Source organism: Caballeronia sp. LZ003 (assembly GCF_031451465.1).
Taxonomy (GTDB): domain Bacteria; phylum Pseudomonadota; class Gammaproteobacteria; order Burkholderiales; family Burkholderiaceae; genus Caballeronia.
On sequence record NZ_JARUXJ010000218.1, the window covers coordinates 1 to 57671 of the forward strand.

Annotated in this window: 53 protein-coding genes (1 of these 53 running past the window's edge); 48 read left to right on the plus strand and 5 right to left on the minus strand. The window is 57.4% G+C overall.

Annotation, left to right across the window (positions count from 1 at the left end; translation table 11 throughout):
• Positions 1 to 90: 90 nt before the first annotated feature.
• Genes QCE79_RS34530 through QCE79_RS34540 form a run of 3 tightly spaced genes read left to right on the plus strand, consistent with a single transcriptional unit; the run spans position 91 to position 2145 of the window.
• The gene (locus tag QCE79_RS34530; protein WP_309852285.1) at positions 91 to 741 is read left to right on the plus strand and encodes a DUF6753 family protein; all 651 of its coding nucleotides are present in this window, start codon (positions 91 to 93) and stop codon (positions 739 to 741) included.
• Positions 742 to 752: 11 nt separating this feature from the next.
• Entirely contained in the window at positions 753 to 1256 is a 504-nt protein-coding gene (locus QCE79_RS34535) for a hypothetical protein (protein WP_309852288.1), read from the plus strand.
• 31 nt (positions 1257 to 1287) lie between these two features.
• Positions 1288 to 2145, plus strand: a complete 858-nt coding sequence (locus tag QCE79_RS34540) for a hypothetical protein (protein WP_309852291.1) — start codon at positions 1288 to 1290, stop codon at positions 2143 to 2145.
• Between the two features lie 134 nt (positions 2146 to 2279).
• Here QCE79_RS34540 and QCE79_RS34545 read toward each other — a convergent pair whose 3' ends face one another.
• On the minus strand, positions 2280 to 2456 hold the full coding sequence (locus QCE79_RS34545; protein ID WP_309852294.1) for a hypothetical protein: 177 nt from the start codon (positions 2454 to 2456) through the stop codon (positions 2280 to 2282).
• A gap of 59 nt (positions 2457 to 2515) precedes the next feature.
• On the opposite strand from QCE79_RS34545, the gene QCE79_RS34550 reads away from it, so the two are divergent.
• The 12 genes from QCE79_RS34550 (at position 2516) to QCE79_RS34605 (ending at position 18121) form a co-directional block, all read left to right on the plus strand.
• Positions 2516 to 3694 carry a nitrilase-related carbon-nitrogen hydrolase gene (locus QCE79_RS34550; RefSeq protein ID WP_309852297.1) on the plus strand — a complete coding sequence of 393 codons (1179 nt, stop codon included), beginning with the start codon at positions 2516 to 2518 and terminating at the stop codon, positions 3692 to 3694.
• Between the two features lie 1084 nt (positions 3695 to 4778).
• Positions 4779 to 5645, plus strand: coding sequence for a replication initiation protein (locus QCE79_RS34555; protein ID WP_309852300.1), 867 nt, complete (start codon positions 4779 to 4781; stop codon positions 5643 to 5645).
• A 200-nt stretch (positions 5646 to 5845) separates the two neighbouring features.
• The gene (locus tag QCE79_RS34560) at positions 5846 to 6328 is read left to right on the plus strand and encodes a TcpQ domain-containing protein (RefSeq protein WP_309852303.1); all 483 of its coding nucleotides are present in this window, start codon (positions 5846 to 5848) and stop codon (positions 6326 to 6328) included.
• A 3-nt stretch (positions 6329 to 6331) separates the two neighbouring features.
• Complete coding sequence (locus QCE79_RS34565; RefSeq protein WP_309852305.1) at positions 6332 to 8026, plus strand: PilN family type IVB pilus formation outer membrane protein; 1695 nt, start codon at positions 6332 to 6334, stop codon at positions 8024 to 8026.
• Between the two features lie 5 nt (positions 8027 to 8031).
• Entirely contained in the window at positions 8032 to 9411 is a 1380-nt protein-coding gene (gene pilO2 / locus QCE79_RS34570) for a type 4b pilus protein PilO2 (RefSeq protein ID WP_309852308.1), read from the plus strand.
• Positions 9398 to 9994, plus strand: a complete 597-nt coding sequence (gene pilP, locus QCE79_RS34575) for a type IV pilus biogenesis protein PilP (RefSeq protein WP_309852311.1) — start codon at positions 9398 to 9400, stop codon at positions 9992 to 9994. Before pilO2 ends, pilP begins: the two co-directional genes overlap by 14 nt.
• Positions 9995 to 10005: 11 nt before the next feature.
• A complete protein-coding gene (locus QCE79_RS34580) occupies positions 10006 to 11547 on the plus strand; it encodes an ATPase, T2SS/T4P/T4SS family (RefSeq protein ID WP_309852315.1) in 1542 nt (513 codons plus the stop codon).
• A gap of 8 nt (positions 11548 to 11555) precedes the next feature.
• Entirely contained in the window at positions 11556 to 12626 is a 1071-nt protein-coding gene (locus QCE79_RS34585; RefSeq protein WP_309852319.1) for a type II secretion system F family protein, read from the plus strand.
• Positions 12627 to 12710: 84 nt separating this feature from the next.
• A complete protein-coding gene (locus tag QCE79_RS34590) occupies positions 12711 to 13268 on the plus strand; it encodes a type 4 pilus major pilin (protein ID WP_309852322.1) in 558 nt (185 codons plus the stop codon).
• A 17-nt stretch (positions 13269 to 13285) separates the two neighbouring features.
• Entirely contained in the window at positions 13286 to 14236 is a 951-nt protein-coding gene (locus QCE79_RS34595; protein WP_309852325.1) for an ATPase, T2SS/T4P/T4SS family, read from the plus strand.
• Entirely contained in the window at positions 14212 to 15726 is a 1515-nt protein-coding gene (gene pilV, locus QCE79_RS34600) for a shufflon system plasmid conjugative transfer pilus tip adhesin PilV (protein WP_309852329.1), read from the plus strand. Before QCE79_RS34595 ends, pilV begins: the two co-directional genes overlap by 25 nt.
• Before the next feature lie 478 nt (positions 15727 to 16204).
• Positions 16205 to 18121 carry an acyltransferase family protein gene (locus QCE79_RS34605; protein WP_309852332.1) on the plus strand — a complete coding sequence of 639 codons (1917 nt, stop codon included), beginning with the start codon at positions 16205 to 16207 and terminating at the stop codon, positions 18119 to 18121.
• A 66-nt stretch (positions 18122 to 18187) separates the two neighbouring features.
• Here the strand turns inward: QCE79_RS34605 and QCE79_RS34610 are convergent, their stop codons facing one another.
• The 3 genes from QCE79_RS34610 to QCE79_RS34620 form a co-directional block, all read right to left on the minus strand.
• Positions 18188 to 19036: a hypothetical protein gene (locus QCE79_RS34610; protein ID WP_309852335.1), complete on the minus strand. Its 849-nt coding sequence runs from the start codon at positions 19034 to 19036 to the stop codon at positions 18188 to 18190.
• Between the two features lie 88 nt (positions 19037 to 19124).
• A complete protein-coding gene (gene pilM, locus QCE79_RS34615) occupies positions 19125 to 19568 on the minus strand; it encodes a type IV pilus biogenesis protein PilM (protein WP_309852338.1) in 444 nt (147 codons plus the stop codon).
• Between the two features lie 14 nt (positions 19569 to 19582).
• Positions 19583 to 20410, minus strand: coding sequence for a TcpQ domain-containing protein (locus QCE79_RS34620; RefSeq protein ID WP_309852341.1), 828 nt, complete (start codon positions 20408 to 20410; stop codon positions 19583 to 19585).
• A 34-nt stretch (positions 20411 to 20444) separates the two neighbouring features.
• Here QCE79_RS34620 and QCE79_RS34625 point away from each other — a divergent pair, with 34 nt between their 5' ends.
• The 29 genes from QCE79_RS34625 to QCE79_RS34765 all read left to right on the plus strand — a co-directional run bounded on the left by QCE79_RS34625 (position 20445) and on the right by QCE79_RS34765 (position 48807).
• Positions 20445 to 20678 carry a hypothetical protein gene (locus QCE79_RS34625; RefSeq protein WP_309852343.1) on the plus strand — a complete coding sequence of 78 codons (234 nt, stop codon included), beginning with the start codon at positions 20445 to 20447 and terminating at the stop codon, positions 20676 to 20678.
• Positions 20679 to 20771: 93 nt separating this feature from the next.
• Complete coding sequence (locus tag QCE79_RS34630; RefSeq protein WP_309852345.1) at positions 20772 to 21848, plus strand: ATPase, T2SS/T4P/T4SS family; 1077 nt, start codon at positions 20772 to 20774, stop codon at positions 21846 to 21848.
• A gap of 23 nt (positions 21849 to 21871) precedes the next feature.
• Entirely contained in the window at positions 21872 to 22309 is a 438-nt protein-coding gene (locus QCE79_RS34635) for a TrbC/VirB2 family protein (protein ID WP_309852349.1), read from the plus strand.
• Between the two features lie 12 nt (positions 22310 to 22321).
• Complete coding sequence (locus QCE79_RS34640; protein ID WP_309852352.1) at positions 22322 to 22654, plus strand: VirB3 family type IV secretion system protein; 333 nt, start codon at positions 22322 to 22324, stop codon at positions 22652 to 22654.
• 11 nt (positions 22655 to 22665) lie between these two features.
• Positions 22666 to 25254 carry a transporter gene (locus tag QCE79_RS34645; RefSeq protein WP_309852354.1) on the plus strand — a complete coding sequence of 863 codons (2589 nt, stop codon included), beginning with the start codon at positions 22666 to 22668 and terminating at the stop codon, positions 25252 to 25254.
• A 71-nt stretch (positions 25255 to 25325) separates the two neighbouring features.
• Positions 25326 to 25502 carry a hypothetical protein gene (locus QCE79_RS34650; RefSeq protein WP_309852356.1) on the plus strand — a complete coding sequence of 59 codons (177 nt, stop codon included), beginning with the start codon at positions 25326 to 25328 and terminating at the stop codon, positions 25500 to 25502.
• 7 nt (positions 25503 to 25509) lie between these two features.
• Positions 25510 to 26106 (plus strand): hypothetical protein, encoded by a 597-nt coding sequence (locus QCE79_RS34655; protein WP_309852359.1) that lies wholly within the window; start codon positions 25510 to 25512, stop codon positions 26104 to 26106.
• Positions 26107 to 26847 (plus strand): P-type conjugative transfer protein TrbJ, encoded by a 741-nt coding sequence (gene trbJ, locus QCE79_RS34660; RefSeq protein ID WP_309852362.1) that lies wholly within the window; start codon positions 26107 to 26109, stop codon positions 26845 to 26847.
• A 7-nt stretch (positions 26848 to 26854) separates the two neighbouring features.
• Positions 26855 to 27061: a hypothetical protein gene (locus tag QCE79_RS34665; protein ID WP_309852365.1), complete on the plus strand. Its 207-nt coding sequence runs from the start codon at positions 26855 to 26857 to the stop codon at positions 27059 to 27061.
• A gap of 18 nt (positions 27062 to 27079) precedes the next feature.
• Complete coding sequence (trbL, locus tag QCE79_RS34670; RefSeq protein WP_309852368.1) at positions 27080 to 29038, plus strand: P-type conjugative transfer protein TrbL; 1959 nt, start codon at positions 27080 to 27082, stop codon at positions 29036 to 29038.
• Positions 29039 to 29064: 26 nt separating this feature from the next.
• The gene (locus tag QCE79_RS34675; protein ID WP_309852372.1) at positions 29065 to 29805 is read left to right on the plus strand and encodes a type IV secretion system protein; all 741 of its coding nucleotides are present in this window, start codon (positions 29065 to 29067) and stop codon (positions 29803 to 29805) included.
• Positions 29806 to 29840: 35 nt separating this feature from the next.
• Positions 29841 to 30731 (plus strand): P-type conjugative transfer protein TrbG, encoded by an 891-nt coding sequence (trbG, locus tag QCE79_RS34680; protein WP_309852373.1) that lies wholly within the window; start codon positions 29841 to 29843, stop codon positions 30729 to 30731.
• A gap of 38 nt (positions 30732 to 30769) precedes the next feature.
• Complete coding sequence (locus QCE79_RS34685; protein ID WP_309852376.1) at positions 30770 to 32158, plus strand: TrbI/VirB10 family protein; 1389 nt, start codon at positions 30770 to 30772, stop codon at positions 32156 to 32158.
• A 254-nt stretch (positions 32159 to 32412) separates the two neighbouring features.
• Positions 32413 to 33039, plus strand: a complete 627-nt coding sequence (locus tag QCE79_RS34690; protein ID WP_309852379.1) for a hypothetical protein — start codon at positions 32413 to 32415, stop codon at positions 33037 to 33039.
• A gap of 174 nt (positions 33040 to 33213) precedes the next feature.
• Positions 33214 to 33609, plus strand: coding sequence for a hypothetical protein (locus QCE79_RS34695; protein ID WP_309852381.1), 396 nt, complete (start codon positions 33214 to 33216; stop codon positions 33607 to 33609).
• A gap of 24 nt (positions 33610 to 33633) precedes the next feature.
• Entirely contained in the window at positions 33634 to 34380 is a 747-nt protein-coding gene (locus QCE79_RS34700; protein WP_309852386.1) for a ParA family protein, read from the plus strand.
• An 11-nt stretch (positions 34381 to 34391) separates the two neighbouring features.
• Positions 34392 to 35504 (plus strand): ParB/RepB/Spo0J family partition protein, encoded by a 1113-nt coding sequence (locus tag QCE79_RS34705; RefSeq protein WP_309852389.1) that lies wholly within the window; start codon positions 34392 to 34394, stop codon positions 35502 to 35504.
• Between the two features lie 64 nt (positions 35505 to 35568).
• A complete protein-coding gene (locus QCE79_RS34710) occupies positions 35569 to 36861 on the plus strand; it encodes a helicase HerA domain-containing protein (RefSeq protein ID WP_309852392.1) in 1293 nt (430 codons plus the stop codon).
• A 306-nt stretch (positions 36862 to 37167) separates the two neighbouring features.
• Complete coding sequence (locus QCE79_RS34715) at positions 37168 to 37443, plus strand: hypothetical protein (protein ID WP_309852395.1); 276 nt, start codon at positions 37168 to 37170, stop codon at positions 37441 to 37443.
• Positions 37444 to 37488: 45 nt separating this feature from the next.
• Positions 37489 to 38010, plus strand: coding sequence for a TrfB-related DNA-binding protein (locus QCE79_RS34720; protein WP_309852399.1), 522 nt, complete (start codon positions 37489 to 37491; stop codon positions 38008 to 38010).
• Positions 38011 to 38110: 100 nt separating this feature from the next.
• A complete protein-coding gene (locus QCE79_RS34725) occupies positions 38111 to 39259 on the plus strand; it encodes a hypothetical protein (protein ID WP_309852401.1) in 1149 nt (382 codons plus the stop codon).
• A 270-nt stretch (positions 39260 to 39529) separates the two neighbouring features.
• Positions 39530 to 41395 carry an LPD7 domain-containing protein gene (locus tag QCE79_RS34730; RefSeq protein WP_309852404.1) on the plus strand — a complete coding sequence of 622 codons (1866 nt, stop codon included), beginning with the start codon at positions 39530 to 39532 and terminating at the stop codon, positions 41393 to 41395.
• Between the two features lie 25 nt (positions 41396 to 41420).
• Positions 41421 to 43079 (plus strand): DUF5710 domain-containing protein, encoded by a 1659-nt coding sequence (locus tag QCE79_RS34735; protein ID WP_309852407.1) that lies wholly within the window; start codon positions 41421 to 41423, stop codon positions 43077 to 43079.
• Positions 43080 to 43150: 71 nt separating this feature from the next.
• Positions 43151 to 45670, plus strand: coding sequence for a type IV secretory system conjugative DNA transfer family protein (locus tag QCE79_RS34740; protein ID WP_309852409.1), 2520 nt, complete (start codon positions 43151 to 43153; stop codon positions 45668 to 45670).
• Positions 45671 to 45753: 83 nt separating this feature from the next.
• Positions 45754 to 46305, plus strand: coding sequence for a hypothetical protein (locus QCE79_RS34745; protein WP_309852412.1), 552 nt, complete (start codon positions 45754 to 45756; stop codon positions 46303 to 46305).
• Positions 46215 to 46979, plus strand: a complete 765-nt coding sequence (locus tag QCE79_RS34750) for a lytic transglycosylase domain-containing protein (protein ID WP_309852416.1) — start codon at positions 46215 to 46217, stop codon at positions 46977 to 46979. Before QCE79_RS34745 ends, QCE79_RS34750 begins: the two co-directional genes overlap by 91 nt.
• Positions 46980 to 47339: 360 nt before the next feature.
• Positions 47340 to 47498, plus strand: coding sequence for a YqaE/Pmp3 family membrane protein (locus tag QCE79_RS34755; protein ID WP_309852418.1), 159 nt, complete (start codon positions 47340 to 47342; stop codon positions 47496 to 47498).
• 454 nt (positions 47499 to 47952) lie between these two features.
• Entirely contained in the window at positions 47953 to 48168 is a 216-nt protein-coding gene (locus tag QCE79_RS34760) for a hypothetical protein (RefSeq protein ID WP_309852421.1), read from the plus strand.
• 333 nt (positions 48169 to 48501) lie between these two features.
• Entirely contained in the window at positions 48502 to 48807 is a 306-nt protein-coding gene (locus QCE79_RS34765; protein ID WP_309852423.1) for a hypothetical protein, read from the plus strand.
• Here QCE79_RS34765 and QCE79_RS34770 read toward each other — a convergent pair.
• A complete protein-coding gene (locus QCE79_RS34770) occupies positions 48804 to 49178 on the minus strand; it encodes a hypothetical protein (protein WP_309852426.1) in 375 nt (124 codons plus the stop codon). The genes QCE79_RS34765 and QCE79_RS34770 overlap by 4 nt on opposite strands.
• A gap of 6 nt (positions 49179 to 49184) precedes the next feature.
• On the opposite strand from QCE79_RS34770, the gene QCE79_RS34775 reads away from it, so the two are divergent.
• The 4 genes from QCE79_RS34775 to QCE79_RS34790 all read left to right on the plus strand — a co-directional run.
• Positions 49185 to 54557: an Eco57I restriction-modification methylase domain-containing protein gene (locus QCE79_RS34775; RefSeq protein WP_309852429.1), complete on the plus strand. Its 5373-nt coding sequence runs from the start codon at positions 49185 to 49187 to the stop codon at positions 54555 to 54557.
• A 58-nt stretch (positions 54558 to 54615) separates the two neighbouring features.
• Positions 54616 to 56295 carry a DNA cytosine methyltransferase gene (locus QCE79_RS34780; RefSeq protein ID WP_309852432.1) on the plus strand — a complete coding sequence of 560 codons (1680 nt, stop codon included), beginning with the start codon at positions 54616 to 54618 and terminating at the stop codon, positions 56293 to 56295.
• A 53-nt stretch (positions 56296 to 56348) separates the two neighbouring features.
• Positions 56349 to 56909, plus strand: a complete 561-nt coding sequence (locus tag QCE79_RS34785) for a phospholipase D family protein (RefSeq protein WP_309852435.1) — start codon at positions 56349 to 56351, stop codon at positions 56907 to 56909.
• Between the two features lie 84 nt (positions 56910 to 56993).
• Positions 56994 to 57671, plus strand: the 5' portion of a protein-coding gene (locus tag QCE79_RS34790) for a DUF1173 domain-containing protein (RefSeq protein ID WP_309852438.1). 528 nt of this gene lie beyond the right edge of the window; only the first 678 of its 1206 coding nucleotides appear in the window; it begins with the start codon at positions 56994 to 56996; the stop codon falls past the right edge of the window.

Genomic DNA, 57671 nt, shown 5'->3' on the forward strand with positions numbered 1-57671 from the left:
TAGCTAATTCGTTTACGCAAAGATTGTTGTAAGAGATTGGAGAGACAGCTTGATCGACGCCCTAGACGACGCTCTTTACACCGACTAACGATGAAACCGATCGAACAAGCATTACAAGCGCTCATCGCGCGTGAACCGACACCCGATGAAGTTGCGAAGTTCTACAAGATCAAAGAAACGTGCGGCTTTTCCGAACACGACAGCGTTTGGGCGTTGCTGCTGGCCTTTGGTCACTTCGAAATCCTGTACGGCGAGATTCCTGAGAAGATCGCTACGCAGGCACGCGGCCTTCTCGCCGATCATCGCCTTGCGCTGGAAGCTGCGGCAGAAGCGGCGGAACGTGCAGTCCGCGGCAGCATGATCGAAAACGTCACTAAGACAACGCGTGAAATGGCCGACAAAGCCATTGAAGCTGGGAAAGTCATTGCGTCGCATGGATACCGCCGCAACGTCGTCTTTGCGATCGTCGCCGCATTCGCGGTATCCACTGTGTTGATTGGCGCAGTCGCATGGGGCGCGTACAAGATCGGCACGCGCTCGGGTGCGGTCGGCGTCATGGTTGACGCGGCTTGGGCGCAGTCGGCGGAAGGTCGAGCAGCCAAAACATTCGCGCAACTCAACAACATTCGGACCATGCTCGAATGCCCCTCGAACTACCAGACTCATAAAGAAGGGAGCGCAAACTACTGTATCCCCTACGACGAGGCGACTCGGCGCAGTTTCGGCTGGCGAATTAAATAAGGAGCTTTTCGATGACCACTGTATTGATTGTTGCACTCGTCTTCGCGGTCCTGATGTGCATTGGTCTTGCGTTGTTGTGCTATTACCTGCTGGCAAAGATGGACCGGAATTTCAAGTGCCAGGAATATCTGTGGAAGCATGAGCATGCTGAGCGTGCCGAAAAGGATCAGTACCTATCGGGCGTGCTGGCCGTCTTGAACACCAATGTTGGCGGCATTAGCAAACGCATAAGCGAGAGCGCTGAGGTGGCAGAAGCCCTTCACATGCACGCGCCGGAAGTCTTCAAAAAGTGCAACGGCCTTGCTTACTGGCTTCACGCAAATGATCAGTTCCTTTCTCGCTTGTACGCGAAGGCGGCAAATGGCATTAGCCACGACCACCAGTGGCGCATTGCTGAATGGGAGAAAAGCGGTCGCGACGAAGTGTTTCGGCGCATCTACAAGAGTGCAGGTCTGACTGTCCCATCGTTCATGTCTGACGGCGCGAAAAGTGACGATCAGGCAGCTATCGCATAAGCGCTAGTCATTTAATTTAAGGAGTTTGATTATGTCTCTTTTGCCCGATCATTCCGTCGCCCAGCTAGTCATGCTGGATGGCGATGTGTGCAGCATTGCCGAACAGTCCGTATATCTGGAAACTTTCGGGTATGTGGAAGACCCGCATCAGGCGGGTATTTGGGTTTCTGCCGGCGACGACGCCGAACACGCGCAATGCAGGCTCGTGATCGCAAATGAAGGCGAGCTTTTCACTGTGTATGGTCAGGCTGTCGAGCACTATACGAACATCAACTACGTGCTGAACAAGTTCGGTTGGGCGAAAGCCAGTGTTCTCGCACGCGACAAGGATATCGAAGCGAAGCTGCTGGCTCGCCTCGTCAGCGTCGACGTGGTCACGACCTCGGACGACATGCCGGCGAGCACTCTCCAGGCAAGCATGCATCAACCCATGGATGAACTACAGGCGGCGGCGACACACGCTGATTCCCTCGTGCCCGAAGCGTCCACGCCCGTCGTGGATGAAGACATGGCCTCGACGCGTGGGTTGGATGATTCGCACCTGCGCATCGAGCAGTTGACGATCCGTTGCAACGCTGCTGAGGAACGCACGGCCGAACTCGAAAGCTCGAATGCGTCGCTCGTCAACGAGAACAACGCTCTGCGTGAGCAGTTGCATGCCGCGAACGAGAAGATCGCCGCTGCGCGCGTCTCGATTCCGGAAGACAAGTCACGCGTCGAGAAACCGAACGACGCAGGTTTGACCACGGACGCTCAGCGACTCGTGGCAGTTATCGAACGCTACGCGCTGGCCCATATCGACCTTTCCGAGTTCGTAGGTTCGCCGCTGCTCGCGGGACTTCGGGATGTTGGCTACGAGCCTCGGTTGCGACTCGTGAAGGTCGCATGAGTCGGTTTTGGTTACGGTGTTTTTCCAACGTCAGAAACGCAATGGTCTTCCGATCCGCTGGCGAGTCCGATCTGGTACGGAGCGTGGGCCGAATTACCGGGCTTTACCGCTCCCTCGCTGTTGCGATCGTCTCATTAGAGGCGTTTTCGAGTGATGAAGCCGCTGAGCTTCGTCAAGCGGATCAGATCGCGGCGAGAATCCGCGTCGTTTGCAGCGAGCTGGAACATTTGTGGGCGGTAGTCGAGGAAGGCGACGAAGACGTGCGAGCCAATGTTCCGCGTCGAATCGGTGTGCTGGAACGCGAAATACAAACTTTGCTCGGACAGGCGCGGTCGCTGGGAGCAGGCCGAGTTAATAGGGTGGATACGGGGTGGAAACGATAAAAGAACATGCGCGTATGCTCGCCTGCCCGATTGCCGCTGCGCTCGTTGGCTTGATTGCATGGAGTGGCGATGTGTCGGGCTTGTGCGCCCTTCCCTTGTTCATATTTTTATGGCGCTTCGCTCGCTCGCGTCGCTGGGCTTTTCTGACAGCCGCAGCCTATTATCTGGTTGCCGGTCGCGGGCTTATTCTCGGTGCGGGCGTTTTCTTCGGTGACGATCCTGCCCTCCCCTCATGGGCCTACGGTATAGCTATCTGGACTATGCCGAGCTTACTGCTCGCATCAGTTTGGGCCGGTCTTTGGGGCGAAAAGCATCGCCCTCTGCGCGTTCTCGCTGCCCTTCTATTCACGTCGATTCCACCTATCGGCGTTGTCGGATGGGCAAACCCGATCACCGCAGCCGGGGCGTTATTTCCCGGAACAGGATGGTTTGGTTTCGCGCTCTGTGTCGCCGCCCTCGCCTACCTAGCCCAGACTCGTCGCCCTGTTGTCGTTCTTGTCGGGCTCGCGATTTCCGCTTCGGCACTTAACGCGCGATATCACGAGCAACAAGACGCTACTTGGATGGCCGTCAACACAGATCTTGGCGCCGCACATGGTTCAGACGATGACTATGCGCGGTTGCATGCGCTCCTCGATATTGTGGATCAGCGCTCTTCAGAAAACCCCAATGTCCGCGTATTTGTCCTCCCCGAACTCGTGGGAGGCGATTGGTCAATGAACGCGATCTGGTGGCAAAGGATGGCTGGCGTCCTGACCAAGCGCGGTCAGACCGTGCTAGTCGGCGCCCTCTTGCCACTCGATCGAAACACGCACTATGAAAACGCCTTGTTCAGCGTCGGAGCGGACGGCGGTAAGTGGCTCGCGGATCGGGTGCCAGTCCCGTACTCGATGTGGAAGCCTTGGACTGAAGGCGGCGCTGACGGTCACTGGGCGGGCTCCGGCGTGCAAGATGTCGCTCAAAGGCGCGTCGCAACGCTCATTTGCTACGAGCAACTGCTTATCTGGCCGGTGCTGCACAGCTTTATACATCGGCCAACGCTGCTTGTAGGTGCCGCTAATGACTGGTGGGCTCGCGGTACAAGCATCTCCAGAATTCAGCACGAGGCGACTGCGGCGTGGGGCCGTCTGTTCTCGGTTCCCGTCGTGTGGGCGCGAAACGAATGAGCACGCGGATCACGTTATGAGGTCGCATCTGACTAGTTTTATGCGCTCGCGCGAGCCTCCCGAACGACGCCGCGAGCGAAAAGTGACAAACCGTGGCCTGCCTGCGCCGTAGCCATAGCGTTACAGGTGACGGATAGTGGCCTGACGCTCGCATTCACTTCATACAAATAACGATATGGAAAAACCCTTATAAATCAGTCACTTTCACACTCGCGATCCGATTCTGATTGGGAAAAGTCCGCATTCATTAGCAGCAAAGGTGACGCCGTGTGGCCCGCCTTTAGCTGTATGCGCCCTGAAAGGTGACGTTTTGTGGTCCGCTAAAAGCGCTCGCATCGTCGAATGCCGCTTTCCGTCGCGCCGAAAGGTGACGTTTTGTGGCCTATCGAATGTGCCGTCCAGTTGTCGGATTCACGTCCAGATCGGCGATCATTAGCGCGGATTTTCATAACAATCGAACACATAGTGCCGAATTGAGCTTTAGCGCCGGCTGATTCGCAGTCGCGTACTGGTCGACGGGGGTTCATCCAAGGTGACAGATTGTGGTCCGTCGCTCTTGGACGCTTCGCTCAGTCACTGCCCACGAGGTCACGGTCTGAATCAGTAGCGAAAGGTGACGTTTTGTGGTCCCGACTCATCAGGGAGAACCGGACAGCGAATGTCGATAAGGCGCGAAAGGTGACGTTTTATGGTCCGTGTCGCTGCTCGCACGCTGAAAGCAAGGTCCCCTGGCGCATTGCGGACGCACAACGCAGAGCGTGAGTGGTTTGTTTGCCGTTCAATGAGGAAAAATTTTAAATAAGGTGCTTTTGTAAAACACATCGTAAAGCCTTTAGTAACACCTTTTGTAAACGCATGGGGATAAGTCGGCAAACCCTTACCCAACAAGGTTTCAAGAGGATTCGAAATATGCGAAATGTGACGTTTGATGGCCGAGTGGTGACAGATCACGGTCCCTCGTGGACGGATTGTGGTCTGCATGTGACAGATTGCGGCCGTTATCCACATTGGTGACTTGAAACGTTGGTGTCACCGTTGTAAAGTGACGGCAACCGCTTGCGTCACGTTTGAACAGGAGAGTTGAGTGAACACGGACATGGTAGAGGATCGACTGGGCAGTCTGGAAGAAGCCGGCGAAGAAGAGTCGCTAGGTTCGGCTGTGCAGATCGTTGAGTCCATGCCTATCGAGATTTCGCACCTCAATCCTGACATTCTCGAAGGCGATGGCCGCGTCAAAGGCACGGTCGCCATGAGCCGAGCGCTAGTCAATGCGCAGCAAGGGCTTTCGCTCAATGAAAAGCGGCTGATGATGACGGCGCTTCGTAGCGTCGACAGCAAAAAGTCTCCGTACCATCATGGGAAAAGCGACGGATACGTGTCTGTGCGGGTTCGCGCGGACGAGTTCGCAGCTGTGGCGGCATTGTCGCCACGATCCGGAGAGAAGCAGTCGGCCGCTGCGTACAAGGGCTTGAAGGAGGCGTGTGCGAGTCTCTACGAGCGCAAGCTGACGTACATGGACGGCAAAAAGAAGGTCAACCTGCGCTGGGTCTGGAAGGCTACTTATCACGACGGCGAAGGGTGGGCAGAGATTTGTTTTTCGCCCGACCTAACGCCGCACATCTTTTTGCTGAAAAGCCGATTCGTCTCGTATCAGTTGAAGTTCGCCCAAGGGCTTCAGTCAATATATTCCTGGCGTCTGCTCGAACTGCTGATGCGCGAAAAGGATCGTGGAGTATTGCTGGTTACGGTTGATGATCTGCGTGCGACGTTGGAAATTCCTGAAACGTACCGGTTCGCAGACATCAAGCGCCGCGTGATAGACATGGCGGTCGATGAACTCAACGAGAAGGCAGATTTGGTCATCCAATGGGTGCCCCAAAAGCGCGGTCGTGCCGTGCATTCGCTTCGTTTCGAGTTCGTTGAGAATCCGCAAGGGCGTCTCGATGTGTAAGCGACTTCTGACGTTGGAAGTCGCTGAAAGCTGGTGCAGCGTCGCGATCCGGCTTTGATCAGAAAAAAAGTTTGACGCTACTGTTTGATTGTATGAGAATGATATAAATATATCCTGATAGCGAACAAGTGCTATCAGGCTTACTTGGGCGGTGTCTTTTTCTGACGTTGGAAATAGCATCGAGAAACGAAGGGACAGCGATGAAAAAACTATTGTTACCTGCTGCGCTGTTGGTCCCCTCCGTGGCGATGGCCGGAATGGTGCTCGTTGACGACGGATCGACTGCAACGCAAGCGACGGGAAGGCCGACGAGCCAGATCGTCGCGATTCCACCAACTGCGGCAGGTATTGCGCCGACGATCTTGCCGGCCGATCCGAAGGCGGCACAGCAGCCGGTTCCCGACGCGGGAATTGTGCCGATGTGGACTGCGCCTGCTGGCTCTACGCTGCGTGATTCGATCCAGAAGTGGGCTAACCAGGCGCAGTGGACTCTGGTATGGGATGCGCCTGACGGCGTGGATAAGTCCGTCAACTACCCGATCGTCGCGGCGCTTCACTTTCAGGGGTCGATCGACAAGGCGGCGGGCGATTGCATCCGACTGTATGAGCGTGCGAAGAAGCCGCTTGCGATTGAAATCAACCCGTCCCAACGACTTCTGTACGTACACCTCAAATACAGTTAAATCATGATCCGAAAATCATTTTATTTAATGTGTATGGCGGCGGTAGCGGTAGCGCTCTCCGGTTGCCAAACCTTCGAGCATGCGAGCGACATCGAGCACGCGACCGACGCAGACGCATCGAGGATCGGTGACGCGTTGAAGCGTCCGGTTGCAAATCCGAGTCAGACAGACCAGACGGTTCGCTATCTCGACAAGCAGTGGGTGTCGCTCGTCCCGATTACGGAAACGCGCGTGGCGGATGTCCCGCAACTGAATTGCAGCCTCAAGATCGTGACGGATGAACCGGTTTCGATTCTGGAATTCAGTCAGGTCATCACGAAGAAGTGCAAGATTCCTGTGCGTGTCACTCCCGATGCGCTGGCAGCGATCTACAACCGCGACCTGAGCAACGGCGAGACGAAGTCGGCACCGACTGTCGTGAATGGCCTTCCGGTTCCTGCTATCAATACGCCCAACATGGGGGCGGCTGGTTCCGCCACCATGACAGGCGATCATAAGATCGACGTCAACTACAGCGGCGATCTGAACGGACTGCTGGACATGGTCACGGCGCGCGTCGGCATCGCGTGGAAGCCTGAGAACAACGGTCGTGCGGTCATCATCTACGGCGTCGACACGAAGATGTTCAACATCCACCTGATTGCAACGGACACCGACATGAAGTCGGAATTCCAAAGCGGCACGACTCAGGTGAATGGCGTCTCTGGTTCCGGTTCGAGCGTGTCGGGTGGTGGAGGTAGCAGCGGCAGTGGCAGCGGCTCCACGAATACGATGCAAACGACCGTGGTGTCGATGAAGACTTCATTGTGGAACGACATCCAGAACGACCTCAACGCTATCGCGCCGGGTCCGGTCAATCGCGTGAGCATTTCACCGTCGACCGGTGGCATTACGGTTCGTGGTACGCCGTCTGTGCTCGATGCTGTTGCGCACTACGTGGATGCGAAGAACAAGGTTTTCGATAAGTTCGTCACGTTCAACGTGCAAGTGCTGTCGGTCACGGTGACAAACACGGACGCGGCAGGCATTAGCTGGCAGGCGCTGTACAAGACCCTCACCGGCAAGTACGGCATCGGTCTTGCAAACGCGTTCTCGGCGCCTGCCGCAGCGATTAATGGCACCTTCTCGATCCTGAACACGTCGGGCTCGCCGTGGGGCGGTACGTCCGCGATCCTGAGCGCGCTGAACGAACAAGGCAAAGCGCGACTTCTGCGCAGCACGCAATTGCCGACCATGAACCTGAACTCGGTTGCGACGCAAACCGGCGAGCAGCAAAGCTACCTCGCAAGCTCGTCGCAGACGCAGACAGCGCAAGTCGGTTCGACCACGACCTTGCAACCCGGCACGATCAACACCGGTTTCAATATCTCGATGCTGCCGAACGTTCTGGATAACAACGACATTCTGTTGCGCATGAATATCAATCTGTCGAGCCAGAAGGGGCAACCCCGGACGGTATCCAGCGGCGGATCGACCATCGAACTGCCGGACATTCTTTTGCCGCTGAACACCTCGAACACGATCAAGGTGCATGCAGGCGATACCGTGATGCTGGCCGGTCAGGACTATGACGACCAGAATTCGACGCGTGACGGGGCGGGCAGCGACAAGTTCTTCCTGCTGGGCGGCGGCGTCAATGTCACGCGCTCGCACACGATGCTCGTGGTTTTGATTACGCCGGTTCTGGCTGCGGAGTAACCATCGTGCTCAAAGCATCCCGTAGGCGCTCCAAGGGCCAAGTCCGCGACGACGCTCCGGTTCGTCAGGATCTGCAATACGTCGAAATCAACGGGCATGGCTTCGTTTCCAACCTGTTCTGGCAACCGCTGAATAACGCTCGCAGCTATATGGCGGAAGCGAAGTCGTTCGGAAAGCAGAACGGGTGGGACATCGTCGCGATTCGACGCGGCACGCGTATTCAAGCTGGTTTCGTGGATAGCGGATCGCGCAACCTGAAGGGCATGTTTAGCCTCGCAGCTTCGCTCGCCAGTGTGCTCGGTGACTCCTGGCTTGGCGCTTTCCGTTTGTCGGACGGCAGATACGCAGTGGTGGCCGTTCACGAGATGCTTATTTGCCCTGGCGTCGACCGCCTTTGCGCGACGGCAGAGCAAGCGAAGCAGATGCTTACGAACGCTCACAACACGTATTCATTCGACGCTGAATCCATCTTTGCGCCGCCTGAGTTGGAGTTTGCGTCTCAGGATCGCGACATTTATCAGTTGCTTTCCGCGAAGTCGGTGAGGAAGGAAAACCGGCTGAAGCAACTGACGTTCGGCATGTCCTCCCGTCAGCTGGTGATTGCGAGCGTCGGTGTTCTGGCGGCGCTGGGTGTCATCGGGGGATATGTCGCTTGGCATCAGCATGAACAGGAAGAGCAAGAGCGGCAGGCAGCGATTCAGCGTGCCGCAGCGAAGAAGCATCTCGATGATCTGAACGCGACCGCTCGCAGGAAGCTGGTGGAGGCTGCGCTTGCGCACCCGTGGGCAGTTCAAGCCAACGCGATGGACTTCATCGTCGCCTGTTCAAAAGTGACCAATGCGTTGCCGTTGAGCGTGAAGGGCTGGACATTCGAAAGCGCCGAGTGTGGCAGTAGTAGAGCCGTGGCGCGATTCTCACGCAATGGCGGAACGGTGGAAGAAATGCGCGTCGCCGCGCCAGAACTCTTTGGCGCGCCGGCAGTTTTCAGTGGTGGAGATGAGGCGACCGTAACGCTCGGCTTCGCAGTTCCAGCTGGTGGCGACGATGTCATTGCATCGCCGGACGACGACATGAGCACCTTCATGACGCATTTCCAGCAGATTGCAGTGACGCCGACGCTGGAAGAGCGGCCCGTGAAGATCGACCCGCCGAAGGTTCCAGACGGTCAGCCGCCGCTTGATCCTCCTATCGCAACCTGGCGGCAGTTTCATTTCGCCTTCGACGGTCCCTTGCAGCCCGTGTCGCATTTTGTTGCCGGTATGGCCACAACCGCGACGCTGGCCGGCATTCCGGGGCTTCGGATCGAGGGAATCACGACGAAGCTGAACGGCGATGACGCAACGCTTACTTGGCATGTTGAAGGAAATATCTATGCGAAAAAATAGTCATCTTATTCTCGCGCTCGTCGCGTTCGGTTTGATCGCAACGGACGCGATCGGCCAGACCGTTCCCGCGGTGGCGACGGTTGGCGACCTCGCGACAATCCAGTCCGACACTCTTCTCGGGAAGGCTCGACTCGCTAAAGAACAGGTCTACGCAGACCTGCGAAAAATCAACGGCGAAGGTCCGGGCGGCTCGGCTGCAACGGTCGATTCGGGCATTCCGCAGCTGACGCGCATCGTGGAAGCAAACGGCGTTAGCGAGGCGACGCTTTCCTACGCGAACGGAAAGATCGACGCTCGCGAGGGTGATCGTGTGCCCGGGGGATACGTGCTGATGAAAATTCATCCGGACACCTCCCTGATTCAATTGAAGGCGCGCAATGGTCGCGTCTTCGATGTTCCGGTGTCGTCCGGATCGGGTCTGTCCGCTACGCCGACCACTCCGCAGCCAGCAGCGTCGAATGGGCTGATCGTGTTGCCGCCGCCGAACCCGATGGCCGGCGCCCCAGTGCCGCAACCGCAGCCCTCTAATGTGCCGCACCTGACGCCGACTATGGCGGGCGCACCAAATTCCACCGCTCATTAAGGGGCAACGTCATGGACATGAGCGACCAGTCACACATCAGTAGTGTGGCCGAAAAGCCGACGCTGTTGCAGTCGACAAAGTATCCGCCTCCAGAAGCAGCGAAAGGGAAGGTGGCGCTCTTGTCTGACTTGACGCTGCTGGTGTGGGATTCGTACAAAACTGACCACGCTGTTATGGCGTATCAGCAACTGCTGGAACGGTACGACATCCGATTCACGATTCGCTTGGTGCCGGTGGAAGAGATTCGCGCGGCGCTTGACGTATCGAGCGCGAAAACCACTGTGCGCCGGACGGACATCAGCGACGTACAGGTAAAGGCAATCAATCTCATCAAAGACGCAGTCAAGCTCGATGCAACCGATATTCACATCCTGAACTATCAGGATAAGTCGATCATCAAGCTGCGCATTCACGGCTTGCTCTTCGTTCACCGCGAGATTGATCCGGAAGAAGGGCAAGTCCTGTGTCGTTGCATGTACGGCTCGATGTGCGATGTCGGTGACGGCAACTACAACGATCGGCTTTCGCAGGACGCGCGCCTGTCGCGCGAGACAATCAAAAGCGCGGGTCTGAACGGCGCTCGTATCGCAACGCGCCCGATGGAATACGGCAACCTTTTCGAGTTGCGCCTGTTGTACGGCAGTAGCAAGAAGCGTCACGATCTGAAGGAACTCGGCTACAACCCTCGCCAGATTGCAGCGATCAATACGATGATCCGCCGCAAGGGCGTCAACATCTTTTCCGGCGTAACGGGCTCTGGCAAATCTACTGCGCTACAGGTCGTGCTCTCGATGCTGCTGAAGCTTCATAGTGGCCGCATCAACCTGATGACGGTTGAGCAACCGCTGGAATACGTTATCGCCGGCGCGGTCCAAACCCCGCTGCTGTGCGACCTCGATGACGAAGTCCAGGTGGCGCGGGAATGGGCGCGTTCGATCGCAAACCTGATGCGACTCGATCCCGATTACCTGATGGTCGGGGAGCTTCGCGACCTCGCGTCCACGATGGCGGCGATTCAGGCCGCGATGACAGGACACGGAATGTGGACAACAACGCACGCCAAGGACGCATTTGCGACCTTCGATCGTCTCGCGGACCTCGCCGTGCCTATTCGTCGGTTGACGGACGCAAGCCTTTTCACGGGGGTCGTGAATCAATCTTTGGCTCCGGTTCTTTGCCCTGCTTGCAAACGTCCTTTTTCGAAGTTCATGAGCGACGTGTCGGAAGACTTGCGCGAGCGCGTTAGCCGATTCTGTGTGCCGGGTGGCGTCTACATCGCAGGCAATAAGAAGGATTGCCCGACGTGCGGAGGTTTGGGCATCGTGGATCGGACGGTGGTTGCGGAAGCCGTATTGACTAGCCAGTCATTGCTGAATGAATACCGTCGTGACGACGGCGGATCGGCGGCCGCGCGGTCGTACTGGGTTAATGAAATGGGCGGAATGACGAAGTGCCAACATCTGATTCAAAAGATCAATGAAGGGATAGTGGACCCATTTATGGGCGAAGAAGCGGTGTGCGGTCTTGACGAAGACAGCCTCATCATCCAATAGGGTCAAGCATGTTTTCATTGTCTAAAGAGTCGATCGACCAAGTCTGGTATTCGATGTGGTTCGGCGCAAAGCAGCGGTTGAAGCTCTACAAGAGTCTGGCAACACTGCTACGCAACAACGTCCCCTTGCGGCAGGCTTTGGTGACCTCCTACGAGGTATATAGCGACAATGGCAAGAAGCCCGATCGGATCGAGGCGATCGTTCTTCAGGATTGCATTGCTGGCGTCGACAACGGGCGCGCGCTGTCATTCATTCTCCAGCAGTGGGTTCCGTTCGATGAGCACTCAACGATAGCGACGGGGGATCGGGGCGGTAAAGTAGCGGATGCACTCATGCGGGGAGCGGAGGTTATCAAGCGCAAGGGAATGATGCGCAAGGCGCTGATAAGCGCGGTGACCTATCCGGCAATGCTTATGCTGAGCGTGGGCGGGGCGTTCTACCTTATCGCGACGAAAGTTATGCCGCGCTTGCTCATGAGCGTGAAGCCGGAAAACATGGACTCGAGCGTCCATCTGCTGTCGTGGCTTTCTTCGTTTGTGGCAGATAACGGCGCCGTGGTGCTGCTGCTTACACTCGCTGCGTCGATCGGCATTGGTTTGAGCATGCCTCGGCTGACGGGTAAAACGAGATTTTTCCTGGACAAGTTTCCGCCGTGGAGCATGTACCGGATCGTTCAAGGTGCGATCTTTCTGTACAACGTCGGCGTGCTTCTCGAAGCAAATGTCCCGAAAAAAGAGATTCTGGAAATGATGCTGGAGCGCGCGAATCCGTACATGGCCGAACGGCTCGATGGCGCGCTGCTAGGGGTCAAAAACGGGCTGGATCTCGGGCAAGCCTTGCGTGCGAGTGGATTCGAGTTCCCGAGTCGCGATGCTATCGCGTATGTGAGCGTAATCGGCAGCATGGAAGGCGGCGAGGCACAGCTGAAAGAGTTTGGCGAGGACTGGCTGGACGAAAGCGTGGACCGGCTTGCGACAGCTTCCGCGATCTTCAAACAGATCGCGATTCTGGCCGGTGGCCTGTTGATCATGGCAATCGTCCAAGGTGTGAACGCTTTGAGTAGCGGTATGTTGAACTGAGTTGTGACGTGCAGACAAAGGTTGTCTGCTACGTCGATATAGTGATATATTTAAATCAAATTCCAACGTAGGAAATTTTCGACCATGAAGACCATTCAAAACCAGAAGCCCGCTTTGAAACAAGGCGCTCGCCTCGCTCGTCAGGCTGGCGTGCTGTCGATCGAAATGATCATCGTGCTGGGGATCGTCGCGCTGATTCTGCTCGGTGTTGCTGGCCGCGTCGCGGTGTCGTTCCTGTCGAATGACAACACAGCCGAGTTGTCGAATATCACTGCGATCTACACAGCGGTGAAAGACACGAAGACGACCGTGGGTTACGGCACTTCAGGCACTGATCTTTCGTCGGTCGTGATCGCAGGCGGCAAGCTGCCGACGAACATCCCCGTCAACGGTACGACCATCTCGAACCAGTTCGGCGGCACGTACACCCTGAAGAGTACGGGGCAGGGCTTCACGATGGCTGACTCGAGTATCCCGCAGAAGAACTGCGTCAAGATCGTTTCGAGCGCAACGCAGGGCGGGCAGTTCGCGACGACGACCGTGAATTCCGGTAGCGCTTATTCCGGCCCGATGTCTGCGGCAGACGCGCAGACCGCATGCAATGCGACCACAAACACGGTCACTTTCGCGAGCACGTACTAACCCTTGGGGGCGGGGCAGTGGAACGTCTTAATGCGACCCGTTTTGTCGACCTCTATATCGTCAACGAGACGATGAGCCAGATATCGGGTCTTGAAGGAAATCCCGCGTTACAGCTTGCTCCATCGTATCTGTTGGATGACATCGCAGAAGTCCGCGCGAAGTGCGAGCACCTTTACCGCGCGAAGCGGAACCCGGAGTTTTATCTTACCTTCGGGACCGTTTCTTATCGCGTGACGGCGCTCGAAAGCATCAATCAGACCGTGTTCACGCTGCGTCAGACGAACGTGCCGCGCGCAGCGGCGGACTTGGGTTTGGGTGACGCTGTGCTCGGCGCGCTTCTTCAGGAGAACCTTCGAGGACTTGTGCTTGTCTGCGGCGAGCGCGCGGTAGGCAAGACGAGCACTGCTGCATCCGTTTTTGTCGAGCGCATCAAGATGTACGGCGGGCTGGGGCTGGCGATCGAAGACCCTCCAGAAATGAAAATGGAAGGGCCGCACGGAAAGGGGTTCGTGTTGCAAGTATGGGCCGATCCCCAAAAGGGCGGGTATCCGGAGCAGATGCGGCGCGGTACGCGAAGCGGGGCAGAGTCGATATTTCTAGGCGAGATTCGCGACGGCATTACTTCGTCGGAAGCGTGTCGCGCGGGCATCGACGGTCAGCTAGTTGTTTCGACGGGGCATGGCGGGTCACCTATCGAGGGGCTTGAGCGTATCCACGCACTCGCATCGCAGAACGAACGCGCAGCCTCCCAGCTTCTCGCTGACGGTGTGGCATTGGTTGTTTGGCAGACGCTCGAACCGGTGTTGATCGCCGGTAGCCATAAAAAGCGTGCTCGAACGAAGATGCTCCGCGTCAAAGGCAATAGCAGTGTGCAGGCGAAGATTCGCGAGGGCAAATTCAGTGCTCTGGTACAGGACTTAGATCAGCAGTCGAATGCGGCTGCGTGGACTACGGCGGCAATCAAATAATGTTCAAGCGACAAGCAGCGCGCCGACAACGGGGCGTGATATCCATCGAAGCGGCCATCGTCTCGGCGCTGGTAGGTTTGACGCTCGCTGGGATCGGGGGATGGGTCAAGTACGACGGCGATTTCAAGAACGATCGCATGGCGGCAGACAATCTCGCGCTGGTCTTGCAAGGTGCGCAGAGTTGGTTCAACGCGAACACTGCAACGATTGCGGCGGCGGCGAACCCATCGGTCAACTATGCGTACAACGTGTGGTCCGGCTCGATACCGGGGAACGCAGCGAACAGCTTTTCCTCGACCAACATCTACGGGCAGACGTACACGATGCGCGTGTACAAGGAGCCGAGTGGGCAGTTGGACATGATGGTCGTGACGTTGGGCGGATCGACTATTCCGGACGGAAGCCTAACCCGTATCTCGAAGATGCTTGGGGGCGCGGGTGGGTATGTCTCGAACGCGGCTCCGGGCGTAGTTCAGAATGCTGCGGCGGGTTGGTCGATGCCAGTAGCAAATATCGGCGGCTCACCGGGCGTCGGCCACCTTGCGGCAGCGGCATTTTTCGCGAACGCGGCACAGGCGAACGACTATCTGTACCGTCACCAGGTGAGCGGCCATCCGGAAGTCAACCAGATGTCCACGACGCTGGACATGAACAAAAACAGCGTCACCAACGCGGCCGGCGTCTCGGTTGTGAGCAACGCCGGACAGGACGCCGCGGTGACGATGAACACCTCCAAGATTCTCGACAACGGCGGAAACCTATACGCCCGCACGAACGGCAATCTCTACGTACAGAACGTTGCCGGAAGCGCATGGGCGCCAATGACGACGGGCGCACAAACGCAAGTTGGTGATCAGCTGGTGTACGGAAGCCGGCACGCCACGGGTAACGACACGGTCGACGGCTTCCAGCAGGTAAATGGTAGTCAGCAGGTCAATGGGAATTCGACTACTATCGGCAGCCAGCAAATTAACGGGAACCAACAGGTCAACGGTCAGATCACTACATACGGCAGCATCAACTTGATGACCAACGGCGCATCGGTGTACAACCCGAACACGATGTATCTGTCCGCTGGTCAAAATCTCTACCTGAACCCGTTCGGCGGCAATCGCGTCGTCGTTGGCGGTGGTGGCGGCAATGGACAGCTTGAAACGACAGGCCGATTGTTTGTCGATGAATACTTGCAGCCGGGTGTTGCGTCGGCAGGTGCTGCTTGCGATACGCCTGGCCTCGTTGGTCGCGACGGCAACGGCTCTCTTTTCTGTAATGGTGGGCGCTGGCAATCAGCGTCAGCGGTGCCTTCCGGAACGACGTGCGGCGGGGTAACGATCAACGGAAACAACGGGCGTCCGAACGATCCCGCAAGCACCGAGGTTCCATGCATGGGCGTTGCGTTCTGGCAAAACGGCGTATGTCCGTCCGGCTTCTACTACGCATCGGTTTTTGCCGCGAGTGCTCTCTGGCATTACACCTGTATCAAGAGTTAGCACTTTTCTCCTAGTCTCTCAGGTTCTGGCACGGCCCTCGGAAATGGCCAGAACTTTTCAGCCACGCCCAGCGTGGCTTTTTTTTTCCTGCAACGGAGAGAACAGTTATGCGAGTTTCAAGAGTTACGCTGGCGATCGTTGGGACGATCTTTGGCATCACGATGGCGAGCCTCGCTTGCGCACACACCCAAGAGTGGTACGCGGATCATCTGACTGATGCGAAAGCAATGCAGTCGCAGTGCATGAAGCGGCTGAAGGATAACTTGCAACTGTCCACGGATGAGATGGATGAATGTCGTAGAGCTTCCGGCGCGGTGCTTCATTCGGGGACATTCACACCAAGCAAGCCCAAGTCGTATTGATGGCCGGGATAAAATGGCGAACTTTGCGGGCCGCAGCGATTGCTTCCGAGTACGTTGCGGTGGCACGACAACGAGATTGTGGCGCTCGGCGCGAGCTGGGCGATGCACCAAGGCGCATGGAATTTAGAAGAGATATAAACGGGCTGCGAGCCATCGCGGTTATTTCGGTAGTTTTCTTTCACTTCGGTGTCAGGTTTTTCGACGGCGGATATGTCGGTGTCGACGTGTTCTTCGTCATCTCGGGTTTTCTGCTGACTTCGATCGCGCATAGGCGCATTCAGGCGGGGCAGTTTTCTCCCGTGCAGTTCCTGTTGAACCGGCTGCGCAGAATCTATCCTGCGCTGCTGGTAACGGTCATCGCTTGCTGCTCGTGGGCTGCGCTCTCGTACCTGCCGGATGATTTCAGCCGGCTCGTGCGGAACGGAACGGCGTCCCTTCTTTTTCGCTCAAATTACGCGTTCCTTAGCGATGTCGGCGGATACTTCGCGCCCGACGCTCGAGCAAATATCTTCCTCCATACATGGTCTCTGGCTGTTGAATCCCAGTTCTACCTGCTGTTCGCGTTCACCTGTGCGCTCTTCTGGCCGAGTGCTGGCAGGGGCCGGAAAACAGCTGGGTGGGTCGCCTTCGGCGTCCTGGCGGTGGTGTCGCTTGCGTGGTGCATTGCACGCACACCCGCGCATCAGGCAAGCACGTTCTACATGCTGTGGGGGCGGGCATGGGAGTTCATGGCAGGTTCTGTCGCGGCGCTTATTGCCACGCGGCCGGCGCGGAAGACCGCCAGTCTACTGTCGGTCGTCGGTGCGGTGCTTCTTCTGGCTGCTGTTCTCGGGTTTCACGGGGACGACGCCTATCCGGGATGGCGTGCGGTTCTTCCGGTCGCCGGCACTGCGCTGATGATCTATGCTGGGGAAGGCGTTGTAGCGCGCGTGCTTTCGTCGTGGCCGCTGCAATTCCTTGGTTCGGCGTCGTACTCGATTTACCTGTGGCATTGGCCAATATTGGTCGGCTTCCGTGAGCGGACAGGGGCCGAACCGACAGGGTGGCAAATTGCGACACTTATTGCGGCCTCGGTCATCGTCGGTTGGGTGTCGTATTTGCTGGTGGAGCAGCCGAGTCGCAAGCGACTTCGCAACACGGCGATTGGCGCTGTGTTCGTGCTTAGTGTTGGCGCAGGCTTCGGTTTCACCGCTGTGCTGAACAAGACGGAGGGATTGCAGGGCCGTCTTCCGTCGTACCTCCGTGCTGCGTCCGATGCGATGAAGAGCGATGCGCCGCGCGCGTACTGCATGCGAGACGTGGACGGCACGAAACACACACCCGGTGATTTCTGCACTTTGGGCGGAATGCCGGCGAATGAGCATCCAGTGATGATGCTGTGGGGTGACTCGTTCGCGAACATGATCCAGCCAGTGGTGGATAGAGTATCGGCGGAAACTCACACGCCTGGCATCGTCGCGACCCTCGGGGGGTGTCCTCCCTTCAAGGGGAAGGTATTTCCCGGATCGGGGGCTGAAGTTTTTCCGGGCTGCGAGCATTACGCGAATTTCGCCTTCGACTACTTCATGCGGACGCCGTCGATCAAACTCGTGGTCGTGGCTGGTGACTGGCAAAGGTACGAGCCGACATACGAGGGTGGGGTTCTGAAAGACATAGCGAGCACTCTGGCGACGCGCGGAGGGCGACTGGTGCTGGTCAAGGCCGTGCCGAATCCGCGGGGCGATGGTCCGCGCGTTTGGGCACGAGCTCAATTCGCCGCTGGCCATGAGATTTCACAAATGTCGGTGCCTCGCGCGGGACAGGCTGACATCGAGGAACGTGGAAAGCAGATCGCTCGCCTGCCGCTAGAGGTGGGTAATGTAACGACAGTCGATCCTTTTGAAGCGCTTTGCAGCAGCATCGAATGCTTCACGGTGAAGGGGGGCGTCGGTCTGTTCAAAGACACAGACCATCTGAGCCAAAACGGTGTCAAAGCGATGGCGCCACTGCTAGCGAACGCGATACGCAAGCAGGTCGACGCGATCGGCAAATAAAAAAAGCCCCGCATTTGCGGGGCTTTCGTTTGCGGCTGTCTTTCGACTGGGCTGCAATTCCTTCCGTTAGACCGGCTTCGTGCAGGACAGGACGACAAGCCCATTGATATCGCCGCTGGTGGGTGCGCTCGCACCGTATGCAACCGCGATCAGCGGAGCGTTCACGTCCGACCCCATGACACGAGTGATAAACGTCGTGCCGCTACCCGATGTCATTCCATTGACGGCCGCATTCGCGCCCGTGAAAGCGTAGGACTGGTCCGAGCCAATCGTGACGTTGACCGCGAGGTTCGTGAGCGTCAGCGTCGTCAGGTCGAGAGTTGCGGTTGCAGAGTTCACCGTCCCTTGCCCGATGTTGCCATTCACGGCGGTGGGCGCGGTATTGAAGTAGCGGGTGCAGTTCAGCGTTCCCGTGCCGGCCGTAAGCGTGAGCGGGTTGCCGATTGCATAGGGCGCACCTTGATTCACGTTGTACGTGCCACCGCTGGAGTCGCTGGACTTGCTCCACCGCCCGACCGAGATGAAGCCGCCATATCCGTTCACGTCTGCGATGACGCCGGGTTGATTCAGCGTGACCGATGCCGTATCGGAACCGGCGATCGTCGTGTATCCGCCCGTCTGTGCATAGGTGGCGAACGATGCGATCGGCGCTTCTGCCGTGTTGTAGAGCGTGCCTCCCTGCGGCAAACCGTTGGCGCTAAGCGTGCTCGGCGCGAAGAGCACCGCGAGCTTACCGCCCACACCGGTGACGACCGGGGCCGTGCCTTGCACTTGATACGGAAGCGCACCGGGGGGATTTGCCGGTTGGGTCGGGTTCGACGCCGTCGAGTCGCCACCGCCACCGCCGCCGCCGCACGCGGAGAGAACGAGGGCCGCGACGAGGGCGGGGATAGCTTTGAGAGCGTCTTTGTACATGCCGTGACTCCAAGTAAGTAATTTAAATAAATCAGACGACCACACACGCAGTATGTACCCAGTGGGTACTGGTGTCAACCACTTTAGATCAATTTGTTACGACAACGCTGTTTGCCGGTATTGCAGTCGGCAGCGCGATGGGTGTCTGTCCGTAGGTCGTCGGACCGACGAGCGTTCCGTTCGTATTGACGCCCACGGTCAGGGAGTAGATCGTGTTGTTGGCGAGGTAGCCGATGAGGCCGGCTGGTGGCGCTGTGTTGTAGACGTAAGCTTTCCCGTTCGCGATGTAGCTTTGAACGCTTGAGCCATGAGAAAACCAGGTCGGGACGGGAACGCTGGTATCACTGATGACGCCCGTGAAGCTTGGATTCGCCGCCGCATAAATTTTCAGAAAGCCAAAGTAGGCGTGCATGTTGTCGCCCGTTGCGGTCGCCTCGGCGGTCGCCTGATACTTGCCCACGTTCTGCAAGACGTTGCTCGCGTAGCTCGTTAGGATGCCCGCAGCGATAATAAGGACCATCAACATCTGCATCGCACGCTCTCCTTTCAGTGCTGAGCGTCTACAACGGCGATCGTGCGCTGTGCCTTCGACACTTTGAAGTCCAGTCCTGGGACTGCCTGTGCGATCTGCGCGAGCACTTGCAGGAATGTCCCGTTGAAATTGGACGTGTACGTGATCTGATACGGCATCGAGGCGGACCACGTCGGCTTCGTGTATCCGGCCTGTTGCGCCCAATCTTCGAGGTTCTCGCGTAGCGTGCGATTTGCGGTGAGCGTCCACGAACGGGACGCATCAGCAGCCGCGACAATCTGCGGCTGCGCGGATATCTGTGCGACGGGGTACGCGGGCTGGGCGGTCGCGATAGGTCCGCCCACGATTGGCGCAGCGGGCGTCACGACTTGTTGAGCACTGGTAGCGGAGGGCTGGGCCGCGAGCGTGCCGGGTTGGCCGTTCAGAAACTCGTTCATAAGCCGAATCGCATCGTCGCCCGAGATGATTTTCGCTTGAGCCATCGCCATGATGCGTCGGGCGAAGTCCATTCGTTCTCGATCAGTGAGTGCTGCGCCTTGCTGGTGTTGGTTCGGCTGCGGCGATGTCGGAAGCATCGCAGGCGCGGTCGCAACGGTGGCAAGCGCCGGGGGGGTGCGCGGCATCGAGCGCGTCGTGATCTGGACGTCCGTGTCGGCGGAATCGTCGTCGGGATCGATTTCCGTATAGACATCAACCTTGGCGTCGGGGACTCCGTGAGCCGTAAGCCACTCTTTGACAGTGGCAACGCGCCGCTTTGCATTAGCCATCAAAGCCCTGTTCTTGGCATAGGCGGTCAGGTTTATGGTGTCCGCCGCAACCACGTCGGACGCCAGACCGTCCAAGGTCGCCTTGCCGCCACGCGAAAAATGCGTCCCGATGAACGAAATCGTTGTTGTTGATTCCCGCTTCGGTCCTTGCGGATTCGCTGCGGTGATGGCCGGGGCGTCGTCGTTGACGACAAAAGCCGCGTTGGCGCTGGCTGCTGTGCCAAGCGCGATTGCCGCGACCGCAATCTTCAGTTTCGTGTTCATAGCTCTCTCACTAGAAAAAGAGTCGGATTTCCAACGTCAGAAGTGGAAAATTTCGGCTTTGAAAAACAACTTAATATGATGATATCATTGTGGTACATTAAAGTCTCATAGAAATTTAGCTTTGGTGAGGCGCGGTTGGGTCGTAAAAACGCCGCCTTGGAGCGCGACAGATATGCAACGAGCGACAGGAATTTCCAGCGACGGACAGCCGCCGAGTTTGCAGCAGCAGTCCTACGAGCGAATGCTTCAGGGTCTGCGGCGCGACTTTGGGGTTTGCATGACAGAGTTCGAGAATCCGCTTTTGCAGGAACTGATGCTTAATCCGGATGGGCGTATCTGGCGTGAGGTCGCAGGGAAAGGCATGTCCGACACTGGATTGCGCATGTCGCCAGTCGAGGGTGAGCACCTGTTCAGCAGTCTTGCCGGCATCCTTGAAACAGAGGTGCGCGCGAGCCGGCCGATTCTCGAATGCGAATTGCCGCTGAATGGGTGGCGCTTTGAAGGGTTGGTGTGGCCGATCGTTGACGGGCCGAGTTTTTCGATTCGAGTGCCGAACGCTCTTGGGCTGACGCTCGCGGATTTGGAATCGCGCGGCGTGCTGACGGACGTGAATGATCCATACAACCGGGCACGGGTGGAGCGCGCGGGGTTTGTCGATTTGGCGAAGGGTAAGAGCCATCGAGAAATCATCGAGCTTGCCGTGAAGCTTCGAAAGAACATTCTCATCATCGGCGGGACGGGTTCCGGCAAGACGACGTTGCTCAATGCGATCACTCACGCGATTGCGACGATGACGCCTGAGCACCGCATCATCATCATCGAAGATACCCGCGAGGTTCAGTGCGCCGCGCCGAATGTCGTCCAGATGCGGACCAATCTCGAACTGGCGGACGTGGATATGACGCGGTTGCTCAAAGCGTCTCTACGCCTTCGGCCCGACCGGATCATCGCGGGCGAAGTGCGAGACAAGTCTGCGCTGGCGCTGCTGAAGATGTGGAATACGGGGCATCCAGGCGGTCTGGCGACGGTCCACGCCGATAGCTGTGAAGGTGGTTTGACCCGCCTCGAGCAAATGATTGAAGAGAACCCCGGCATCCGTGCGAACAAGCACGTAATCGCTGAGGCGATCGACTTGTGTGTGTTCATCGGAAAGGAATCGGATCATCAGGCAGGGCGGAAGATTCGCCAACTGGCAATCGTAGAAGCATATGACAGGCAATCGGGCAGGTACGTGCTTCACAACGTGTAGTAATTTAATTTTTGGAGAATGGTATGACTTTCAAGATTTCGCTGTCGGGCGTTTTCTCTGCCGTGCGTGCGCGCGTGGCACGTAACGGCGCGCATTTCGTTCGCGGCGCTCGCGCTGTGGCGACCCGCAAGTTCTGGCGTCGACATGTCACGCTTCCGCGTGTGTGGACGGCACTCGTGTTGGGTGGCTACGCTGGTCTGGCGTGCGCTCAATCGGCCGCGCCGTGGGAGGGTGGTCTTTGCGGCGTGGCCGGGTGGTTCAAAGGTCCGACGATGCTCGCGGTCGGCACGATCGCATTCGGCGCCGCAGCTGGGGGCTTCGTCTTCGGAGAAGAGATGACCGGCATCATGAAGAAGGTTTCGAACATCACGATGGCAGTCTGCCTCGCGGTCGGCGGTAGCGCGTTCCTTGGATGGGTGGCGGTCAAGGCAGGCGCGACAACGTCGTCGTGTGGCTCGTAAAGGCGCGCGGGAATGGCTGACCATCGCAGCGAGCTAACCCAGGTCACTATCCACGCCTCTGGCGTTCGCACGCTCAATTTCATGGGCGGCGATCGCCGGCTGGTCTTGGGTGGCGCGTTTTTTAGCCTCTACTTGGCGTTCATGCTCAGCATGAGATACGGCGCTTGGTATGGCGTGCCGGCTTCGGTCGTGGTGTGGGGTCTGTGGATCGCGCTGATGCGTCGTCTCGCGGTCTTTGACCCTCAATGGCTCGACGTAGTGCGTCGGCATCGCAAGTACAGGGCGATCTACCCAGCACGCGGGCGCTTTAATGCGCCGACGCCGATATACAAAGATTTTAAGTAAGGTGCGACCAAATGAATGGCTTCTGGATTTGCGTCGGCGCGGCTGTGATCGGCGTCTTCTGGTATGCGCTGCTCGCCGGACGCGCCGGCATGCAGAAAGAGTACCGCGATGAGGCGCAGGGACTTGCCGATCTTCTGCGTTATGCGCGACCAATCGAACCCGGCATCATGCTCGGTAAAGGTGGCGAGCTAATTGCCGGGTTTTTCTATCGTGGCACGGACACCGAATCTGCCAGCAATGGCGAATTGGAGTCCATCGCCGCACGTTGTAACGATGCAATGCGTCGGCTAGGGTCCGGGTGGATGGTTCATATCGACGCGAACCGCGCATGGGCGATCGGCTACCCTGAGCAGGGGGATTTTCAAGCGCCAGTAGCGAAGCTGATGGACGAAGAAAGACAGGCGCAATACAACCAAGAGGGTGCTCATTTCGAGAGCGGGTACGCGATGATCTTCACGTACCTCCCGCCTGTCCAGTTGCAAAGTCAGGCTACGGCGCTCATGTTTGAGAGAAGTGAGGATCTGCGATCGAGCAAGGTGTCGGTGCAAGATCAGCTGCTAGGCCGGTATAAGGAATCGCTGAGCGAATTGCAGGCGCAGCTTGGGACCATCTTCGAAGGAATCACCCGGATGGGTGAACAGGTGTCCGAGAGCGCCGCCGATGGCTCGATGGTCGTGATCGACCACTTGGCGAGCTACATTCACTACTGCGTCACCGGTTTGAATCAGCACATCCTCAAACCGAAAGCGGGCGTCTTCTACGATGCCATTATCGGTAGTCAGGACTTCGTCGGCGGCAACCATCCACGCGTCGGGAACAAGCATCTGCGGTGCCTCGCGATCGAAGGGTTTCCGGCCGCAAGTTATCCGGGAATGCTCACCGCGCTCAATTCGCTGCCCGTCGCGTATCGCTGGAATACCCGGTTCATTTTCATGGACCCGGAAGAAGGCAAGGGAACGCTCAATCGGCTGCGTAAGAAGTGGCGTCAGAAGGTTCGCGGGATCAAAGACCAGGCGGCGAATACCACGACAGGCGCAATCGACCACGACGCATTGGAGATGGAGCACGACGCGCAGACCGCGATGAGCGAGGCGGGGTCCGGGCTGGTTCGCTATGGGCATTACACGAGCGTCGTCGTCCTTATGGACGATGATCTGGTTCGGCTGAAACAGAGCGTCGAAGATTGCGCGACGCTTATCCGCAACCTTGGTTTTCCGGTTCGAGTTGAGGAACTGAATGCAGTCGAAGCCTACCTTGGCACGTTGCCCGGACACGGATATGAGAACGTGCGGCGACCGATCTTGCATTCGCTGAACCTCGCGCATCTGATCCCGACTACGGCGACGTGGCCGGGGCTTGCGAAAAACCCGTGCCCGTTTTTTCCGCCCGACAGCCCGCCGTTGCTGATGGCCAAGACAACGGGTAATGCGCCGTTTCGCTTCAACATGCACGTTGACGATGTCGGACACACGCTGATGATGGGGCCAACCGGCGCTGGCAAGTCCACGCATCTCGAACTGATTGAGGCGGCGTTCCTCCGCTATCCGAACGCACGAGTGCGGAAGTTCGAGAAGGGCTATTCGTCGTTTGTCCTCTGCAATGCCGTTGGCGGATCGTATTACGACATCGGTGGCGAACACGGCGGCGACCTCGCGTTCTGTCCGCTGCACGCGGTTGATAAGCGCTCTGAGCGCGCATGGGCTGAGGAATACATCGAGACGCTGTGCCGTCTGCAAGACTTCATAGTTTTGCCCGCACATCGAGCGCAAATCAGAGCAGGCTTGGAACTGTTGGCCGCAGCAGAACCAGACCGGCGCTCGATGACGGACTTCGTGCAAAAGGTGAACGACGCGGAAATTCGCGCTGCGCTGAAGCCGTACACAATGGGCGGCGGTAACGCGATGTTGGATGCGCCCGCTGACGATGTTCGTCTCAGTCGATTTGTCGTCTTCGAGATGGAGCACCTGATGGGGATGGGAGACAGAAAGGCCGTGCCGGTTCTGTTGTACCTCTTCCGCTGCGTCGAACGTGCGCTCGATGGATCGCCAACGCTTCTGGTTCTGGATGAGGCGTGGCTGATGCTGAGTCATCCGCTCTTTCAGGAAAAGATTCGCGAGTGGCTGAAAGTGCTACGAAAAGCCAACTGTTCGGTGCTGTTCGCAACCCAATCCGTTTCTGACGTTGGAAAAAGTGCGATCCGCGATGTCCTGTACGAAAGCTGCCAAACGAAGATTCTGCTGGCAAACCCCGAAGTCCGCGGCAACGAGGGCTCTGCGGATCAATACCGCGCGATCGGTTTGAACGAGCGGCAAATGGACATCGTCGGGCGAATGTCAAAAAAGCTCGACTACTACTATATGTCGCCGCTAGGCCGGAGAAAGTACCAGCTGGGCTTGGGGCCAGTCTGCCTCGCTTTTGTTGGCGCTTCCGGCAAGGAAGACGTGGCAATAGCACGCGGCCTGATCGAGCGGTACGGGGATCGGTGGACTGTCGAATGGCTTCGACACTGCAATCTCAATAAGGACTGGGGCCGGGGTCGGCTGACGAACTGGATCGCGCATCACGAGCAGAGACTTCAGCAATTACCGCGCGCTGCATGAATGATATTTTGATATCAATTATTCCTGTGATTGTGGTATAATAAAGTCATAGATAGAAAAAGGAGCAGATCATGACTCTATTCGTCGTTTTGTTTGTCCTGGCAGGCCCGATTCTCACGATCGTTGGTGGCGTGCTTGGCTACGCGATTGGATTGCCGCTGGCAGGTCTGTTCCTGATTGTGAAGGCTTTGGTGCGCAAGTTGGTTCGCGTAACCGTAAGTGCGTCCCGTCGTCAAACTCATGTCTGAGGTTCGAATGCGTCGTTTTGCCGTTGTTGCCGCGTTGGCTATTTGTCTCGCTGCAAACGCAAATGCCCAGCTTTCTACGCGTGCGAATCTGGTCGTGCAGAACATTCAGGTGTTCTGCCAAGGAACGCAGCCAATCGCGTCTCTCACACTCCCGGTCATGGCTGGCGATGGTGGCCGGCCGGGTTTGCTTTACATCGGAATGCATGACCCCTCGATGTCGAGTGCAGCATTTCTCGCGTCCGGTGGATGGACGGGGTATCAGGGTGGGTTGTTCCCGATCAATTCGATCGTCACCAGCCTCAATAACAAACAGCTTCTGATCCCTTTGCCTCCTGAACTCGCTGGTGGCGGATGGAAGCTCTACGTGGGTTATGGAGCGCTTTCGGCTGCTGCCGAAAATCAGGTTCAAATGGCTATCAACGCGATAACTGCTGCGAAGGCGATAAATGTGAACGCAGCAGTTGGCGCGGTCGATCCTAACAACTACCGTCGCACGCTTATTCAGTCCGATATGACGCAAGCGGGCAAGTACGGCTACGTCTATACCGGCGTGGAAAACAATCCCTATGTCTGCCAGCCGGATGCCGGTGGTGGAGGTCATTAAATGCAAATCTTGAACCGCACATTACTTACGGGCGCGCTTTTAGCCTTCGCGGTGAATGCTCACGCGGGCGCTGTTGCTGGGGCTACGGAGCCGACTCAGATCCTGAACAACATTCAGTTGACTGCGTCCTATGCCCAATTAGCGCAGCAGACGACGACTCAGATCAACCAGTACGAAGCAATGCTTCGAAACCTGATGACGTCGACTCCAAGTGAGTTGCTTGGGCAAGCGGCCGGTTCGTTGTGGAACGACAACAACATGACACAGACGTTCAAAAACTTGTCCACGATCGTCCAAGGTGGGCAGAAGGTTGCATACACGCTGCAAAACACCGACCAGCTTTTCCACAACCTGCATCCCGGCTATGGGTCGGCATTCGATTTTCAGAACGGCTATCGAAACTGGTCCGACAACACGTTGAACTCGGTGCAGAACGCGCTTTCACTGATGAACGCGCACGCTTCCAATTTCGCGAATGAGCAGTCGATGGTCAAGGAATTGCAGACACGTTCGCAGTCTGCGGTTGGGCAGATGCAGGTTCTCCAGGCAGGCAACGACATCGGTGTTGCTATGATCGGACAGATGCAGGAGTTGCGTCAGCTACAGGCGGCGCAAATTCAGCAACAGGGGGCTTATATCGCGGCTCAGCAGGACCGCGCCAATGTGGGCGATGCTGCTCTCGCGAAAGAGTTCGGATCATTAAATACGGGGCGGGTAAAAAACCTAACCCCTGCACAGTGAGAAAAGCATGAAAGCACTCTTGATGGCTACGGCCTTGATGATGCTGGCGGGCTGCAACCAAAGCTCACCTACGTCGAATGCAGACGCCGCGAGCGGAGCATCCGCGAAAAGCTCCTTGGACAAGGAGTTTGGCAACCTGAACACGGGCCGCGTGGTTCATAGCGGTGGGTCGGGCGACTGCGACGCGGCGTGCCAGTCGCGCATCAAGAAGTAGCATCTAGGAGAGTCTGTCGTGAACCCCATTGCCTTTCTGATTCCAACCGCGTGGCGAACGCGCAAGGGCGCGCGCTTCGTTAGCTTCGCGGTAATCGCCATGCTTTTGATGACTGCTGTGCTGTCGGCGCACGCGCAGTCGTCGGACACGTCGTTCTCACTTTTGAATGGCGTACAGGCGAAATTTCAGCCGCTTCAGTTGCAATGGGGTGCGAAAATCAAGGTCTACGCGGAGCGCTTGTTTTGGGCGCTCGCAGCGGTGGATTTCGGGTGGACGTGCATCACCTACATCATCGACAAAAACGACATTGCCGACATGCTCGGCAGTCTCATTCGAAAGATGATGACGATTTCGTTTTTCTTCATTCTGTTGAAAATGTCGGACACTTGGATTCCGATGATTATCAACTCGTTCACGCAGATCGGACAGGACGCGGCAGGCTCTGGCGCTTCTGCTACACCGGACCAGATTGTGTCGACGGGATGGTCTACCGCGCTCGCGATGTTTCAAGCTCTTCAGAACAAGGGAATGAGCGAAAAGATTGCTATGGCATTGCCCGTGACTGCGCTTTCGATCCTTTGCTTCTTGTCGTTTCTTTTCGTTGCGGTCCAACTGCTCGTGACCTTGATTGAAACGTACATCGCGATTGGTGCGGGAATCATCATGCTCGGGTTTGGCGGTTCGCGGTGGACCACGGACATGGCTTCCAAGTACATGCAGTACGCGGTCGCGACGGGCGTGAAACTGATGGTCATTTATCTGATTGTGGGAGCCGGTCAAAGCCTGTTTGACTCGACCACAATGATCGACGCCGATCAGTTCATTAAGAGTTGCATGACAGCTATGGGTGCGGGTTTTGTGTACGCGTATCTTGCGTTCCAAGTCCCTGCAATGGCGAGTGCAATGATGTCGGGCTCTCCGTCGATGACGGCGGGCGGGATGGCCGGCGCAGCTTTGACAGCCGGCGCGGCGATGGCCGGCGCGGGTGCCGCAGTCGCAGCTGGTGGTATGGGCGCAGCGAAGGGCGCTGGTGGCGCGGCTGCGGGGGCGACTGGTCTTGCAAAGGCGTTGAGTGCAGGCATCAATTCGGGTCTGGACTTGGGCAAGAGCGGAACGGCCGCCGTCGCGCACGGCCTCGGGCAAGTCGGCGCGCATGGGCTTGGCATGGCGTCTGGTTCCATTGGCGATGCGGTTGGCGGGGCGCGAAGCAACTTTGCGCAGTCGGTGGACAAATCGGCGGGTGGTAAGATCGCATCGAGCATCGAAGCTACGCGCGGCGGAAGCGTATCGGGAATCCCAGTTCCGCAGTCGTCAGCAGCGAACGTGGCGCCCGCATCGCAGTCTGCGGGTTCGCAAAGCGCGTCAAACGGCACGACGGCGACTTCAAGCTCGCCGCAATCGTCACCCACTGGCGACGCTGCATCAACGGGTGCCGCGGTGCCTGAAGCCACTGCGCACGCGGCAGAACCCGTCTCATCCAGTGTTGCAGGCGGTATTCCGGGTGCCGACTCAGCGGTTGGCAGCGTCGCTGGATCGTCCGCACAAGTCGCGCAGCCGCCGATCGCCGCACCGGGAGCGGCAGGCGCTGGGTCCGCTGCCCAAGCAGGCGCGGCTCAACCGGGTGTCTCTGCATCCAATGCAGGGGGAGCGACACCGAGTGCCGCAACGTCTTCGAGTCCTGCTCACTCGGCTGCTCCTGCGTCCGCGTCCGCTGGTTCGATGGGCAGTGGATCGAGCACGGCGACTCCGAGTCCGACGTCGACCACTTCTCAAATGGCTCCATCCTCTGCGCAAGCACCTGCTGGTGACGCATCGAACGCCTCGATTTCAAGCGATGGTCAGGCAGGGGGCAACGGGCCAGCATCGTCTCGCGATGATCCGCTTCATAAGCGTATTCAGGATCTGCAAGGCTATGTGCCGCAAGACAGTGCACACGCCGCAAGCGTGAATATCGACTTCAAACATACGCAAGACTGATATAGTTAAATTATTCGGAGTGACAAGTGTTTAACCGAAAAAAACGACTTGAAGATGACAGCGAGTTCACGCCTTCCGAGCCGGCAAAAGCCGGTAAATCGAAGGGTGAAAAGCCTTCGTCGCCTTTTCTTCGGCCTCAAGCTGGCGAGCAAGACGACCGTTATATGAACCTTGCGGTCGCGCGACACAACGACCGCGTCGAAAAGCGGATTCTGTACGCGCTCCTTGCGATGTCGATGGCGTTCAACGGCTATTACATGGTGTCGAGCAAGTTCATTCCGTATGTGGTGGAAACGGACAGAATCGGCAACATCATCAGCGTGGGACCGGCGGATCGTGCCAACCCGGTAGATAACAAGCGCGTCATTCGCGAGCAGATGATTAATTGGGTCGAGAATGCTCGGTTGATCGTTGGCGATCAGGCGGCTGGCAAGCGTTTTCAGAAGTGGGTCTATGCGCGAGTGCAGGAAGGGTCCGCTGCAAAGGCTGCGCTCGATCACTTCTACGTTGAGCGTCGGCCCTTCGAGACGGCGGCAGATCACACGGTAGACGCGCAAGTAACGCTGTGCCTTCCAGTGTCGGATAACACGTTCCAGATTGAATGGACGGAGACGTTGCACGCGCCGAATGGCACGGAGTTGGGTAAGGAGCGATGGAAGGGTGTCTTCACTTACAAGATCGTTCCTCTGAATACCGAAGCGGGTATCCGCGTGAACGGAGCAGGATTTTTTGTAACGGAATTCACCTGGTCGAAGGTGCTGGGGTGAGCTACGCGAGCAGAGCTAATAGGGAGTATTCGGGAATGAAAAAGTTGGTCGCAATGTTCGCCTTCGTGGCAATGAGCGTGAACGCATTCGCAGGGCAGCGATTTCTGACGTTGGAAGACGCTGCGGTCGCGCAGGCGAAAAAGTGGCAGCAGACGGGACAAGCGAAGCCGATCATTTCGGATGACGGTCGGATCATGTACCCGTTCGGCCAGTATTTGCCGAAGCTCACCTGTACGGTGATGCGTGTTTGCGATATCCAGCTGCAACCGGGCGAACTCGTGACTGGTAAGCCTGTCGCGGGGGATACGGCGCGGTGGATGATGAGCAAGCAAGTCTCGGGCGCTGGGGATAAGGCAATCACGCATGTGATCGTCAAGCCGACCGACACCAACATCCAAACTAATTTAATTATTACAACAGATCGCCGGACCTATCAGATTGAGCTTTCGTCGAGCGCGAACGAGAAAGACTATCTGAACATGATCGGGTTCTACTATCCGGAGGAAATCACTTCGGAATGGGACGAGTCGGCCAAGCTGAAGGCGCGCGAACAGAAAGCGCATGATTCTCTGGTCGCGGCCGAGTTGCCCGTTGGGGCTGCTGATCGGCTCGATTTTGACTATTCGATCGACGGCGGATCGGATGTGTCGTTCAAGCCGACACGTGTGTACAACGACGGTTTGAAGACCTACATTCAGTTGCCGGATGGGGTTCCGATGTCGGAAGCGCCCGTCCTGCTTTTGATCGACAAGGACAACAAGCCGGCGATCGTCAATTACCGCGCGAAGACTCCGACGCTGTACGAAGTGGACAAGCTGTTCGATAAGGCGATGCTCGTCCTCGGAACTGATGGCAACGAACAGAAAGTCACGATCACCTGGAACAAGCATAAGCGTAGCTTTTGGGCGCGCGTCGGGGGCAACTAACGATGGCGAATTCGTTCGATTCCCCTGATACCGTTCAGTTGAAGGGCAAGAGCACAGGCGTCACGCGTCTGTCGCGTAAGGCAAAACTGCTCATGATTTTTGGCGTGGTCGCTGTGGGCGGTTTCCTGCTGTTTTCCATCATGAGCATGGACAGCGGCGATAAGGCCACTCCATCGAGCGACGACGCTGAGGCCGCGGCAGAGAAGAAGGCGCAGTCGGTTGAACCGGCGACGCCTAATCTCCGCGGCATTGGTGACGGTCAGGTTGGCGTGATGGCCGCACAAGCGTCCGACCCGATCGGCGTCACGCCGTCTATCCCAGTTGGCGGCAGCAATGTAGGCGCCGTGAGCGTGCCTCCCGTTGGTGGTGCGTCGACCATCCCCGCCAAGGCGGATGGAAACGGGCAAGTCCCGCCTGTCCAATTGTCGAATGTGCAGAATGCGGGTCCGCATGGAGAGCAATATCAGACGCCCGAGGAAGCGGCGGCAGCACGGCGCAAGCAAGCTCTATTGGACGCGCGCAGCAAGGCAATAAGCGCGAGCATGGAAATGGGTGGCGGCGAGGGCGGGCTTGGTTCGCTCGGTGCGGCAGGGCTGGGTGGAACCGTTCCCGCGATCGGCGGAAACAACCCGCTTAATTCCGCGCTCACTGCCGCCGCTCAAGCGGCCCAAGCTGCCGCAGCTGGTGGTGGAGCACAGAGTCCGATCGGTGGTTACGGTCAGCAGCAAGACGACCAGAACAAGCAGATTCGCAAGGAGGGTTTTTTGAAGGCGAGTCAGTCTGCTCCCGACAACGACGTATTGAAGGAGCTAGTGAAGCCGGCGATGTCGCCATTCCAGCTGATGGCCGGAACGATCATTCCGGGCGCGCTGGAGTGCGGGCTGAATTCCGACTTGCCGGGACAGACTTGCGCACGCGTGACGGAAAACGTGTTCGACTCTGCAACTGGCCGTTATTTGCTGATTCCCCAAGGGTCCAAGATGCTTGGCACTTATGATAGCCAAGTGGCATACGGACAGGAGCGGACGTTGGTGGTTTGGAATCGCCTGATTTTTCCGGATGGAAGCTCGATCAACATCCAAGGCATGCCAGGCGAAGACAACGCGGGTAATGCGGGCTTCGATGCGAACGTGAACAACCATTACGCGAAGGTCTTCGGAAGCGCGCTACTGATGGCGGCATTCTCGGCTGGAATCTCGGTGTCGCAGAAGCAAAGCACAGGGGCTTATGGAACGTTGAGTAACCAGCAAACCATTACGCAATCGGTCGGGCAGCAACTCGGCCAGACTGGCGAAGCGTACATCCAGAAGGGTATGAATATTCAACCCACGCTCACAAATGCGCCGGGTTACCGGTTCAAGATCGTTGCGACGAAAGACATCATCTTTCCGGGTGCCTACGTACCGCGTCCGGCGACTGTGCAGTGAGTTAGGGGTGGGTAGGAAAGGGGCAAAGGACCGCGAACGCGGTCTTTTTGCTTTTCCAACGTCAGAAATTGCGAAATGGCCTGCCGATTGCTCGATCGGCCCCTGTCAAAGTGACGCGGGAACTACGATATGTATTGTTTATCACATCGGTACAACTTTATGATTTGGCAAACACATTGTTGTCCCATAAGATACTCATATATTGATGGCTTGAATTTCTGATACGCTGAATGCAGGACACGGACACTCTCCCTATGACTACAAGAAAGAGCACGACCGCGCGACCAACGCGAGCGAAGAGTGCCGCACGGCCTGCGACCGGGGTGAAGCGCGGGCCGACCAAGCCGGCCGCCAAGGCTAAGTTGTCTGCCTCGGGGCAGGGCGCGGTGAAATCGCTGGAAAAAAAGCAGACGGTGGCAAAGGCTGAGCATAAACCCCTCGATCTTGAGGAAACCGCCACTGAAACGCGGCCGGTTGGCGCTCGCGGTGGTCGGATCGGCCGTCCTAAGACGCGTCTCGAAGACCTTCAAGCAGTCCCGACGCGATGCCCTGCGCATATCTATACTTACCTGAAAGGCATCTCTCCTTTCTTGTACGCTTCGCTCACCGCGATGTTTGAGGACATGATTGGGCGGTTCCTGACTGAGCAGCCTTGGGAACATGGGCTGCACTGGCGCAAGCCCAAGACTGCCATGACGTATGCGAATGGCACGACGGGAACAACAGGGTGGTCGCAAGTCAACATTCAACTCACGCCCGAACTGAAAGAGCGTGTGACCAACACAGCGGAGATGTGCGGCGTCTCTAATGCGTGTCTCTGCTACACGGCCATATTTTGGTGGGTCCAGTTCATTTATCCCCCTTCCAAAATGGTCAAATAGTCACGCGGTGTGACCCTAATTAACTATGCCTTTTTGTTTTGGTTGAGCATTTCAAACGTCAGAAAAGGCCGCTCGTGCGGCCTTTTTTTCATCCACCATCTAATATAAATAATTCACGTATTGCGAGCGACGTGCTATCGCGATATCATTGCTACATGCTACACAGGGGTAAAAATGACCAATGTAAAAGAGCAGAAACAACAAGTCTTCATCAGGCTCCCTCTCCCGGTGAAAGACTGGTTGTTCTCGGAAGCGCTTGCGGCATCGGACAGTCAACGAAAGACGAAAACGGTGCCTTCGGTGGTCATCGACAAGCTGGTGGAAGCGAGTGATGAGGCCATGTGTGAGCATGGCGAAGAACTGGATTCGGCGGCGAAAGCTGAGAAAGATTCGCTTTGCATCCGAATCCCCGTATCGCTCTACGACCGCCTGTTCTCGGAGTCGATGAACCTAAGTAAATTGCGGCGTGTGAGCTTAACTGTCCCGTCGCTCGTTGTTGAGAAATTGAGGCGCCTGCATCTCCAGGCACAAGCAGCCAAGCCGCAGTCCAGCGCTTCGACGGTGGACTGAGATAAAACGGGAAAAAGCGTAAAAATGCCGAAGCTGATCACAGTTGGGAACCTCAAGGGTGGTGTAGGGAAAACCACTGTCGCATGTCACCTCGGTTTCGCCGCTGCGGAGGCTGGGCACTCTGTATTGGTGGTCGACTTCGATGGTCAAGGAAATGCCTCGCAGGTTTTTTCTCACAACCTGATGATCAACAACGATCGCGGCGGGGCTGAACTCTTGTTCGAGAACGGTCCGTTGCCCTACAGAGATTCCGCGATCAGCAATTTGAAGCTCCTGCACGGACATTTGCACCTAGACGAAATCGACAAGCGGGGCGACGAAATTTTGGCGCTCGCGATCAAGCTCCGTGCGAAGATTCGTGCTTTGCCGTTTGACTACGTGATCTTCGATACGCCGACCGCGCTCGGACCGCGCGTCGCCAGTCCGCTTTTCTGGTCGGATACGGTGGTACTGACGGTCGAGCCACTTCAGTCGGCAGTCGTAGCACTGGAGAACACGTTTAAGACCATCCGAGACGTTCAGCGTGTGAACAAAGCGCTGCATGTCCAGATCGTCATCAATCAGTTCCGAAAGTCGAAGTCACAAGACGCGCTCCGGGGCGCACTGAAAGAGAAGTTTGGTCGGTTGATCGCAGAAGAGTTTGGTATGCGAACAGCGGTGGCAGATGCAATGGAGAACAACCTTCCAGTGTGGAAGTACGCGAAGCGGAACAAGAAGCTCGGACAGCATTGGAAGTCCTTTTCCGACCGTATTTTGGATGTGACCGCCTAAGGAACAGAAGCATGGGAACGCTCGATTTTTTGAAGAACCTGGAAGCTCCAACGGCGCAGGTCGTCAGCATCGACATCGACCAGATTGAGCCGGATGCGAAGCAGCCTCGAACTCGGTTCCGGCCTGTCGACGGCAATATTGATGAGGCGACGCTGGCGAAGCTCGAAGAGTTGGCAGACGACATCGCCGCTGTGGGTTTGACGCAGCCGATCATCGTGCGCGAGCTTGCCGATGGTCGCTACAGCATCATCGCTGGCGAACGTCGTTGGCGAGCATTCTGTTTCAACCGTGATCGCGGCACGCCCGACTCGCAAGCTATTCCTGCGATTGTCCGTCAGGACTTGGTCGCCTCGAAACTGCGTCTCGTGCAACTTTCGGAAAACCTCCAGCGCGATGATCTGACTGATCTGGAAGTTGCTCAGTTTCTGCGCGACACTCTCGAAGACAATCCCGAACTCCAGAAGCAGGAACTGGCCAAGGTAATGAACAAAAGCAGTCAGTTCATTTCCCGCGTGCTTGCGCTGCTCGATCCGAAGTGGTCGGATGTAGTGGACTCGGGATTGATCACTTACGCCTCGCTGCTTGAACAGTTCCGCCCGCTCCCGCCTGAAGTACAGGAGCAGCTAAAAGCAAAGGCTCGCGCAGAAGGTCGTCCGCTCACGTCCGGCGATATCCGCTCGGCCAAGGACTTGTCCAAGGGCCAGCAGAAAGCCCCGCCGCAGCCGACTGGGGTAGCCGGGGTGAACGCGGAACTCGCGGCAAAAGTGGAAGAGTTGATTGCGGCACAGGCGCCTGAAAACGAGAATTACACGCCGAGTGCGGCAGCAAAAGCGGCGCCGGCAACGCGCGAGCGTATCAAGGATAGTGGCGGGGATGCGGTGATCCCGTCAGGCACGGGTGTTCTCAGTGCCGTTGCACAGCAAAAGCGCGAGGCAAAGCTCACGTTGCATCAACTCGCAACGATGATCAATAACGGGGCGCTCCCGGATCTGTCGCATACCGTGTCGCTGTCGCTGCCGGTCGATGAGATGAAGCAGTCGATTACTGCGCTCGGCGGGAAGTTGCCGGAAGACGATAGCCAACTTCCGACGGTGCTCGCTGCGACCATCAACAAACTCTCCTGAACGACGAACGGGCAAAGCAAGCCCGTTCTTTTCGTCCCAAGTAATTAAAAAAAAGGAGTTAGCCTTGCGTATCAGCTGGGGCAAAAATCTTGTCAACGGGTCAGAGCTTGTTTGGGAACCCGGCCGCATCGCGAATCCGCACATCGGCGTGTTCGCAGATAGCGGCATGGGCAAGACAACGATGCTGCGGCGTATCGTCAAGGCGATGACGGAGAGTGGTAACGCCCGCGTCCGATTCCATGTCTTCGACGGTCACGGCGACGTCGATATCGAAAACGCCTCATCGGTCACGTTTCACGAATCGTCGGACTTTGGTTTTAATCCGCTGGAGTTGAGTGCAGACCCTGAATTCGGCGGGGTGCGTAAGCGCATTCAATCACTCATCATGGCACTTAACCAAACGTCGGTGAGGTTGGGGCCCCGGCAAGAACGCGCGCTGACACGCCTTCTCGTGGCGCTGTATCGCCGCGAGGGCTTCCTGATGGATGACCACACGACGTGGGCTGCGGACCCGGCCAACGGAAGGCGCTATCCGACATTGCTGGATGCCATCGAGTACGGACGTGAGCGCATCAAGATCGTCGCGACAGGGTCCAGTCAGCGGGCTGTGAACGCCCTGCAGGACGTGTTCAAAGCAGCGAAGCAGATTCGCATCAAGGAAGCCGCATTGTCGCGCCCAGGTGGTGACGATGAGGTCGTGGCCAAGTTGGAGAAGGAACTGGAGTCCGCTCGTGCTCGCGCGATCGACTCATTCACGGAGGCTGTTTCCACCGCATACACCGGTGACGAATTCGATGACGCACTGGACGCAGACGGGCAACGAGAAACTTTGGAGTCCGTGATTGACCGATTAGAGAATCTCTACCAAATCGGCATCTATCGGAGTACACCGCCGCCGTTAGATACTCGCGCTCGCGTTTGGCGCTACATCATTAAGTCTTTGAGCCGCGATGAAAAGAAGTTGTTCACGCTCACGCGGTTAGAAACCATCTTCACACGCGCCATCGCGCGGGGCGTTACCAGCGAACTGATGGATATCTGCGTGCTTGATGAGGCGCACTGGTATATCGATGGGTCGGACGACTCTGTCATCAATCGCATGGTGCGGGAAGGGCGTAAGTTTGGCTTATGTATGATATTTGCCACTCAAGCTCCGTCAGATTTTGCCGATATCCTCATGGGTAACCTTGGCACAAAGTTGTTGTTGGGACTGGATCACACCAACAGTTCTTATGTCGTTCGGAAGCTCGGGTTCAGTGAGGCGAAGCTGAAATCAATCGTTCCTCATCGCCGTGTCCTAGTACAGATGAAGGGCGTGGGCGAACTCAACGCGGAGCCAACGCTTGTCGCTGTTTAGGACAATCAGCTAAACAATATATTTATTTAGCTGTAATGTTACAAAATGTTTGTAGCTGTAACGAGTCCTTACGGGCTCAATGCCGGAGCAGTTTTTAAATAAGCGCTTGTATTTGTAGTTGCAATCGTTAGCTGCTGTGGGGCAATGTCCCGCCCGCTTCCAACGTCAGAAGCGGAGCGTGACCAGGTAAAGGGTGGATCGTCTAAAAGTAAATAGCGACAACTCTTTACTTACTGTTAAGTTCGCGTATCATGTCGCTCAAGGGTGACGTGTGGATAGACCAGTTCTGCTCATTGGGGGTTTGTAATGTTTAAGGGTTCGTCGTCGTCGTTGATGGTTATGGATGCCGCTGTCTTCGCGCAGGAAGGTCACTACGTTCCGCCCGCCGATAAGGTGGTCGCACCGGAAGTTCTGGCGCAAGTGTTTGCAGACAAGCCGTTGCCGTTTCCGACTAACGCCGATGGTTCGGCGGATATGACGACTTACATGCAGTGGTTGAGCGCGACATGGGACGCTGGAATGGCAGCGTTTGACGAGATGTCGGAGCTTCAAATGCCGATGGCGAAGACCGCCAACGCGTAAAGAGTAGTATATAGTTCCGTGTGATACCCATTCACGGATTGACGTATGACTGATCAGGAATTCGCGGACCTCGTTCGTGATACCAAATTGACCCAAGCAAGCCGCGAAGCGGCTCGTTTGGTTCTCGTCGGCAACATGAAGCCTGTCGACGCAGCAAACGAGGCCGGCATCTCGAAGCAGCGCCTCAGCCAAATTCTCACTGTGGTTCGCACGGCGGACGAAAAGCGCATTGAAGCGCAACGAGTCAGCACGCCGACGTTCTCTGATTCGGTCGCGGCTGTGGAGGCGAGCTACGCTGTGGCCGTCAAATCAGCGCGTGATCTTTTTGGCGACGACACTCTCATCCAAACACCTAATCCGAACGGTCGAGCGGTCGGCGAAATTGTCGGCCGTACCGATTTCCATACGGTCCAAGCTGTGGGCCGCGGAGCGGTCGTTATTCATGACCTCGCAAAGCTCGATCGCGCGCCGGCTGTTGGTCGAAACGTCGCGATTGACTATTCGAAGGGCGCGGGTATCGTTTCCGACCGCAGCAAGGAGCATGACCGCGGCGGCGTCACCCGCTGATCAGTTCGGGCGATCTTCCGGTTGGTCGCATCTAACGTCGTTTTGAACCGGTTATTCCGCGTTACAGTGATTTAATATAATCATCAGGGGAGCTACCTCAGTGGACGATGACACTTTTAACGACGGCACGACGAAGGTGAAAGTGGAGGCTGCGCGCAAGGAGCGAGCGCCGCGTCGTATTGATCCGGATGTGAAGCGGCAGCGGCTCAATCCGCTCGACAGCGACCACGATGGCGTGTCGATCACGTTCGACGGTTTGGAAAGTTATGCCGTGCGGTTTGGCTACAACCCGGACCTCGTCGCGCAGATCAGGAAGATTCCCGGAGCGGAGTTCGACGGCGTTGATTCCTGGCGCGTGCCGGTCGCGCAGTACGACGCGCTGGCCGACATCACCGCATCAATGCGTAAGGAATATTTGCTCGATTCCGCGGCACACAACGCGATCGAGTCGTCAGCGGATCGAGCCGCACGCGATCAACAGGTGACACCGGACCAGACGCCTCGTATTTCTGATTTTCATCTTCGCGGCGAACCGTTGATGGGCGAAATCCTCGCAGTCAACGATCGCTACGCTGCTCAGTTGACCGGCCTTGGCAAGCGTGACGGCGTCGCATTCGTCACCTTGCATCGCCTTGCCGACCTGTCTGAATCGCTGTTCAAAGGCGACAAGGTCGCGATCGAATACGACGACAAGGGCCGCGCGAGCGTAGGACATCGACTTACGGCGGAAGAAAAGCTGGATGCCTCTCTCGGTAAGTCGGTCGACGGGGTGAAAGTCATCGAAGAGGGCGGACAGTACAAGATTGAGTTTGATTACAACCCAGTGCTTTCTGCGCGCATTGCCCGGATCGACAGTTCGGAATTTCATCGCGAAGAGAAGGTCTGGACTGTGGACGCAAACCTGAAGTCGTTCGTCGCGCGCGCGGTCAATGAAATGCGCGCGGAAGTGGTAGCCGATCGAGCGGATCGTGAACAGGCCGTCTCGATTGCCGAGCAACGTATCGATGCGCCGAAAGTGCGCGACGCGTTCACGGGTTCGGGCAAAACATACGTCGGGCAAGTTCTCGCGGTCAATGATCGCTACGTGTTGCAGCACGCTGGAAAAGATGATGTCGTGTTGCATCGTGCACACGCTCTCGAAACGCATGCGTCCGTGGGTCAGCAAGCAAAGATTCAGTATCAGGGCGGTCGCGGACAACTTGCAGTGCCGGCCGCAGACCGCTCGAAGACTCGCGATTTGTCCCGGTAGACCAAAACATATATTTTTAAAGGATAAGAAATGGCTGCGAAAGAAGACTTCTTCGAAGCGCTTTATCAAGGCGACGTTCCGACTGCCGAGCGCGTTTGGCGCGATAACGGGTTGTCGGCTAACGTGAAAGACTCCGTCACTGGTGGTCTATTCGGCACGCACGCGCTCGGCTATGCGGTTCGGCTAAGGGCGCACGCGTTCGCAGAAGAATTGATTGCGCACGGCGCGGACGTGGACGCGCGGGGGGAAGACGGCGTATCCGCAATGTGGATGGCCAACGATCGCGCCGGAGTCGAGATTTTGCGGCGTCACGGTGCTAATGCGAACCTTCCGCTTACGCGTGGCGGGGATCAGTTCTCGAAAGGTGCAGTTGCGCTGCATCGCGCCGCTGCGGCTGGGAACGCCGATCTGGTGACCGCGTTGATTGAAGCGGGTGCGGACGCACTGGCCGTCGATGAGGATGGCGTCTCCCCGCTTCATTACGCAGCCAAGACGAGCGAGAGTGCCGTGCGCGCGCTCATTGATGCCGGCGCTGATCTGGATGCGACGGACAAGTACGGCAACACTGCGCGCAAGAGCCTCGAAGAAACGTTTCCCGCGTTCCAACAGGGTGTCGGCGCAACGCACGATGTTCCTGTCGCAGCCATGCCGAAAGACGTCCTGGCAGGATACCGATACGTGGATGGGAAAGAGTTGTCGGCAGATGCCGGTGACTATTTCATCACGGTTGCGGCTGATAACTCCATGCGTGTGGGATTTGTACCCGCGATGGGGTCGCTCGATGGCGCTATCGAGTTCGAGACCGCCGCGCAGCTGGACGAACACCTCGCAGGCGTGACGGATAAGGATCGCGCTGCGGTGAGCGCGTTCGTGCAGCGGAGCCGGGAGCGTCTGCAAACCATTGAAGCGATGCGCGACGGCATCGAGGCAACTTCGAGCGGTCAACCCTCGGTTCCGCCTGTCGAAGTCGAAGCGAACACGATTCAGGGAATCGCGAAGCCGGATGCACGCACACAGCTTGCCGATCGGCTATCGCGCGTCGATTGGTATTGCGGCTACTCGGACGACTCCGCGGTACGTATGGCCGGTGCCGCGCAGATGCAAGAGGCGTTGAAGGATCTGGAAGCCTTCGCGCAGAAAGACAAAGCAGCGGCAATCGAGCTTTGGGAGCAACACGGCGTGAAGCACATCAGTCCTCCGTCGTTTCTGCGAGATGCGCAAGCCAGTGAGCAAGCTGCCGAGGTTGCCCCGATCGTCCCAAATGCAGCAGAAAACAGCGTCACCAAAGACGAAGACGTTCGAACCGTGCCGGATGAAGCGCTCGAGAACACTATCTCGGCAGCACCCGGCCGCAATCCTCACAATTCATCGCCGGCACAGGAAAATGCCTTCCTTCGCGCGCCGCGTCCGGCACAGTTGAGCGCGACCGGATCGCCCGACAAGGCGGGCCAACCTGTAGCGGCCTCTAAGGAGGGGCCGGCAACGCTTCTCAATGGGCGTTTCATCCGTCGCGAGAACGGTGAGTATTTTCGGGTGGCCGATGGGAAGGAAAGCAAGCGCATTGCGCTTGTCGATGAAGACGAGAAGATCAGATTCGTGGATAAGCAGATGGACGCTTTCCAGGCTGCGATCGAATTGGCGAAGCATAAGGATTGGGAAGCGATCCTTGTGACCGGAACCGAGAAATTCCGGTCGGAAGCGTGGTATCACGCTCGCATGGCGGGGTTGGAAGTCGTTGGATATGAACCGACCGAGAAGGATTTGGAAACGCTCGCAGCCGCACAGACCAATGCGCCCGCGCAGTCCGTGCACACGGCGGCCGTTGGAAGCGATAAGGCAATCGCGGAATCGAAAGAGGCGGCATTGAAGCACGCGCTCGGCGCCGGGTCCGTTGTCATGGAGACGAAGGAGCAAAACGGGCTATATACGGGAAAGGTGATTCATCAGACCGAGCACCATGTTGTGCAGGATTTGGGAAAGAAATCGGCTGTGATTCACGAAAAGTCGCGTTTCGATGCGTCTGCACTGAAAAAAAGCGTCGAGCATGGCGAGAGCGTTCGGATTCAATACGCCAAGGGACGTGCGGGAGTCGAAGCGAAGCAGGACCGCTCGAGGTCGCAAGGTGTCTCGCGATAATCGTCTACCAAAGGGAGATTTTTTAATGAGCCTATCGACGCCTGAAACGTTTTCCGATGAGCGTCCACTTCCAACGTCAGAAGTGACGGCCCGAGCTAGTCAGCGTAGCGGGCGTCGATACCTCTTCGTCCCGTTTGAAGAGAAGGACGACGCGAGCAGGCTCGGCGCAAGGTTCGATGGCGGGAAAAAAGCGTGGTTTGTTCCCCACAAGGTGGATGACGCCCCGTTTGCGCGATGGTTCGAACCGAAGGAAATCGACATTGAGCAGCAGTTTGCACAAGCGTGCGCTGAATTGGGCGTGGTTTATCCGGGAGTCAAGGAAAGCGAAGGATGGATGCTGACGACCGTAACAACGAGCCGCGATCAGAAGGCGCTCAAAGGCGCGTATCGCGTCGAGTTTGGCGAAGCGCCGAATGGATACATCACGAATCACGATTCGGGCGAGAGCAAACCGTGGTTTCCGCGCGGCAAAGTGTTCTCGCTTGAAGATCGAGAGCAACACCGGAAGCTGCTCGAAGCGAACCGCAAGCAGCGCGAGGCGGAAACGAGTGATACGCGTGAACTGGTGTCACAGCGCGCGACGGCGAAGTGGGCATCCCTCGATACCGCGATCACACACCCGTATGCAGAGCGAAAACAAGTCGGCGTTTTCGGGCTTCGCCTCGATGGCGAACGGTTGGTGACGCCGATCGCGGACGCCGACGGGAAAATCTGGACTCTCCAATATATCGACCCACGCGGCAGCAAGCTCTACGAAACCGGAGGCCAGAAGACGGGGCATTTCCATGTTCTCGGGGATATCCAGGCTGGAAAAACGGTTCTCTTCGGTGAGGGTTACGCGACGTGCGCGTCCCTGCATATGGCCACCCGGCTACCTGTTGTCGAGGTGTTCGACAGCGGCAACATCGAGCCTGTTGTTTCCCAGCTCGCGCCGCGCCTGCAAGGTAAGACTCTCATCATCTGTGGCGACGATGACGTTCTCACTCGCGACAAGATCGTGCGAACCGTGAATAAACTGGGTCACAACGATTACGCTAAACCACGCCTGAAACTGGACGGCGGGATCGCGGACGACGAAGTACAGATTGACGGTATCGCTCGGCCGCTTCGCGCAAATCCGAACTGCACGTTGAGGCTGAGCTACGAACAAAGTCCGGAAGGCGTTCAGCGCGTGGTCGGTGAGTTTGCGCATGAGCGCAATCGTGTGTCTGTAAAAATTATGAACGTGGGGCGCGAGAAAGCTTTGGCGGCGGCAGCGGCGCATGGGGCGCGGACGGTTTTCCCGGTATTCGAGTCGCTGGTCGACGCGCCTACCGATTTCAACGATCTGCAAGCCCGCGAAGGATTGTCGGTCGTGCGACGCCAGGTCGGCATGGCGATGATCGGCCAAGTGCATCAACCAAGCCCGGAAAAGACGCCGGCTGAAGTTGCGCGTGCCGCGATCGGCGCGGGCGTGGTGCTCAACGACGCCAAGGAAAATGGCCGATACGTTGGTGCGATGGTCGGAAATACGACTTCGCATGCGGTCCAGAATGTTGGACGGCAGACCGCCGTTGCGCATGATCTTGGCAAGCTCGATCGCGTGCCGCGCGTTGGAACTGACGCCCGGATCGTCTATAGCAACGGGCGTGGGGAAGTAGCGACCAAAGATGAGCATGCCCGCGACGCGAACCGAAGCCGTTAGGCGCTATGACCGGGCATCTTTTTACTGTAGTATTCTGCTATAGATAAATTACAGTTAAGGGCGTGTCATACATGCTTGCAGGTCAGAGCAATCGGTCCGTTCACTTTAGCGCTTCGATCATCGTCGCCTTCCTGTTTGGGATGGCGTTGTCTTCATGGGCCGCGACGCAGTATTTTGCGCATGCCGTCCAGTATCAGGATGGACTTGGCGAGTATGTCTGGAAGGTTGGGCCGACCGTCCGAATCTATCAGCCGTTCTCGTGGTTCGGCTGGGCGGCGCAGTGGATGAATTCCACCAAGCAGCTTGAGACGTATGTAACTCGGATGTTGCTGGTTTTATGCGGTGGCGGTGTCTTGAGCTTGTTGGGGGGCTTCTTTCTTTACTACCGTAGAAGTCTTAAAAGCGAGAAGCATGACGATTTGCACGGCTCGGCTCGATGGGCGAACGAACGCGATATCGAGAAAATGGGCCTTGTCACATATGAGCGGTGGGAAGGGCCGCTTTTTCGCCGCAAGCGCACTCATCGGAAAGCCTCGGGGCCGTATCTTGGCGCGTTCGATACGAGCGCTGGTCGGAAGGTACTCCGGTACAGCGATCCTGCTCACCTCGCCTGTGCCGCGCCGTCGCGAAGTGGTAAGGGTGTCGGCCCGGTTCTAACCACGCTCCTCTCATACCCTGCAAGTACAGCGGTCAACGACATCAAGGGCGAAAACTACGAACTGTCGAGCGGATTCCGGCATTCGGCCGGCTCGCTTGTCATCAAGTTTGATCCCACGTCTGTCGATCAGAAGAGCATCGACGGGCGCTCGCGCTATAACGCAGCCGCATACTGGAACGTGCTCGATGAGATTCGCACGTACACCGAATACGACGTGATGGATGCGCAGAACGTATCGCAAGCGATCGCGGACCCGGACGGCGAAGGGATGGACGATCACTGGGTTAGCACGTCTTATGAGTTGCTGGTGGGCGTAATCCTCCATGTGAAGTATTACGAGCGGGACAAGTCGCTGAGTGGGGTTTCGACGTACCTGGCTGATCCGAGTTTCACCGACCCGGAACAGATGTACACCCGCATGATGAACGCCGAGCACGATCCCGATGGCAGCATGGGGTGGCTTGATTCGGAAGGCAACCCGACCAAAACACATCCGCAAGTTGCCATTGCCGCGCGCGCAATGCTCAACAAGGAAGAGAAAGAGCGCAACAGTGTCTTGTCGACGGCGAAGACTAAGCTGAGTTTGTACACAGAGCCAATCGTCGCGCGCAACACGTCTCGGTCGGATTTCTGCGTCAACGACCTCATGAATCACGAGAAGCCCGTGAGCCTGTACATCGTGATTCCGCCGTCCGACAAAAACCGGCTTCGTCCGCTTGTCCGCCTGTTCATCACTTTCCTGATTCTTCGACTGACGCGAAGCATGGGTTTCGAAGACGGGCGTGGCGTGAAAGATTATCGCCATAGGCTCCTGCTGCTGGTCGATGAGCTTGCATCGCTCAAAAAGATGGAGCAGTTGCAGGATGCGCTGTCGTACATGGCCGGTTATGGAATTACCGCGTTCCTTTTCTTCCAAGACTGGATTCAGCTACGGGAAGCGTATGGCGACAAGGAAACAATCACCGCAGGTTGCCAGCTGCGCATTGCTTACGCGCCGAACACGATCGACACGGCGGAAGACGTTTCGAAGATGACCGGCATTACCACAGTAAAGAGACAAAACGTGTCCTATAGCGGCACGCGTATGGGCGCCATGCTGGGACAGATGAGCGTATCGGAAGAGTTGGTCGAGCGTCCGTTGCTGACAGCGGACGAAGCGAGTCGCCTGCCGCGTGACGAGATGTTGATTTTCAACACGGGCCATCCGCCGATCCGCGCAAAGAAGTTGCGGTATTTTGAAATGCCCGTGTTTCAGCAGCGAGCAGCGATAGCGAGCCCAAGCCGCGTGTGCATGACGTTTTCGGAAGGCAAAGGGCTGGGTGTGAAGTGGTTCATGGTCGCCGTGGAGCGGGTCGACGGCGCCAAGGATCTGAACGTGACGATCAACACGTACTCGGACTTCCCGGAAGTCACGCTTGTCGTAAAGCAGGAGCATGTCGAGCGCGAAACGGTCCTCGAATTCGAGTTCGGGCTTTTCGACACCAACGGCCAACCAATCAACCGCGCGCTTGCAATCGAAGACCTCAGCTTCGTTGCGCGTCCGCTGGGCGACTGCGCAGATTTCGAGCCGAATGAGGCGTTCGAGCTTCATTTCATGGTGAAGGATTCATCGAGCTACAAACGGTTCTCACAGGCTGGTTTCTACCGCGATATGTCGGTCTATGAGCGTGAGGCTCGGCGCAAGGTTCGCAAGCTGTTCCATGACTTTGAAGCCGTTGACGGGACGCCGACCGAAGCAACAGTAGAGAGGGTCGTCGAAGGCGGGAAGTATGCCGGCAAGGTTTTGCTGGTGACGAGGCATTACATCGCGATCCACAAGCATCACGATCGCGAGCAAGTATCGCTGCATCGCATCGCGAAGCTGAATCGCTCGGCCAAGGAAGGCGAGTCGATCACGATCACGTATTCGGGACGAAAGGGGGTGGTGGTTTGATCGACTTCTTCGAGCATTCGAACATGCCGTCCGCGAGCCGCGGAATCGGCGTGCGTGTCCTGCCCGGACTCGATGCGGTTCAGATGTCGCGCGCGGCGGCATTGCATCTGTACATGCTGCTCCAGCGGTACAACTGGTGTCTGTCGAGTATCGACCAGTACCGCGTTCGCTGGACCAAATTCTGGCCATCGCGAAAGCCGGTCGAGCGAGCGTTGCTCGTTCTATTCGTCACCGCGAATAACGGCGGCGAGTTCGGCCGCAAGCTGGTGGCGGTCGATGCGCCCGTGGAATTTGAGGCGTTCGAACTCTCGCCCGACGTCGCGCCGGCGAGTCCTGCAATCCTGAAGGAGTTCGACGCGCTCTTGGCTCTGCATTACGGCCGTTTGGGTGATCCGGCTGACATCTGCGAATGGCTCCGTCGTCGTTGCCCGAAAGAATTTGCATTGCTCGTTTCGATCGGCGGTCTGTCACCGACTCTCGGGAATGGCCGGTTGGACCCTGAGCACGTTCGGCAATCCTCGCGCGCCCGCTTTATCGAATGTGGATGGGACCGCAAGGGGGCGTCGGCCATTGCGACGGCCCTTTTCAGGCATCTGATGTGGTTCTACAAAACAAAAGAGGCAGCATTATGCTGAAGACCGTATTCTCGCTGTGCGGGATGGCCCTCGCGCTCGCGGTCGGCAATGCGCGCGCTGAGGATTTGACTGCGATGATGCAGCGCTGCGCGCCGAACGTTCATCCGACGACGCTTAGCGCAATCGTGAAAACCGAATCGAGTGGTCGCATGTTTGTGCTGCTGGACAATGGCCCTGCGAATCTGCCTTTCTCTGTGCGCAAGACGATGTTGCGCACGATCTACCCTGATTCGGCCACCGAAGCCGCTTCGATTGCGCGCGACCTGATCGCGCGCGGCCATCTTGTCGATATGGGACTGACCCAGCTGAACAACCGCAACTTGGCAGGGTTGGGGTTGTCGGTCGAACAAGCGCTCGATCCGTGCACTAACCTATGGGCAGGCGGGACTATCCTTTCAAACTTCTATACCAACGCGTCGAAACAGTATCGCGATCAGCAAAGCGCGTTGCTTGCCGCGATTTCCGCATACAACACGGGCGACTTTGAACGTGGCTTCAATAACGGCTACGTTAAAACCGTGTTGCGCAATGCAGGTCAGCCGGTCCCGGCGTTGCTTACGTCCGGGCCTCGCGTGGCCTCGTCCGGGTCATCGCCGCGATCGAGCCGGCGTATTGCGCATCGCAGCGGCCTGCTCGACGCCAAGTTCTCGGAGCTTGAAGTTGAGTTTCGTTGATCGAGCAGACGCGGCGTGCGCGTCACCTTCGCTTCTCCTGTCCGCGCTTCGCCGTGTCGGCATGCGCCTACCAATCGTCCACGACGTTGAGGGATTTTTCACACCGGACGAGAGCGCTACAAACGGCTCTCGTCTGTTCGGGACACTGGAGACTTCGGACGCACGAGTATTCGTGGGCTTCGACCGCTCGAAGGTGGTTTTGCCGTCTGGTCCCGGTCACATGCGCGTGAGCGGGAAACTTTGGCTGGGCGAACGAACGAGCGTTGTTACGTTAATGGTGAACCGCTACAGAATTCTCGGGTCGCCGGCATCGCCGGCCGGACAACCGGATGCAGCGGTTGTTCTGGTCGAAGGGGCGTGATGCGCGTAGTCACTGCGGTAGTTTTCCCGTGGTTCACCTTTCTCGCGCGTGGGCGAAGACGGGACGCCCGCATTTGTATGACACTGCAACTAACCGTCATCGGCTGGATTCCTGCGACTCTATGGGCGCTTCGCGCCCATTCAGGCGACAGTTCATAGCCGGCGATCCGTCGAATCGACACGAACATTTTGATCGTAGGGGGTATTGCTAGACCGGGCGTCAGCGCGTATAGTCAATATCATGATATAAAAATATCACAGTAGGCATTTGAGGTTTATTGCCTACCATCCAGGCTAACCATTGTGACTTCACGAGATGATGATGACGGTTCGATACCTCTGATGTTGCGCCTGCCCGAAAGTGCAAGGCATCTGCCGGACCGTGGCGCTAACTCGTTCGTTACAGATTTGGAGCTTCTGACACGGATGGAATTGACCGCGACCACGCGGACCCGAGCAGTTGGACGATTCTGGCGGGCAACTGCTCAAACACTGAATCCGCCGCTGACGGCGATTGTCGCGGCATGGATGGATGACCCGGAGCTAGAGTCTTTCGCGTTGCTGGTGGAGTCGCTATTGCTTCCATCGCACGCAGCACGAAGAATGGCGAATCATGGATACCGATCAGCAAAGCCCGACGCCAGCGACCGAGAAGGCGTTGGCTCGATACAACGGGCGATACAGCAAGACGAAGCGCGGCTACGTCGTGGAAGTGATCGAGCATCGGGACGGCGATCGGGTGCTGGTGGAGGGAATCGGCCTAGATGGGTGGCGCAGGCGCTTCTTGGTCAAGAGTGAGAATTTGCAGCCACTGTGTGAGTTATTTTAGCGACTTCTGACGTTGGAAATTTGCGAGTAAAGGCTTCGTGCTATTTACCGTGAACGACATATTTATATTACTATGTCGCTCACGTAGTACGGGGCTGGCGACCGCATGGTTTGCCAGAAAGAGGTACAGGTCGCACCTGTGCCGCGACCTGGCCGACGCCGAAGGCGTCCGGGCGGGCGAATTTCTGCTGACGTTGAAGGCGCACAATGAAACGACGTGCCGATGAGGCCCAACTTGGGTTTGACTTTACTTTTAACGAGACGGTTGCCGCAATCGAGCGCATCAACGAAGATGCTGCGGCCGACCCGATAGACGAACAGACTGGAGCTAAATATGCTGGAAGGCCAACTCAAGCCGCTCGAAGTGGCAAAGCGCGTGCTGACGCCGGATACGATCTCTTCAGTGCGCCAGAGCCCGTTCCATCTCAGAGCGTGGACGATTCTCGACCGATGGGCGCTGAACTCGCCACGCCAGCTGAAAGCGCTGGAATCGGAGGGCGAAGTGATCTTGTTGGGTCGGTTGCTCGACCAGCAGACGCTGGAGCACGAAGCGCTGATGGACGCGACGGCGATGCTGCAATCGGGAGTGTCGGAGTCGGAAGTGCTAACGCTGGCGAATATCTCGACCGAACTGAGCTAGAGCGGGCAACGCCGGAAACGGTCGCGCCTGCGCCGTTCGTAGTTGAGCCGGCGACGGACTACGTCATCACCGACGCAGACCGACTGGGCGAGGGCGGGCAGAAAACCAAGTACCGGGACAATGTCGCGGCGCTCCGTCTTCTCGCTAGGCTGGGGGTTGAAGACCGGGCCGCGACACGCGAAGAGCAAGCGGTACTCGTCCGCTATGTCGGATGGGGCGGCATTCCGCAGGCGTTCGACCATCGCAACACGGAATGGCGAACAGAATTCGAAGAACTGGCTTCGCTGCTCGGCAAGGACGAGTACGAGGCCGCTCGGCGTTCCACGCAGGACGCCCACTATACGGCGCAGCCGGTCGTTGAGGCCGTTCATAGCGCGATGGCACGTTTCGGCTTCGATGGCGGTCGCATCCTCGAACCGTCGATCGGCAGCGGCAACTTCTTTGGCCTGATGCCTGATGCGATGCGCGAGCGGTCCAAGGTCACGGGCATCGAGCTTGATCGCGTCACGGCGCAGATTGCCCGACATCTGTATCCGTCTGCTTCGGTCATCAACAAAGGCTTTCAGGAAGTCACCATTCCGGGAGGCTATTTCGACGCCGCGATCGGTAATCCGCCGTTCGGCAATCAATCAGTCTACGACGCGAACCACCGCGATATCTCGCAGTTTTCGATTCACAATTACTTCATCTCCAAGTCGCTCGACAAGCTCCGCGAAGGTGGCGTCGCTGCGTTCGTCGTGTCGAACTACTTCCTCGATGCGCGCGACTCGTCTGCGCGGTCGCACATTGCCGACCACGCACATTTCATCGGCGCGGTTCGGCTTCCCAACACGGCGTTCAAAAAGAACGCGCTGACGGAAGTGACCACGGATATCGTTTTCCTCCAGAAAGCGAAGGCTGGTGAAGTCCCGGATCGAGGCTGGGTCGATATCGTGGACGTTCCCGACATTGCAGGCGGCGAAGACATGCCGCTAAACGCGTATTACGTTGACCGTCCGGAAATGATGCTGGGCAGGATGGAGCGCGCAGGCACGATGTACGCTGGTGGCACGCCCGCGCTGATCGCTCCGGAAGGCCAAGACCTTGCCATTGACCTGTCGACGGCTATCATGCGCCTCCCGGCTGGCATCTACATCGGGCGCGAAGCCGAGCAAGTCATTGCCGAAGCCACGCAAGAGCCGATCGTCGTGCCGGAAACTGTCAAGATCGGCGCGTACTTCGTCACGGAGAAAGGGAAGGTTGCGCAGCGCCTGGACGACCTTCTCGATGAGCCTCAGGCAAAGCTCGTCACCGACAAGAACGACAAGGCGCTCGAACGCATCAAGGGGATGGCCGATGTCCGGAATGTGCTGCGCGAACTGATGCGCGCCGAGCGGCGGGAAGATGTGCCGGAAGCTGATCTTTCGATGCTCCGCAGCAAGCTCAACGTGGTGTACGACGCGTTTGTGAAGCGCAACGGGCATGTGAATTCGCTAGTCAACCGGCAAGCGATGAGCGAAGACCCCGACTACCCGCTGCTGCAATCGCTCGAGCGCGACTACGATAAGGGTGTCTCGAAGGAAGTCGCGAGAAAGAATGGTGTCGATTCACGCGACCCGAGCGCGCAAAAGGCCGCAATTTTCAAAACGCGCGTCATGTCGCCCCGTCGCGAAGTGACCCACGTTGAAAGTGCCAAAGACGCGCTCGTTGTCTCGATGAACGAGACGGGTGGCGTCGATCTGGATTTGATGGTGCGCCTGTCCGGCCGCGACGAAGACGCGATCCTCCGCGAATTGCAGGGACTCGTATATCTGAATCCGGCTTCGCAGCGTTGGGAGACGGCAGACCGCTATCTGACCGGCAACGTCAAAGATAAGTTGAAGCTCGCGGAAAGTGCATCTCTCGCAGACAGCAAGTACGCCGGCAACGTCGAAGCGCTCAAACTCGTGCAGCCGCAGGACATCGAGCCTGTAGATATCTCGATCCAGCTGGGATCGACGTGGGTGCCCGATACGGTCGTCAACGACTTTGCGACGCATATCTTCGGAAACGTCCATCGGAACATCAGCTATCAATCGAGTCTCGGCAAGTGGATCGCAAACGTCGGCGCCGGCGACTCCACCACGATGCGCGTTACGTGGGGGACCGAGGACGCACCCGCGAACAAACTGCTCGAATCAATCCTGACGAACAAGGCAATCGAGGTTCAGGACATCGTCGGCTACGACGAATACCGCAACCCGATCCGAAAAACGAACGAAGCGAAAACCGCTGCTGCAAACCAGAAGGCAGACGAAATTCGTCAGGCGTTCAATGACTGGGTGTGGGAGGACAAGGATCGCCGCGAATCGCTCGGACGCCTCTATAACGATCGCTTCAATACCAATGTCGCGCCGCGTTACGACGGCTCACATCTGACGCTTCCCGGCGCATCGAGCGCCATCGAGCTTCGTCCGCACCAGAAGGACGCTATCTGGCGTGGTATTCAGGACGGCACAGAACTGTACGACCACGTTGTTGGCGCGGGCAAGACGTTCGCCTGTATTGCCACAGCGATGGAAAGCAAGCGCATGGGCTTGACGAAGAAAGCGCTGTTCGTCGTACCGAACCATCTGTTGCTGCAATGGAAAGACGACATCTACAAGCTGTACCCCGATGCAAACGTACTGATTGCAGAGAAGTCGGACTTCCAGAAAGAGAACCGCGAGCGTCTATTTGCGCGCATCGCCACAGGTGACTGGGACGCGGTTGTTGTTGGCCATTCCAGCTTCAAGAAGATCGGGATGCCGCCGCAAATGCTCAACGATATTCTCAACGAGCAGATTGACGATCTGACGGACGCGATCCTTTCCATCAAACAGGAACGCGGCGACCGCGTGACGATCAAAGAGATGGAAAAAGCGCGCGATCGAATGAAGGCGAAGCTCGAACGCGCCGCGGAAACCGGCACGAAGGATCGTGTTGTGACGTTCGATGAACTGGGTATCGACGCGATGTTTGTGGACGAAGCCGACGAGTTCAAAAACCTGTTCATTACTACGTCGCTCTCGCGCATCTCGGGCCTCGGCAACCTCCAAGGTTCCGACAAAGCATTCGACCTGTTCGTAAAAGCGCGATATCTGCAAAAGCAGAATGGCGGGCGCGGGGTGTATTTCGCGACGGGTACTCCCGTGGCGAACACCATCGCTGAAATTTATACGATGCAGCGCTACATGCAGTATGACGAGTTGAAGACGCGCGGCATCCATCATTTCGATGCGTGGGCTAGCACGTTCGGCCAGGTGGTCACGGGTTGGGAGTTGGACGCGACAGGCGTGAACTATCGGCTGAATTCCCGTTTCGCCAAATTCCAGAACGTGCCGGAACTCACGAATCTGTACCGCTCCTTCGCGGATGTCATCACGCGCGAGGATCTGCAACGTCAGGCTGAAGAGCGCGGAACGCGTTTTCCGGTCCCGAAAGTGAAGGGTGGCAAACCCACGAATATCGTTGTCGAACGCTCACCAATGCAAGCTCGGTACATGGGCGAACAAACGCCGATGCTCGATAGCGACGGCAAACCGATGCGTCGTGCAGACGGTTCGACCATCACGAACTGGACCGAGGGTTCGATCATTCACCGCATGGAGAACCTGCCAAAAGACCCCAGCGAAGACAATCCGCTCAAGATCACGAACGATGCCCGTAAAGCCGGTCTGGATTTCCGCCTGATTGATCCGGACGCTCCTGACTTCGAGGGCAGCAAAACCAACGTCGCGATTGACGAGATGGTTCGCATCTATCACGCCTGGGATCACAAGCGCGGCACTCAGCTGGTGTTCTGCGATCTGTCGACGCCGAAGCTGGATCGCAACGCGAATAGCAGTCAAGCGGCTGTCGCTCAGGACAACGCGTCTGAAGATCAGGAAGCTGCGGCCGGCGACGAAGTCGTGGTGTCGATGGACGAACTGCTGTCACGCGGGAACGGCAAGTTTTCCGTCTATGACGACATTCGCTCGAAACTCATCGGTCGGGGGATTCCCGCTGACGAAATTCGGTACATCCACGAGGCGAAGACGGACCTGCAACGCGCAAAGCTTTTCGAGCAAGTGCGCCGTGGTGACGTTCGATTTCTGCTGGGCTCGACAGCCAAGATGGGTGCCGGTACGAATGTGCAAACCCGGCTGGTCGCAGAGCATCATCTGGACGCGCCGTGGCGCCCGCGCGATCTTGAACAGCGCGAAGGCCGCATCGTGCGACAAGGCAACGAACTGTACAAGGAAGACCCGGACGGCTTTGAAGTGGAAATCCTGCGTTACGCCACGAAACAAACCTACGATTCACGCATGTGGCAGACCATCGAGTACAAGGCGGGCGCGATCGAGCAGTTTCGTCGCGGCGACGGCATCTCGCGCGTCATCGAGGACGTTGCAGGCGAGGCCGCGAACGCAGCGGAAATGAAAGCGGCGGCGACCGGCAATCCGCTTATTTTTATGCAGGTTCAATTCGCGTCTGATTTGAAAAAACTAGAAGCGCTGCACTCCAACTACAAGCGGAACCGGCATTCGTTGGAATCAAGCATCGACTGGCTGTCCAAGGGTGACGAACGCTCCGCACGCCGAATCGCAGCCCATGAGTCAGACGTGGCGCTCCGGGACTCGAACACGACCGAAGAGTGGCAGATGAAGGTTGGCCAGAACACGTTCAATGCCGAATCGAAGGATCATCTGATGGAGTCGGTCCTGAGCGGCATGCAGCGCGCGATCGAGGGCCGCGCCAAGCACATATCTGAAAAACCGGATGTCGTGAATATTGGCAAGTACCGTGGCTTCGCAGTCACCGCGACGGCAGACAACCGGCATATTCAGTTTGCACTGAAGGGTGCAGAGCGATACGTCGCCGGCAATCTCCGCTACTCGGTGGAAGACAAGTTCAGCGTCACCGGCTTCATTCAGCGCATGGACAACGTCCTCAACGTGATCGAGGAAGACATCACGTATCAGAAAGAGCAAGCCGAAACCGATCGAGCCGAACTGGTGAAGGTCAAGGAACAACTCGGCAAGCCGTTCACGCAACAGCGCGAGCTTGAGCTGATGCGCAAGAATAACGCCGACGTGATGGTCGAACTGCGGAAGATGCAAGACGACCCGGAATACGTGTCGACGTGGCAGCCTGCGACGATCGAATCGGTGCCGGCGCTAGACGGCGATCTATTCGCATCCGTCGATCCGTTGGCATCAGAACGTGCCGCGCGCGAAGAAGCATACCGTGCGGAAGTGCAAGCGTCGGTTGCGAAGGCCGCGAACGACTACGTCTCAGGCATGAAAGAGCCGCACCGCTCCGAAGAGTTCTTCAACCGCGCGCACGACCGCCTGTTTGAACTCGATGGTGCGGACGAAATCCATGCGGGCCTCATCGAGCGGATCAAGTCCGATCGCGAACTGGCGCTTGCTGTCGTGACCACTCCGGGAAAGCGGTTCGCCACTCAAGAAATGCAAGACGCCGCGGAATCGGTTGTTCAGATCATCGCAACGGCGAAACAGCAGGCGCATGCAAGTGGTCTTTCGCCTGAGATGCCGAACCGGGACGGCGGCACGTATTCCGGCCGCGTGGTTGCGCAAACTGATCACTACCTTGTTCAAGATGCGGGTCATGGAAAGGGCGTCTTGCATCATCGCGGCGATGTGATCCAGACGAATCAGGTCCGGATTGGCGACAACATCAGGCTCAGCTACAAAGCCGGCCACGCGCTTGCGCGCATGAACGATCCGAATAACTCGCTAGATCGGTAAGCATGCGTCCTGCGCCGCGCGGGCAGGCCTGCGCGGCGCAAACACCAAGGAAAACAAAATGGACGGCTATTTCATCAAAAAGATCGGCAATCATCGCGGCGCTCCGCGCGTGTGGCTTGAAGGGCTTCAGACCGCGCGTGCGGGCTTCGAACCTGGGCAGCGCTACGATGTTGTTGTCGAAGGCCAGACCGTCGTTTTACAGGCGAATCCGGACGGCACACGCGTGGTGTCCGGAAAGAGAATGGGTGAGCGCTCGAATCCGGTGATCGACCTTAACAGCCGCGAGCTACTTGCTGTTTTCGACGGCATGTCCGCTGTACGGGTGGCAGTGAAGGAAGGGCAAATTTATCTTCTGCCTCTGGCATCCGAACTGAAGAAACAGGAGCGTTTCCAGCGCTTGCGGCAGAAGCTCGAAACAGGCGAGGCGCTTGGCATAGGTAGCTTGTCGCACGGCGGCGGCGTCCTCACTCACGCCATTCATGCAGGCTTGCAGGCAGCCGGCGTGAACACGGCGTTGAAATTCGCGAACGAGATTCGTCCCGAACTTCTCGAACAGGCTGCTGCGCATAATGATGCGTGGTCGGATATCACGATCCCTCTGTCCGCGCCGATGCAGGAGTTAGCTTTTGACGATCGCGGACTCGCACAAATTCCAAAAGTGGAAATCATGGAGCTAGGTCTTCCGTGCTCCGGTGCAAGCAAAGCAGGGTTAGCGAAGAGGGGACACGGTATAGCGGAAGCGCATCCTGATGTTGGACATCTTGTTGTCGCATCGTTAGTCATTCTAAACAAGGCGTCTCCTGCTATCGTTATTTATGAAAACGTTGTTCCGTATTCCGCGTCTGCGAGCGCGGCCATCTTGCGGAATCAGCTGCGCGATCTTGGGTACGAAACGCACGAACGCGTCCTCAACGGGAAGGAATGGGGCGCGCTCGAAAATCGCGATCGTTGGTGCATGGTCGCTGTGACGCAGGGAATCAAGTTTGACTTTGACCAGTTAATGCCACCGGCAAGCAAACCTCGTGAACTGGGCGACGTGCTCGATCCGATTCCGCTTGATGATCCGCGCTGGAGTCGGATGGAAGGCCTGAAGGCGAAGCAGGAGCGTGATGCGTCAGCAGGGAAGGGGTTCAAGATGCAGATTTATGACGCTGCCGCCGAAAGTGTAGGAACGATCGGGAAGGGCTACGGAAAAGTACGCAGCACGGAGCCAAAGATTCAGCACCCAGAGAACCCGAACCTTCTGCGCCAGTTGACGGCGGTAGAGCATGCGCGGGTTAAGGGTGTCCCGCCGCATCTGGTCGACGGTCTTTCCGAGACGGTTGCCCACGAGGTGCTGGGGCAAGGGGTTGTGTATGAGCCATTCAGGGATGTTGGCCAGCACGTAGGCAACGCAATCAATCGTTTCGGCGGTCGTCCAGAAATCGAACTGAAAGAGCGCCGCGTCGCGGAGATGGTCGAAGAATTGGGCGTGTCAGAGCGAGTGGCCGACCTGGCATCGGAGGTGGTCGTAACGCTACGCAAAGCCGAGCCGTCACGCGGGCGCTATGCGGGGCGGATTCTCGCCGTCGATGGCGAGGTAGTCATTCAGGACGCCGGCAGGCAAGAGGGCGTTTTGCATCTGGCAAAGTCCTTCGATTCGCGTCCAAAGCTTGGCGATTCCGTTCGCATCCAGTACGACAGAGGTAAAGCCAAGGTGCAATCGAGAGAAACGGCACAGCTGACGCTGGGCATTTAACCGAGGCGTTGCGGAAGCGAACGACTTCTGACGTTGGAAATTGGAGATTACGTATGACGTTTGGTTCTGTCGGTCGCGGCTTTGCCGGTCTGGCCTTCCTCTGTGCATTAGCTTTTGGCGGTAGCGCACGAGCTTCCGAAGGCGTCACCGTCGAAGTCGGCTTTACACCAGGTGGTAGCGCCGAAGCACTCGTGTTGAAAACGCTGAATTCGGCGAGACAGTCGATCCGCCTGATTGGCTACTCCTTCACGTCGCCGGAAATCGTGCAGGCGCTCATTGACGCCAAAAGGAGAGGCGTCGATGTCGCAGTGGCCGTCGATTACAAGAGCAATTTCGAAGAGGATCGCTCTGGCCGAGGACGCGCGGCGCTCGGCGCACTGGTAAACGCGGGTATTCCGACACGCGTGGTGAGCGCATTCCCCATTACGCACAGTAAGTTCTTTGTCACGGACGGACGGACCGTTGAGACGGGAAGCTTCAACTACACGAGGTCCGCCGCGCGCCGGAACGCAGAGAATGTCGTGGTGCTCTCTGGAAATCTCGACGTAGTCCGCGCCTACCTGAAAAACTGGGCATACGTGTATTCGCAGGGCGAGGACTATCACCCGCATTGAAAATAAGGCGCATTAATGATATGTTTATATCAATAATGCGCCGCTTTCAGGTGGTGCGTTTCCGACTGCCAAAGGAGCAGAAAAGTGTATCGAATTGCCGGAAACACATTCGCGGCCGATGACCAGAAACTGAGCCAGGCGCTCGCTTCCGTCTACGGTTCCGAAAAGCGCCCGCTCTGCATGTGTCGCGGATCGGGCATCGAAATGTACGTGGCCAAGCTCGGCCATCAGTACATCATCAAACGGATGCCGCATACAGGCGCTCAGCACGCAACGTCGTGCGAGTCCTACGAGCCGCCTGCCGAACTGTCCGGTTTAGGCGAGGTAATGGGCGGGGCAATTCAGACGAATATTGCGGACGGCATAACAACGCTCAAGTTTGATTTCGCGCTGTCCAAGAACGGTTCGCGTGCCGCACCCGCGCCAGGCGGTGCCGAATCCGACACGGTACGCACCGATGGTAAGAAACTTACGCTTCGCGGCTTGCTGCATTATCTGTACGACGAGGGTGGCCTGACGCGCTGGTCGCCGGCAATGACGGATAAGCGCAGCTGGTGGGTCGTTCGCAAGTGCCTCCTTCAAGCAGCAAGCGACAAGGTAGCGAAGGGCGGTTCAGTTGCCGACCTGCTGTATATCCCCGAGAGTTTCTCGCTCGAAAAGAAGGACGAGATCACGCGCCGTCGCATGGCGATTTTCAATCCGCTCGCGCAAGCCGACGGCAGCACGCGCAAGCTGATGATGGTCGTCGGTGAAGTAAAAGAG

Coding starts and splice junctions, on each gene's coding strand:
- QCE79_RS34530 (WP_309852285.1), top strand. CDS start 91: ATGAAACCGATCGAACAAGCATTACAAGCGCTCATCGCGCGTGAACCG.
- QCE79_RS34535 (WP_309852288.1), top strand. CDS start 753: ATGACCACTGTATTGATTGTTGCACTCGTCTTCGCGGTCCTGATGTGC.
- QCE79_RS34540 (WP_309852291.1), top strand. CDS start 1,288: ATGTCTCTTTTGCCCGATCATTCCGTCGCCCAGCTAGTCATGCTGGAT.
- QCE79_RS34560 (WP_309852303.1), top strand. CDS start 5,846: ATGAAAAAACTATTGTTACCTGCTGCGCTGTTGGTCCCCTCCGTGGCG.
- QCE79_RS34565 (WP_309852305.1), top strand. CDS start 6,332: ATGATCCGAAAATCATTTTATTTAATGTGTATGGCGGCGGTAGCGGTA.
- pilP (WP_309852311.1), top strand. CDS start 9,398: ATGCGAAAAAATAGTCATCTTATTCTCGCGCTCGTCGCGTTCGGTTTG.
- QCE79_RS34580 (WP_309852315.1), top strand. CDS start 10,006: ATGGACATGAGCGACCAGTCACACATCAGTAGTGTGGCCGAAAAGCCG.
- QCE79_RS34585 (WP_309852319.1), top strand. CDS start 11,556: ATGTTTTCATTGTCTAAAGAGTCGATCGACCAAGTCTGGTATTCGATG.
- QCE79_RS34590 (WP_309852322.1), top strand. CDS start 12,711: ATGAAGACCATTCAAAACCAGAAGCCCGCTTTGAAACAAGGCGCTCGC.
- QCE79_RS34605 (WP_309852332.1), top strand. CDS start 16,205: ATGGAATTTAGAAGAGATATAAACGGGCTGCGAGCCATCGCGGTTATT.
- QCE79_RS34610 (WP_309852335.1), bottom strand. CDS start 19,036: ATGTACAAAGACGCTCTCAAAGCTATCCCCGCCCTCGTCGCGGCCCTC.
- pilM (WP_309852338.1), bottom strand. CDS start 19,568: ATGCAGATGTTGATGGTCCTTATTATCGCTGCGGGCATCCTAACGAGC.
- QCE79_RS34625 (WP_309852343.1), top strand. CDS start 20,445: ATGAACGAAATCGTTGTTGTTGATTCCCGCTTCGGTCCTTGCGGATTC.
- QCE79_RS34630 (WP_309852345.1), top strand. CDS start 20,772: ATGCAACGAGCGACAGGAATTTCCAGCGACGGACAGCCGCCGAGTTTG.
- QCE79_RS34635 (WP_309852349.1), top strand. CDS start 21,872: ATGACTTTCAAGATTTCGCTGTCGGGCGTTTTCTCTGCCGTGCGTGCG.
- QCE79_RS34640 (WP_309852352.1), top strand. CDS start 22,322: ATGGCTGACCATCGCAGCGAGCTAACCCAGGTCACTATCCACGCCTCT.
- QCE79_RS34645 (WP_309852354.1), top strand. CDS start 22,666: ATGAATGGCTTCTGGATTTGCGTCGGCGCGGCTGTGATCGGCGTCTTC.
- QCE79_RS34650 (WP_309852356.1), top strand. CDS start 25,326: ATGACTCTATTCGTCGTTTTGTTTGTCCTGGCAGGCCCGATTCTCACG.
- QCE79_RS34655 (WP_309852359.1), top strand. CDS start 25,510: ATGCGTCGTTTTGCCGTTGTTGCCGCGTTGGCTATTTGTCTCGCTGCA.
- trbJ (WP_309852362.1), top strand. CDS start 26,107: ATGCAAATCTTGAACCGCACATTACTTACGGGCGCGCTTTTAGCCTTC.
- QCE79_RS34665 (WP_309852365.1), top strand. CDS start 26,855: ATGAAAGCACTCTTGATGGCTACGGCCTTGATGATGCTGGCGGGCTGC.
- trbG (WP_309852373.1), top strand. CDS start 29,841: ATGAAAAAGTTGGTCGCAATGTTCGCCTTCGTGGCAATGAGCGTGAAC.
- QCE79_RS34690 (WP_309852379.1), top strand. CDS start 32,413: ATGACTACAAGAAAGAGCACGACCGCGCGACCAACGCGAGCGAAGAGT.
- QCE79_RS34695 (WP_309852381.1), top strand. CDS start 33,214: ATGACCAATGTAAAAGAGCAGAAACAACAAGTCTTCATCAGGCTCCCT.
- QCE79_RS34700 (WP_309852386.1), top strand. CDS start 33,634: ATGCCGAAGCTGATCACAGTTGGGAACCTCAAGGGTGGTGTAGGGAAA.
- QCE79_RS34705 (WP_309852389.1), top strand. CDS start 34,392: ATGGGAACGCTCGATTTTTTGAAGAACCTGGAAGCTCCAACGGCGCAG.
- QCE79_RS34715 (WP_309852395.1), top strand. CDS start 37,168: ATGTTTAAGGGTTCGTCGTCGTCGTTGATGGTTATGGATGCCGCTGTC.
- QCE79_RS34720 (WP_309852399.1), top strand. CDS start 37,489: ATGACTGATCAGGAATTCGCGGACCTCGTTCGTGATACCAAATTGACC.
- QCE79_RS34730 (WP_309852404.1), top strand. CDS start 39,530: ATGGCCAACGATCGCGCCGGAGTCGAGATTTTGCGGCGTCACGGTGCT.
- QCE79_RS34735 (WP_309852407.1), top strand. CDS start 41,421: ATGAGCCTATCGACGCCTGAAACGTTTTCCGATGAGCGTCCACTTCCA.
- QCE79_RS34740 (WP_309852409.1), top strand. CDS start 43,151: ATGCTTGCAGGTCAGAGCAATCGGTCCGTTCACTTTAGCGCTTCGATC.
- QCE79_RS34745 (WP_309852412.1), top strand. CDS start 45,754: ATGTCGCGCGCGGCGGCATTGCATCTGTACATGCTGCTCCAGCGGTAC.
- QCE79_RS34750 (WP_309852416.1), top strand. CDS start 46,215: ATGGGACCGCAAGGGGGCGTCGGCCATTGCGACGGCCCTTTTCAGGCA.
- QCE79_RS34755 (WP_309852418.1), top strand. CDS start 47,340: ATGCGCGTAGTCACTGCGGTAGTTTTCCCGTGGTTCACCTTTCTCGCG.
- QCE79_RS34760 (WP_309852421.1), top strand. CDS start 47,953: ATGGATACCGATCAGCAAAGCCCGACGCCAGCGACCGAGAAGGCGTTG.
- QCE79_RS34765 (WP_309852423.1), top strand. CDS start 48,502: ATGCTGGAAGGCCAACTCAAGCCGCTCGAAGTGGCAAAGCGCGTGCTG.
- QCE79_RS34770 (WP_309852426.1), bottom strand. CDS start 49,178: ATGAACGGCCTCAACGACCGGCTGCGCCGTATAGTGGGCGTCCTGCGT.
- QCE79_RS34775 (WP_309852429.1), top strand. CDS start 49,185: ATGGCACGTTTCGGCTTCGATGGCGGTCGCATCCTCGAACCGTCGATC.
- QCE79_RS34780 (WP_309852432.1), top strand. CDS start 54,616: ATGGACGGCTATTTCATCAAAAAGATCGGCAATCATCGCGGCGCTCCG.
- QCE79_RS34785 (WP_309852435.1), top strand. CDS start 56,349: ATGACGTTTGGTTCTGTCGGTCGCGGCTTTGCCGGTCTGGCCTTCCTC.